Annotated in this window: 53 protein-coding genes and 2 pseudogenes; 35 read left to right on the top strand and 20 right to left on the bottom strand. The window is 71.3% G+C overall.

Going from position 1 to position 51,612, the window contains the following annotated elements; genetic code table 11:
* The 5 genes and pseudogenes from ACGFMK_RS38200 to ACGFMK_RS38180 all read left to right on the top strand — a co-directional run.
* Nucleotides 1-1,314: pseudogene (locus tag ACGFMK_RS38200) on the top strand (RNA polymerase subunit sigma); the annotation flags it as partial.
* Between the two features lie 10 nt (nt 1,315-1,324).
* Nucleotides 1,325-1,834, top strand: a complete 510-nt coding sequence (locus tag ACGFMK_RS38195; protein ID WP_392773919.1) for a GtrA family protein — start codon at nt 1,325-1,327, stop codon at nt 1,832-1,834.
* 38 nt (nt 1,835-1,872) lie between these two features.
* Nucleotides 1,873-2,400, top strand: coding sequence for a GtrA family protein (locus ACGFMK_RS38190; protein WP_392773917.1), 528 nt, complete (start codon nt 1,873-1,875; stop codon nt 2,398-2,400).
* Between the two features lie 242 nt (nt 2,401-2,642).
* Nucleotides 2,643-3,947 (top strand): MFS transporter, encoded by a 1,305-nt coding sequence (locus tag ACGFMK_RS38185; RefSeq protein ID WP_392773916.1) that lies wholly within the window; start codon nt 2,643-2,645, stop codon nt 3,945-3,947.
* A gap of 9 nt (nt 3,948-3,956) precedes the next feature.
* Nucleotides 3,957-4,805 carry an NAD(P)H-binding protein gene (locus ACGFMK_RS38180; protein ID WP_392773914.1) on the top strand — a complete coding sequence of 283 codons (849 nt, stop codon included), beginning with the start codon at nt 3,957-3,959 and terminating at the stop codon, nt 4,803-4,805.
* 19 nt (nt 4,806-4,824) lie between these two features.
* Here the strand turns inward: ACGFMK_RS38180 and ACGFMK_RS38175 are convergent, their stop codons facing one another.
* Together ACGFMK_RS38175 and ACGFMK_RS38170 are read right to left on the bottom strand one after the other, a co-directional pair.
* Entirely contained in the window at nt 4,825-6,108 is a 1,284-nt protein-coding gene (locus ACGFMK_RS38175) for an ATP-binding protein (protein ID WP_392773913.1), read from the bottom strand.
* A 3-nt stretch (nt 6,109-6,111) separates the two neighbouring features.
* Nucleotides 6,112-6,807 carry a response regulator transcription factor gene (locus ACGFMK_RS38170; RefSeq protein WP_392773925.1) on the bottom strand — a complete coding sequence of 232 codons (696 nt, stop codon included), beginning with the start codon at nt 6,805-6,807 and terminating at the stop codon, nt 6,112-6,114.
* Nucleotides 6,808-6,849: 42 nt separating this feature from the next.
* Here ACGFMK_RS38170 and hisN point away from each other — a divergent pair, with 42 nt between their 5' ends.
* Together hisN and ACGFMK_RS38160 are read left to right on the top strand one after the other, a co-directional pair.
* Entirely contained in the window at nt 6,850-7,635 is a 786-nt protein-coding gene (hisN, locus tag ACGFMK_RS38165) for a histidinol-phosphatase (protein ID WP_392773923.1), read from the top strand.
* Nucleotides 7,636-7,770: 135 nt separating this feature from the next.
* Entirely contained in the window at nt 7,771-11,016 is a 3,246-nt protein-coding gene (locus ACGFMK_RS38160; RefSeq protein WP_392773911.1) for a GH92 family glycosyl hydrolase, read from the top strand.
* Between the two features lie 56 nt (nt 11,017-11,072).
* Here ACGFMK_RS38160 and ACGFMK_RS38155 read toward each other — a convergent pair whose 3' ends face one another.
* The 5 genes from ACGFMK_RS38155 to ACGFMK_RS38135 form a co-directional block, all read right to left on the bottom strand.
* A complete protein-coding gene (locus tag ACGFMK_RS38155) occupies nt 11,073-11,333 on the bottom strand; it encodes a hypothetical protein (protein WP_103353123.1) in 261 nt (86 codons plus the stop codon).
* Nucleotides 11,330-12,298, bottom strand: a complete 969-nt coding sequence (locus ACGFMK_RS38150) for a TNT domain-containing protein (RefSeq protein WP_392773908.1) — start codon at nt 12,296-12,298, stop codon at nt 11,330-11,332. Before ACGFMK_RS38150 ends, ACGFMK_RS38155 begins: the two co-directional genes overlap by 4 nt.
* Before the next feature lie 110 nt (nt 12,299-12,408).
* Nucleotides 12,409-13,338 (bottom strand): hydroxymethylglutaryl-CoA lyase, encoded by a 930-nt coding sequence (locus ACGFMK_RS38145; protein ID WP_392773906.1) that lies wholly within the window; start codon nt 13,336-13,338, stop codon nt 12,409-12,411.
* Nucleotides 13,338-13,904, bottom strand: a complete 567-nt coding sequence (locus ACGFMK_RS38140) for a PH domain-containing protein (RefSeq protein WP_323334693.1) — start codon at nt 13,902-13,904, stop codon at nt 13,338-13,340. The genes ACGFMK_RS38145 and ACGFMK_RS38140 overlap by 1 nt, the downstream gene beginning before the upstream one ends.
* 85 nt (nt 13,905-13,989) lie before the next feature.
* The gene (locus ACGFMK_RS38135) at nt 13,990-14,790 is read right to left on the bottom strand and encodes a biotin--[acetyl-CoA-carboxylase] ligase (RefSeq protein WP_392773904.1); all 801 of its coding nucleotides are present in this window, start codon (nt 14,788-14,790) and stop codon (nt 13,990-13,992) included.
* A gap of 81 nt (nt 14,791-14,871) precedes the next feature.
* On the opposite strand from ACGFMK_RS38135, the gene ACGFMK_RS38130 reads away from it, so the two are divergent.
* Nucleotides 14,872-15,909 carry a C40 family peptidase gene (locus tag ACGFMK_RS38130; protein WP_392773902.1) on the top strand — a complete coding sequence of 346 codons (1,038 nt, stop codon included), beginning with the start codon at nt 14,872-14,874 and terminating at the stop codon, nt 15,907-15,909.
* Between the two features lie 231 nt (nt 15,910-16,140).
* Here ACGFMK_RS38130 and ACGFMK_RS38125 read toward each other — a convergent pair whose 3' ends face one another.
* Entirely contained in the window at nt 16,141-16,572 is a 432-nt protein-coding gene (locus ACGFMK_RS38125) for a hypothetical protein (RefSeq protein WP_392773901.1), read from the bottom strand.
* Between the two features lie 118 nt (nt 16,573-16,690).
* On the opposite strand from ACGFMK_RS38125, the gene ACGFMK_RS38120 reads away from it, so the two are divergent.
* Nucleotides 16,691-17,029 carry a VOC family protein gene (locus ACGFMK_RS38120; protein WP_392773899.1) on the top strand — a complete coding sequence of 113 codons (339 nt, stop codon included), beginning with the start codon at nt 16,691-16,693 and terminating at the stop codon, nt 17,027-17,029.
* On the opposite strand, the gene ACGFMK_RS38115 is transcribed toward ACGFMK_RS38120, so the two are convergent.
* A complete protein-coding gene (locus tag ACGFMK_RS38115) occupies nt 17,030-18,046 on the bottom strand; it encodes an alkene reductase (RefSeq protein WP_392773898.1) in 1,017 nt (338 codons plus the stop codon).
* Between the two features lie 64 nt (nt 18,047-18,110).
* On the opposite strand from ACGFMK_RS38115, the gene ACGFMK_RS38110 reads away from it, so the two are divergent.
* From ACGFMK_RS38110 to ACGFMK_RS38100, 3 genes are all read left to right on the top strand, one after another.
* Nucleotides 18,111-18,965 (top strand): sigma-70 family RNA polymerase sigma factor, encoded by an 855-nt coding sequence (locus tag ACGFMK_RS38110; RefSeq protein ID WP_392773896.1) that lies wholly within the window; start codon nt 18,111-18,113, stop codon nt 18,963-18,965.
* A 70-nt stretch (nt 18,966-19,035) separates the two neighbouring features.
* The gene (locus tag ACGFMK_RS38105; protein WP_392773895.1) at nt 19,036-19,854 is read left to right on the top strand and encodes a class I SAM-dependent methyltransferase; all 819 of its coding nucleotides are present in this window, start codon (nt 19,036-19,038) and stop codon (nt 19,852-19,854) included.
* A gap of 894 nt (nt 19,855-20,748) precedes the next feature.
* The gene (locus ACGFMK_RS38100; RefSeq protein WP_392773893.1) at nt 20,749-21,351 is read left to right on the top strand and encodes a TetR/AcrR family transcriptional regulator; all 603 of its coding nucleotides are present in this window, start codon (nt 20,749-20,751) and stop codon (nt 21,349-21,351) included.
* Here ACGFMK_RS38100 and ACGFMK_RS38095 read toward each other — a convergent pair whose 3' ends face one another.
* Nucleotides 21,352-22,236, bottom strand: a complete 885-nt coding sequence (locus tag ACGFMK_RS38095) for a transglutaminase domain-containing protein (RefSeq protein ID WP_392773892.1) — start codon at nt 22,234-22,236, stop codon at nt 21,352-21,354.
* A 20-nt stretch (nt 22,237-22,256) separates the two neighbouring features.
* Nucleotides 22,257-23,255 (bottom strand): GlxA family transcriptional regulator, encoded by a 999-nt coding sequence (locus ACGFMK_RS38090; RefSeq protein ID WP_392773891.1) that lies wholly within the window; start codon nt 23,253-23,255, stop codon nt 22,257-22,259.
* Nucleotides 23,256-23,326: 71 nt separating this feature from the next.
* Between ACGFMK_RS38090 and ACGFMK_RS38085 the strand changes: the two genes are divergently transcribed.
* Nucleotides 23,327-24,094: an NAD(P)H-dependent oxidoreductase gene (locus ACGFMK_RS38085; RefSeq protein WP_392773889.1), complete on the top strand. Its 768-nt coding sequence runs from the start codon at nt 23,327-23,329 to the stop codon at nt 24,092-24,094.
* A gap of 87 nt (nt 24,095-24,181) precedes the next feature.
* Here ACGFMK_RS38085 and ACGFMK_RS38080 read toward each other — a convergent pair whose 3' ends face one another.
* Nucleotides 24,182-24,931, bottom strand: coding sequence for an SDR family NAD(P)-dependent oxidoreductase (locus tag ACGFMK_RS38080; protein ID WP_392773887.1), 750 nt, complete (start codon nt 24,929-24,931; stop codon nt 24,182-24,184).
* Nucleotides 24,928-25,785, bottom strand: a complete 858-nt coding sequence (locus tag ACGFMK_RS38075; protein WP_392773885.1) for an NAD(P)-dependent oxidoreductase — start codon at nt 25,783-25,785, stop codon at nt 24,928-24,930. Before ACGFMK_RS38075 ends, ACGFMK_RS38080 begins: the two co-directional genes overlap by 4 nt.
* Before the next feature lie 82 nt (nt 25,786-25,867).
* On the opposite strand from ACGFMK_RS38075, the gene ACGFMK_RS38070 reads away from it, so the two are divergent.
* A complete protein-coding gene (locus tag ACGFMK_RS38070; protein WP_392773884.1) occupies nt 25,868-26,227 on the top strand; it encodes a winged helix-turn-helix transcriptional regulator in 360 nt (119 codons plus the stop codon).
* On the opposite strand, the gene ACGFMK_RS38065 is transcribed toward ACGFMK_RS38070, so the two are convergent.
* Nucleotides 26,199-27,389: an FAD-dependent monooxygenase gene (locus tag ACGFMK_RS38065; protein ID WP_392773882.1), complete on the bottom strand. Its 1,191-nt coding sequence runs from the start codon at nt 27,387-27,389 to the stop codon at nt 26,199-26,201. The genes ACGFMK_RS38070 and ACGFMK_RS38065 overlap by 29 nt on opposite strands.
* Before the next feature lie 86 nt (nt 27,390-27,475).
* Here ACGFMK_RS38065 and ACGFMK_RS38060 point away from each other — a divergent pair, with 86 nt between their 5' ends.
* Complete coding sequence (locus tag ACGFMK_RS38060) at nt 27,476-28,048, top strand: TetR/AcrR family transcriptional regulator (RefSeq protein WP_392773880.1); 573 nt, start codon at nt 27,476-27,478, stop codon at nt 28,046-28,048.
* Here the strand turns inward: ACGFMK_RS38060 and ACGFMK_RS38055 are convergent.
* The gene (locus tag ACGFMK_RS38055; RefSeq protein ID WP_392773879.1) at nt 28,045-28,614 is read right to left on the bottom strand and encodes a flavodoxin family protein; all 570 of its coding nucleotides are present in this window, start codon (nt 28,612-28,614) and stop codon (nt 28,045-28,047) included. The genes ACGFMK_RS38060 and ACGFMK_RS38055 overlap by 4 nt on opposite strands.
* 74 nt (nt 28,615-28,688) lie before the next feature.
* Here ACGFMK_RS38055 and ACGFMK_RS38050 point away from each other — a divergent pair, with 74 nt between their 5' ends.
* The 5 genes from ACGFMK_RS38050 to ACGFMK_RS38030 are packed head-to-tail and all read left to right on the top strand — an operon-like array spanning nt 28,689 to nt 32,958.
* Nucleotides 28,689-29,105 (top strand): MarR family winged helix-turn-helix transcriptional regulator, encoded by a 417-nt coding sequence (locus tag ACGFMK_RS38050; protein ID WP_392773877.1) that lies wholly within the window; start codon nt 28,689-28,691, stop codon nt 29,103-29,105.
* Between the two features lie 55 nt (nt 29,106-29,160).
* Entirely contained in the window at nt 29,161-29,958 is a 798-nt protein-coding gene (locus ACGFMK_RS38045; RefSeq protein WP_392773875.1) for an SRPBCC family protein, read from the top strand.
* A gap of 34 nt (nt 29,959-29,992) precedes the next feature.
* Nucleotides 29,993-31,081, top strand: coding sequence for a sensor histidine kinase (locus tag ACGFMK_RS38040; protein WP_392773874.1), 1,089 nt, complete (start codon nt 29,993-29,995; stop codon nt 31,079-31,081).
* Entirely contained in the window at nt 31,081-31,722 is a 642-nt protein-coding gene (locus ACGFMK_RS38035) for a response regulator (protein ID WP_392773872.1), read from the top strand. The genes ACGFMK_RS38040 and ACGFMK_RS38035 overlap by 1 nt, the downstream gene beginning before the upstream one ends.
* A 30-nt stretch (nt 31,723-31,752) precedes the next feature.
* A complete protein-coding gene (locus tag ACGFMK_RS38030; RefSeq protein ID WP_392773871.1) occupies nt 31,753-32,958 on the top strand; it encodes an FAD-dependent monooxygenase in 1,206 nt (401 codons plus the stop codon).
* Nucleotide 32,959: 1 nt separating this feature from the next.
* On the opposite strand, the gene ACGFMK_RS38025 is transcribed toward ACGFMK_RS38030, so the two are convergent.
* The gene (locus ACGFMK_RS38025; protein WP_392773870.1) at nt 32,960-33,754 is read right to left on the bottom strand and encodes a GNAT family N-acetyltransferase; all 795 of its coding nucleotides are present in this window, start codon (nt 33,752-33,754) and stop codon (nt 32,960-32,962) included.
* A 55-nt stretch (nt 33,755-33,809) separates the two neighbouring features.
* Here ACGFMK_RS38025 and ACGFMK_RS38020 point away from each other — a divergent pair, with 55 nt between their 5' ends.
* Complete coding sequence (locus ACGFMK_RS38020) at nt 33,810-35,447, top strand: acyl-CoA carboxylase subunit beta (protein WP_392773868.1); 1,638 nt, start codon at nt 33,810-33,812, stop codon at nt 35,445-35,447.
* On the top strand, nt 35,444-35,674 hold the full coding sequence (locus ACGFMK_RS38015) for an acyl-CoA carboxylase subunit epsilon (protein WP_392773866.1): 231 nt from the start codon (nt 35,444-35,446) through the stop codon (nt 35,672-35,674). The genes ACGFMK_RS38020 and ACGFMK_RS38015 overlap by 4 nt, the downstream gene beginning before the upstream one ends.
* Here ACGFMK_RS38015 and ACGFMK_RS38010 read toward each other — a convergent pair.
* Entirely contained in the window at nt 35,667-37,049 is a 1,383-nt protein-coding gene (locus ACGFMK_RS38010; protein ID WP_392773864.1) for a hypothetical protein, read from the bottom strand. The genes ACGFMK_RS38015 and ACGFMK_RS38010 overlap by 8 nt on opposite strands.
* 223 nt (nt 37,050-37,272) lie before the next feature.
* Between ACGFMK_RS38010 and ACGFMK_RS38005 the strand changes: the two genes are divergently transcribed.
* Complete coding sequence (locus tag ACGFMK_RS38005; RefSeq protein ID WP_392773863.1) at nt 37,273-37,692, top strand: hypothetical protein; 420 nt, start codon at nt 37,273-37,275, stop codon at nt 37,690-37,692.
* Nucleotides 37,689-37,940, top strand: a complete 252-nt coding sequence (locus ACGFMK_RS38000; protein ID WP_392773861.1) for a hypothetical protein — start codon at nt 37,689-37,691, stop codon at nt 37,938-37,940. The genes ACGFMK_RS38005 and ACGFMK_RS38000 overlap by 4 nt, the downstream gene beginning before the upstream one ends.
* Nucleotides 37,941-37,947: 7 nt before the next feature.
* On the opposite strand, the gene ACGFMK_RS37995 is transcribed toward ACGFMK_RS38000, so the two are convergent.
* Nucleotides 37,948-38,388: a MarR family winged helix-turn-helix transcriptional regulator gene (locus ACGFMK_RS37995; protein ID WP_392773860.1), complete on the bottom strand. Its 441-nt coding sequence runs from the start codon at nt 38,386-38,388 to the stop codon at nt 37,948-37,950.
* 9 nt (nt 38,389-38,397) lie between these two features.
* Nucleotides 38,398-39,290: pseudogene (locus tag ACGFMK_RS37990) on the bottom strand (LLM class flavin-dependent oxidoreductase).
* A 516-nt stretch (nt 39,291-39,806) separates the two neighbouring features.
* On the opposite strand from ACGFMK_RS37990, the gene ACGFMK_RS37985 reads away from it, so the two are divergent.
* From ACGFMK_RS37985 to ACGFMK_RS37965, 5 genes are all read left to right on the top strand, one after another.
* A complete protein-coding gene (locus ACGFMK_RS37985; protein WP_392773858.1) occupies nt 39,807-41,390 on the top strand; it encodes a TROVE domain-containing protein in 1,584 nt (527 codons plus the stop codon).
* 152 nt (nt 41,391-41,542) lie between these two features.
* Nucleotides 41,543-42,169, top strand: coding sequence for a PadR family transcriptional regulator (locus ACGFMK_RS37980; protein WP_392773857.1), 627 nt, complete (start codon nt 41,543-41,545; stop codon nt 42,167-42,169).
* Complete coding sequence (locus ACGFMK_RS37975) at nt 42,150-43,766, top strand: DHA2 family efflux MFS transporter permease subunit (RefSeq protein WP_392773855.1); 1,617 nt, start codon at nt 42,150-42,152, stop codon at nt 43,764-43,766. The genes ACGFMK_RS37980 and ACGFMK_RS37975 overlap by 20 nt, the downstream gene beginning before the upstream one ends.
* Before the next feature lie 319 nt (nt 43,767-44,085).
* Nucleotides 44,086-44,715, top strand: coding sequence for a Maf family protein (locus tag ACGFMK_RS37970; RefSeq protein ID WP_392773853.1), 630 nt, complete (start codon nt 44,086-44,088; stop codon nt 44,713-44,715).
* Between the two features lie 99 nt (nt 44,716-44,814).
* A complete protein-coding gene (locus tag ACGFMK_RS37965; RefSeq protein WP_392773851.1) occupies nt 44,815-46,167 on the top strand; it encodes a dicarboxylate/amino acid:cation symporter in 1,353 nt (450 codons plus the stop codon).
* Between the two features lie 61 nt (nt 46,168-46,228).
* On the opposite strand, the gene ACGFMK_RS37960 is transcribed toward ACGFMK_RS37965, so the two are convergent.
* Nucleotides 46,229-46,951, bottom strand: a complete 723-nt coding sequence (locus tag ACGFMK_RS37960; RefSeq protein WP_392773850.1) for a hypothetical protein — start codon at nt 46,949-46,951, stop codon at nt 46,229-46,231.
* Nucleotides 46,952-47,043: 92 nt separating this feature from the next.
* Here ACGFMK_RS37960 and ACGFMK_RS37955 point away from each other — a divergent pair, with 92 nt between their 5' ends.
* The 6 genes from ACGFMK_RS37955 to ACGFMK_RS37930 form a co-directional block, all read left to right on the top strand.
* A complete protein-coding gene (locus ACGFMK_RS37955) occupies nt 47,044-47,349 on the top strand; it encodes an SAV_915 family protein (RefSeq protein WP_392773848.1) in 306 nt (101 codons plus the stop codon).
* A 106-nt stretch (nt 47,350-47,455) separates the two neighbouring features.
* Nucleotides 47,456-49,252 carry an acetyl/propionyl/methylcrotonyl-CoA carboxylase subunit alpha gene (locus ACGFMK_RS37950; protein ID WP_392773847.1) on the top strand — a complete coding sequence of 599 codons (1,797 nt, stop codon included), beginning with the start codon at nt 47,456-47,458 and terminating at the stop codon, nt 49,250-49,252.
* 58 nt (nt 49,253-49,310) lie between these two features.
* A complete protein-coding gene (locus ACGFMK_RS37945; protein WP_392773845.1) occupies nt 49,311-49,853 on the top strand; it encodes a DUF1707 domain-containing protein in 543 nt (180 codons plus the stop codon).
* A gap of 7 nt (nt 49,854-49,860) precedes the next feature.
* A complete protein-coding gene (locus ACGFMK_RS37940) occupies nt 49,861-50,250 on the top strand; it encodes a DUF1707 domain-containing protein (RefSeq protein ID WP_392773843.1) in 390 nt (129 codons plus the stop codon).
* Nucleotides 50,251-50,268: 18 nt separating this feature from the next.
* Nucleotides 50,269-51,444 carry a sensor histidine kinase gene (locus ACGFMK_RS37935; RefSeq protein WP_392773841.1) on the top strand — a complete coding sequence of 392 codons (1,176 nt, stop codon included), beginning with the start codon at nt 50,269-50,271 and terminating at the stop codon, nt 51,442-51,444.
* Nucleotides 51,441-51,612 (top strand): response regulator transcription factor (locus tag ACGFMK_RS37930; RefSeq protein WP_392773921.1); only part of this gene is annotated, 172 nt, incomplete at its 3' end. The genes ACGFMK_RS37935 and ACGFMK_RS37930, both read left to right, overlap by 4 nt.

Here is a 51,612-nt window from a genome sequence, read left to right as displayed (position 1 = left end):
GTCGCCGCCTCCGGGACGGCGGTCGTCGCGGCCATCGTCATCGCGCTGACGGCCGGCGGCGGGACGCAGGAGATCCCCGCCGTGGCCCAGGTGCCGCCACCGGTCGTCCAGCCGGTCCAGCCGCCACCGCCGAAGCCGCAGCCGCCCGCCCCGCAGCCACCGGCCCCGCCCGCTCCCCCGGCACCGCCCGCCGCGCCTCCGGTCGTGCCCGCGCCGCCGCCGGTGGCCCCGCCCGCGCAGCAGCCGCCCGCACCCGCGCCGGCCCCCACGCCGACCCCCACGACGGCGCCGCCCGCCCCGGCCTCGCCGTCGATGTCCGCGACGACCCCGCCGGACGGCGTCGAGCTGCAGCCCGGCGCCGGGCCCGTCAGCCTGCCGATCACCGTGCGCAACGACGGTGGCGGCGCGTCCGAGCCGGTGGTCGCCGCGCTGAAGCTGCCGCCGGGAGTCCGCGCGGTCGAGACGGGCGGTGGCGGCGCGGCGATGGCGTTCGCGCCGGACGCGGCCGCTCCGATCTCGGTGAACTGCCCGGGCGGCGAGGGCACGGTGACGTGCAAGACGGGTGTCGGCCTGCAGCCCGGCCAGAGCGCGACGCTCAACTTCCGGCTCGAAGCCGACGACGACGCGACCGGCGGCAAGGTGACCGGCTCGGTCACGGCCGGCGTGCAGATCAGCGTCGACATCAGCGTCAAGGTCACCGTGAAGCAGCCACCGGACGCCGTGGTCCTGGAAGCGGAGGGCGACGGGCTCTCGGCGTTCCCCTGGACCCGCAACCCGCTGGTCTACGTGCGCGTCCGCAACACCGGCGAGACGACCAGGCCGGTCACGGTCACCTTCGACCACGCGCTCTGGCAGTGGTGGAGCCTGCGCGGCTTCCCGTGCACACCGACCGCGGCGGGCGCGACCTGCACGACGACCGGCGCGGTGGCCCCCGGCCAGCACGTCAACCTGTGGGTGCGGCTGAAGGGCCGTCCCGACGACGGGCAGGTGACGATCGGGGCGCAGCTCGGCAAGGCGTCGGCGGGGCCGGTGACCGTCGACTTCGGCTGCTGGCACCACTGGTGCGGCAAGGACCCGCTGCCGCCGACCCCGACGACCACCCCGTCCACGCCCTCGACGTCGGCCACGACGCCTTCGAAACACAAGCCGTCTCCGACGAAGACCGCCACACCGCCGGCGAAGACGGAAACCGAACCGACAAAAACCCCACCGGCGTCGTCGACCACTTCAAGCGCCCCGCCCGTTCCCGGCAAACCGGGCGCCAAGCAGCCGACGGTCACCCCCGAAAAGGGTTTCGGCTGGCTGACCGGGTAGCGTCCGCGCGGTGCGCGAGCTGCTGAAAAAGCATCGCGAGCTCCTCCGCTTCGCCGTTGTCGGCGGGATCAGCTTCGTGATCACGATGTCCGTCAACTACGGCCTGAAGTTCACCGTGCTGCGGACCCACCCGGTCACGGCGCTGATGATCGGCGTCCTGGTCGCGACGATCTTTTCCTACGTCGCCAACCGCGAGTGGTCCTTCCGCACCCGCGGCGGCCGCGAGCGTCACCACGAGGCCGCGCTGTTCTTCCTGATCAGCGGGATCGCGCTGGGCCTGAACGCGCTGCCGCAATGGTTCTCGCGGTACGTCCTCCACCTCCAGGCGCCGCAGCTCTCCCCGCTCGGCGTCGAAGTGGCCGACTTCGTCAGCGGCATCATCATCGGCACCCTGCTCGGCACGGTGTTCCGCTGGTGGGCGTTCAAGAAGTGGGTTTTCCCGGACGAGGACGCCCGATCGCTGGCCGAAGCCGTCGAAGCCGTGGACGATCCGGACATTCACGGCAGCAAGGCTGCCTGAACCACAGGTCACGGCGGTGTGCTCCTAGACTGGCCGTTGTGACCGTTGTGGAAACCGTGCTCAAGCGGACGCCGGAGCCACTGCGTTCGGTGCTGATCAAGCACCGGGAGCTGCTGAAGTTCGCGATCGTGGGCGGCACGACGTTCCTCGTCGACAACGGCGTCTGGTACTTCCTGAAGCTCTCGGTGCTGGAGTCGAAACCGACCACGGCCAAGGCGATCGCGATCATCGTCGCGACGATCGTGTCGTACATCCTCAACCGCGAGTGGTCGTTCCGCACCCGCGGCGGGCGGGAACGCCACCACGAGGCCGCGCTGTTCTTCGTGATCAGCGGCATCGCGGTCGTGGTGAACCTGATCCCGCTGTACGTCTCGCGGTACGTGCTGGACCTCGAGGTCCCCCACGTGACGCGGCTGGTGCAGGAGGTCGCGGACTTCGCGAGCGGGTCGATCATCGGCATGCTGCTGGCGATGTTCTTCCGCTTCTGGGGCTTCAAGAAGTGGGTCTTCCCGGACGAGCTGGGTGAGCGGCGCCGGGACGGCGACTCGGTGACCCGCCTGCGCTGACCGCGCCCCGTAAAAGTACTTGTCTCCTGACATGTAGTTGTCTACAGTCCACTTCGTCAGTGTTCCTTCGTGAGGACGCCGTCCGGATTCGCACCGGGCGAGCGGGACGATTCGAGGTGGTTTCCGAGCGCGAAGAGGTCGCATCCGTCCGCGGATGACGATGGAGCCTTTTCCCGACTCGACGCCGGCGCGTTTTCCAGCGCGTCCGGACATCTCTCGTCCCCTCTTCACGAGGACATCCCTTGATCACAATCGCGCCTTCGCGCGCCCGAAAACTCGCCCTCGCCGGGCTGTTCCTGTCCGTTTTCCTCGCGATGCTCGACGCCCAGGTCGTCGCCACCGCGCTCCCCCGGGTCGCCGCCGAGTTCGGCGGGACCGGGGCCTACGCCTGGGTCACCACCGCCTACCTGCTCGCCGGGAGCGTCACCGCGCCGATCCACGGCAAGCTCGGTGACGTCTTCGGGCGCAAACGTGTGCTCCTGGGCGCACTCGCCCTCTTCCTGCTCGGTTCCCTCGCCTGCGGCCTGGCGCCGTCGGCCGGGCTGCTCGTCGCCGGGCGTGTCCTGCAGGGCGCCGGCTCCGGCGGCCTCTTCGTCTCCGTGGGCGCTTCACTCGGCGAAATGTTCACGCCCCGCGAAGGCGCGAAGTACTTCGGGTGGTTCTCGATCTGCTTCGCCGTCGCCTCGCTCGCGGGGCCCGTAGTCGGCGGGCTGTTGACCGGGGTGGCCGGGTGGCGGTCGATCTTCCTGGTCAACCTGCCGCTCGGCCTGCTCGCCGTCGTGCTGCTCAAGCACCTGGACCTGCCGCGGCGGCGCAAGGACGCCCCGTTCGACTTCGCCGGTGTCGTCCTGCTCGGCGTGACGATCACCGGGTTCACGCTGCTGACGCCGTGGTCGACCACCCTCGGCGCCGCGGCCGCCGGCACCTTCGTCCTCGTCGAACGACGGGCGAAAGCGCCCGTGCTTCCGCTGCGGCTCTTCCGCGACCGGACCTTCACGGTGTCCGTCGTGCTCAGCGTGCTCGCCGGGTTCGCCTTCCTCGGCTCGATCAACTACATCGCGGTCTTCCTGCAGGCCGACGCCGGCCCGGCGGAAGGCGGCCTGCGGCTCGTGCCGATGACGATCGCCGTGGCGGTCTCCTCGGCCGTCGCGAGCCGGGTCATCGCCCGCACCGGTCACTACCGCTGGGCGCCGCGGCTGAGCACGGCACTCGGCCTGCTCGCGGTGCTCGGCCTGACGACGCTGGACGAACACAGCCCGCTCCCGGCCGTCCTCGGCTGCCTCGTCGTCTTCGGGCTCGCGGCCGGGCTCAACCTACAGGTCCTCGCGCTGGCCACGCAGAACACCGCGCCGGCCGCGGATCGGGGCGCGGTCGCCGCCGGCGTCAACCTCGCCCGCGCGCTCGGCTCGGCCCTCGGCCCGGTCGCGCTCGGCTTCGCCTACCGCGCCGGGACCCACGGCGTCTTCGTCGCCCTGCTGCCCGTGCTCGCGCTCGCCCTCGTGACGGCGTTCGCGCTCCCGCACATCCCGCTGCGCGACCACCACTAGGAGAACCCCATGATCTTCGTCCTCGGTGCCACCGGCAAGGTCGGCCGCGCCCTCGTCCCTGCCCTGCTCGACGCCGGTGCCGCGGTCCGCGCGCTGACGCGTGACCCGGCCAAGGACCGGATCGACCGGCGGGCCGACGTCGTCCAGGCCGACCTTGAAACCGCCGATCTGCCCGCGCTGTTCGACGGCGCGGACCGCGTTTTCGTGCTCACACAAGGGTCCCGGCGCGAGGGAGCCATCGCGCGGGCCGCCGCCGACGCCGGTGTCACCCACCTCGTCAAGCTGTCCACCACCGGTGTCCACTTCGGACAGACGGATCCGATCACCCGCGCCCACGCCGAAGCCGAGCAGGCCGTCCGCGAAGCCGGTCCGGCGTGGACGATCCTGCGGCCCGGCGCGTTCATGGACAACCGTTTCGCCTGGGTGCGCACGATCCGTGAGGAGAACGCCGTGTACGTGCCCGAAGGTGACCCGGCGTCCGCGCTGGTACACGTCCGGGACATCGCCGCGGTCGCCACCCTCGCGCTCACGACGTCCGGCCACGAAGGCGCGACCTACGAGCTGACCGGCGGCGAAGCACTCACCACCGAACAGCAGGTCGCCGTTATTTCCGAAGCGACCGGCCGCACGATCAAGTACGTCGAAGAGCCCGAAACCGCCGCGCGCGAACGCATGACGCGGATGTACGGCTGGCCCGCCGAAGCCGTCGACGGCTTCTTCGCGCTCAAGCGGGAGTCCGCCGCGCACGAGCACGTCGTCTTCGGCACCGTCGCGCGGTTGCTCGGCCGGCCGCCGCGAACGTTCCCGGAGTGGGCGCGTGAGAACGCGGCCGCGTTCGCCTCCCATTACCGGGGGTGACGTGCTCGTCGCGGGGGAGCTAGCGCGGGACGCGCTCCGCGGGCCAGCGCACCTCGGGCACGTCGCTGGGCTTGGGGACCTTGAGGAACAGGCTGAACACGGCCGGACGGCGGTTCGACAGCTCCAGCCGCCCGCCGTCGGCCTCGACCAGGGCCCGAGCGAGCGCCAGCCCGACACCCGTGGAGCCGCCGCCGGAGAAGCCGCGTTCGAAGATGTGCGGGGCGAGCTCGTCGGGGACGCCGGAGCCGGTGTCGCTGACCTCGATCACGACGGTGCCCTCGGCGTCGCCGCGGCGGCCGACCACGCTGACCGTGCCCGAGCCGTGGCGCAGCGCGTTGTCCAGCAGGACGCCGACGACCTCGCGAAGGCGGCCGGGCGTGGCCCGCGCCATCAGCCCGTCGGCGACGCGCATCCGCAGGTTGCGGCCTTCCGAGCGGAGCAGCTCGCGCCACTCCTGGGACATCTGGGGCAGCTGGTGGGGCAGGTCGACGGGTTCGGCACCGACCTCGCGCGCCGCGCGCGCGGCCGCCAGCAGCCCTTCGAGCGCCTCGGCGAGCCGGTCGGCCTGCTCCTGCGCGGCCTTCGACTCGTCGGCCACCTCGCCGTCCGGGTGCATGGTCAGCGGCTCCAGCCGCAGCTGCAGCGCGGTCAGCCGGCTGCGCAGCTGGTGCGAGACGTCCCCGACCAGCTGCCGTTCCCGCTGCACGAGCTGGGCGAGCGCCGAACCGGACGCGTCCAGGGCCTCGGCGACCATGTCGAGCTCGCCGACGCCGTAGCGGCTGGTGTCGGGCCGGAAGTCGCCGCCGCCGAGGCGGGACGCGCGTTCGGCGACGTGCCGCAGGGGTTTCGCCAGCCGCCGCGCCGTCACCAGCGCCACCACCGCGCCGGTGCCGATCGACAGCAGCACCAGCAGGATGACGACGAGCGTCACGGTCGTCTGCCGCTCGTGCATCGGGCCGGCCGGGACGGCGATCTCGACCTTGCCGTCGCGGGCCAGGTCGGCCGACTCGGTGACGGTGTCGTCGCCCGGGTCGCTGCCGTAGCGCTTCTCGATCTGGTTGCTGGCGCGCACGGTCAGCAGGCCGTTGGCCGGGACCGCGGCCCGCACCTGGTCGAGGTCGATGTCCTGGCCGTTCGCGATCTCCGTGTCGAGGATCGCCGCCGCGGCGCGGGCGTTCTCGGCGAGCGTCTCCCGGTAGCTCGACTCGATCTGCCAGCTCGCGACGATGCCCAGCGGGATGCCGAGGACCGCCGCCGTCACCGCGACGGCGAGCAGGATGGCCAGCAGGATGCGGCGGCGCACGGCTTATTCGGCGTTGAAGCGGAAGCCGACGCCGCGGACCGTGGCGATCCGGCGTTCGCCGTCGTGGGTCTTGCTGCTGCGGCCGGCGGCCTCGTCCCCGGCGATGGCGAGCTTCCGCCGCAGCCACGACATGTGCATGTCGAGCGTCTTGGACGTCTTCGACTCGAGGTCGTTCCAGACCTCGGCGAGGATCTCGTCGCGGCTGACGACCTGCCCGGCGCGGCTCATGAGCACGCGCAGCAGCTCGAACTCCTTGTTCGCCAGCTGCACCTCGTGCAGGTCGACGGTGACGAGCCGGGCTCCGAGGTCCATCCGCACCCCGCCGGCCTCGAGCACCTCGGGCACCCGGCGGCGCAGCAGCGCGCGGATCCGGGCGAGGAGCTCGGCCAGCCGGAACGGCTTGGCGACGTAGTCGTCGGCGCCCGCGTCGAGGCCGACGACGAAGTCGACCTCGTCGGTGCGCGCGGTGAGCATCAGGACGGGTAGCTCGGTGCCGTTGGCCCGGAGGCGACGGCAGACCTCGAGACCGTCCATGCCGGGCAGCCCGAGGTCCAGCACGAGCAGGTCGACTTTCTGGGCGGCGGTGGCGTCGAGCACCGAAGGGCCGTCGGTGACGACGTGGATCTCGTATCCCTCACGTTCGAGGGCGCGGGAGAGCGGTTCGGCGATGGCCGGATCGTCTTCGGCAAGTAGGACCATGCTCACCTGGTCAACTCTACGGCGGTGAGGCGTGAAACCATCGTGACCGTGCCTGGCTACGGAGATGATCTGGCCCTCGCCACCCGGCTGGCTGACGCCGCCGACGCGATCACGACGGCGCGGTTCCGCGCCCTGGACCTGAGGATCGAGCGCAAGCCCGACCGCACCCCGGTGACCGACGCGGACACCGCGGTCGAAGACGCGATCCGCTCGGTGCTGGCCGCCGAGCGCCCGGACGACGCGGTGCTCGGCGAGGAGCGCGGCGGATCGGCCGCGACGGGCCGGGCGTGGGTGCTCGACCCGATCGACGGCACCAAGAACTTCCTCCGGGGTGTACCCGTCTGGGCGACCCTGATCGCGCTGGTCGTCGACGGCGACCCCGTGGTCGGCATGATCAGCGCCCCGCTGCTGGGCCGCCGCTGGTGGGCGGCCGCGGGTTCGGGTGCCTTCTCTTCCGACACCGCCGGGACGCGTCAGCTGTCGGTTTCTGGTGTTTCCTCCCTTTCGGACGCCTATCTGTCCACAACGGACCTGAACTCGTGGACGAAGTACCACTCGCGCGAGAAGTACCTGGACCTGGTGGACGCGTGCTGGGAGACCCGCGCGTTCGGCGACTTCTGGCACCACGTCCTGGTCGCCGAGGGCGCGATGGACGTGGCGGCGGAGTGCATCGTGAACCCGTGGGACGTCGCGGCGGCACAGGTGATCGTCACCGAGGCGGGCGGCCGGTTCAGCGACCTGGCCGGGCTGGGCCGGTACGACAACGGGAGCGCGTTGTCGACGAACGGCCTGCTGCACGACGACGTCCTGGGGATCCTCAAGCGTTAACGGGATAGGCCGCCTGGCGGGCACTTCTTGACCGGCCGGAACCACCGGTGGTTCACTCCCAGTGCTCGCCGGGTCACCGTGTCTTCTGACAACGTTGTCAGCCCGCGGTGATCCGCTCACCCCGGGAGGAAGAGCATGCGCAGAGTCGTCACCGCGGCTTTGATCATTCCCCTGGTCACGGCCGTGGCCAGTCCCGCTGTCGCCGAGACCCAGAGCCGAGACCTCGCCGCCTACGTCAACCCGTTCGTCGGCGCGAAAGCCGGCGACACCCCCGAGACCAACACCTACGCCGGCGACACGTTCCCCGGCGCCGACGTCCCGTTCGGCATGGTGCAGTGGAGCCCCGACACGCCCCTGCAGCCCAAGCCGCCCGCCGGCCAGGGCCGCTACTACGCCCACGACCGCGACGGCGGTTACGCCTGGGAGGAGAACCAGCTCCGCGGCTTCAGCCTCACCCACTTCAACGGCGCCGGCTGCGGCGGCGCGGCCGGTGACGTCCCGTTCCTGCCGTTCGCCGGGCAGATCAGCACCTCGCCCGCGGTCGACAGCACCAAGTACTTCCCCACCTTCAGCCACGCCAACGAATCCGCGTCACCCGGCTACTACAAGGTGACCACCGACTCCGGCATCACCACCGAGCTGACCGCGACCCAGCACTCCGGCCTCGGCCGCTTCACCTTCCCGAAGAACTCCCCCGCGACGCTCCTGATCGACGTCGCGCAGTCCGCGATGGGCAGTGACGACGCGTCCGTGACCGTCGACCCGGCCAAGCGGACCGTCGAGGGCTGGGTCTCCAGCGGGCACTTCTGCCGCGGCCCCAACACCTACAAGGTCTACTTCACCGCGTCCTTCGACCAGCCGTTCACGACGTCCGGCACCTGGCAGAACGCCACCGTAACGCCGAACGCGACCAGCGCCCACGGCGGCGACCTGAGCAAGGCGACCTGGGACAAGCAGGTCGTCACCGCCGACGGCGGCTCCGGCGCCTACCTGAGTTTCGACCCGGCCAAGCCGGTGCAGGTCCGCGTCGGCCTGTCCTATGTGGACGCCGCCGGTGCGCGGCTGAACGTCGCCGCGGAGCAACGTCACGACTCCTTCGAGACGGTCAAAGCCCAGGCCCGGCAAACCTGGAACGACCGGCTGCGGCAGATCACCGTCGAAGGCGGCACGGACGCGGCCACGCGCACCTTCTACACCGCGCTCTACCACACCCTGTTGCAGCCCAACGTCTTCTCCGATGTGGACGGTCGTTACCCGGGCTTCGACAAGGCGATCCACCGCGCGAAACCGGGCCACGCGCAGTACGCGAACTTCTCCGGCTGGGACACCTACCGCGACGAGGTCCAGCTGCTCTCGATGCTCGCGCCGCACGAGGCCGCCGACATGGCGCAGTCCATGCTCAACCAGGCGAACCAGGCCGGCGGGGTCTGGGACCGCTGGTCGCAGAACAACGACTTCATGGGCGTGATGGGCGGCGACCCGTACCACTCGATCATCGCCAGCACGTACGCCTTCGGTGCCACGGACTTCGACGCGGCGCAGGCGTTGAAGTCCATGGTCACCGGCGCCACGCGCGTGCAGCAAGCCGGTGAACGCGCCCTCGAGCGCCCCGGCCTGTCCGATTACCAGACGCTGGGCTACCACCCCAACAACGTCTCGGACATGCTCGAGGACACGACCGCCGACTTCGGCATCGCCCAGCTCGCGCGGCGCCTCGGCGACCCGAAGACGTACCAGCAGTTCATGACCCGCGCCCAGTACTGGGAGAACGTCTACAACCCGGCCACCGGCTACCTGCAGACCCGGATGCGCGACGGGCAGTTCCTCTCGCCGTTCGATCCCGCGGAGTACCAGGAAATGCGCTACCAGGAAGGGAACGCGGCACAGTACACGTGGATGGTGCCCTACAACGTCCGCGGCCTCTTCGACGCGATGGGCGGCGACGACGCCGTCAAGAAGCGTCTCGACTTCTTCTTCACGAAGCTGAACAGCGACGCCAGTTCGCCGTACGCGTTCATGTCGAACGAGCCGTCGTTCGAGGTGCCGTGGGAGTACGCCTACGCGGGCGCGCCGTCGAAGACCCAGGACATCGTGCGCCGCTCGGCGGAGCTGCTGTTCAAGCCGACCGAGGACGGCCTGCCCGGCAACGACGACCTCGGCGCGACGTCGGCGTGGTACGTCTTCGCCGCGCTCGGCATGTACCCGGAGGCGCCCGGCCGCGCCGAGATGGTGCTGGCCAGCCCGATGTTCCCGAAGATCACGCTCACCCGGGCGACCGGGCAGCGGATCACGATCACCGCGCCCGGCGCGTCCAGCTCGGTGAAGTACGTGAAGAGCCTGAACGTCAACGGGAAGGCGAGCACGAAGCCGTGGCTGCCGGAGTCGTTCGCGGTGAACGGCGGACGGCTCGACTTCACGCTCGGCACGTCGCCGACGTCGTGGGGCTCCGGTGCTTCGGACGCGCCGCCGTCCTTCCGCGACGGTGAGGTGCCGGTGCGGGGTCGCGTCGGCCCGGGCCGGATCGTCGCTGCACCGGGCGGTCCCCCGGCGACGGCGACCGTCATCGCCGAGGGCATCACCGGCCAGGGCCAGGTCACCTGGCACGCGAAGCCGCCGGCCGGCATCACCGTGACGCCGTCGAGCGGGACGCTCACGGTGGGCGCTCACGGGACGTCGTCACAGCAGGTTCGCGTGGCCGCGGCCGCGGGGACACCGGACGCGTACACCAGCGTGCCGGTGGAGTTCGGCGGGCAGCTCCCGTCGTACCTGCCGGTGACCGTCGGGACGCCGGGGACGCTGCAGGCGGCGAGCACGAACGTCGGCGTCACGGACGACCGGTTCGTCCAGTACGGCGACTTCGGCGGGACGGACCTCTACCCCGGCCAGTTCGCCTACTCCGCGCAGGGCCTGGCCACGAGCGGCGTCAAGCCGGGCGCGAAGGTGCGGGAGTTCACCTGGCCGTCGAGCCCGGCCGGCTCACCGGACAACGTGATCGCCGCGGGGCAAACGCTGGCGGTGGACGCCCCGGCGGGTGCGACGAAGCTGTCGTTCCTCGGCTCGGCGACCGGCGGTGACGCGCAGGGCAGCGTGACCGTCACCTACACCGACGGCTCGACGCAGCAGGGCGCGCTGGGCCTGTCGGAGTGGCTGCTGAAGGGCGGCGCGGAGACCCCGCAGTTCGGGAACACCGTCGTCGCGCAGGTGCCGTACGTGAACTCGGCCTTCCCGCGGTACATGTTCCGGCTGTCGCGGCCGTACACATCGTACCTGTTCGCGACGGCGCCGATCGCCCTGAACCCGGCCAAGCAGGTCAAGTCCGTCACCCTGCCCACCTCGACCGGCCCCGCTGCGGCGCACGTCTTCACCTGCGCCGTGTCCTAAGTCCGTGAATGTCGCATTGAGGGACTCTAAGTCCCTCAATGCGACATTCACGGCTTTCACTTGCCGGGCAGCAGGCCGACGGCGCCGCGGGCGACCTGCGCCCAGGCCAGCCGGCCGAAGAGGTAGTGGCACGCGACCTGTTCGCTGGTGAACCGCGCCCAGTCGTAACGGTTGCCCTGCTCGCGCCAGAACACCTCCCACGCCTCGTCCTCGCCCTGCATCAGGCACCAGGCGTTGTCGACCTCGGCGCCGAGCGAGACGACTTCCGGCGGCACTCCCAGTACCCCGAGCCAGCGCTGGATCGACTGCGTGTTCATGCGTCCTCTCCCTTGGCCTCGGCCAGGTAGCCGAGGGTGACGAGCTCGTCCGCCCCCAGCAGGGCACGGTACCGGGTGCCGCCGCCGACCTGGCCGAACCAGTGCGCGGACTCCGAGCGCCACATCGGCACCCGCCGCACCACGACGTAGCGCCGGTATTCGGCGTCGCGCATCGCGGGCGGCAGGGAGCGTTCCGCGAACGGTGTCCCGTCCGCGGCGAAAACCCGCCCGTACGCCGGCCCGAAGCGGTCGAGCACGGTGTTGACCGGCACCATCACCGGCTCGGCGAAGTACAGCCCGCCTTCGGGGTACTGCTCTCCCGGCGGCCAGGCGTACTCGGGCCCGAGCGGGCCGTCGCCGACGACGAACCGGCGAATCCACACCGCCTGCGTCGCGTGCGCGTACGGGACGTAGTTCGCGGTGACGTACCGCGGCACCGGCAGCGGCGCCGCGGTCGGCGACCGGCGGAAGCCCGCGGTGACGTTGGTGAGGGCCTGGTCGTCGAAGATCAGCCGGGCGTCCGGGTGGTCGTTCGGCGGGAACCCGTCCGGGTCGTCGGGCAACGGCAGCTGCAGCGCGGGCCGGTCCATCGCGATCGGCAGGTGCCCGATCGGGAACATGTGCACCAGGAAGAGCGCGACAACGCTTTCCCGTTCCTTGCGCGGCGAGCCCAGCGGGGGCAACGGCGCGGGCGAACCCGGGTTCGGTGGCGGCCCGGCCACCGGCGGAGGCGGGCCGGCCGGGGCCGGGGGCACGGGCGGGGCCGGGGGCAGCGGGAACGGCGGCAGCAGCGGCGACACCGCGTGCGGCCACGCCGCGGGATTGCCCGAGGGCGGGGTCGGCGCCTCTTCGAACGCGCCGGAATCCGTCAGGCCGTACCCGGGCAGCTGGATCGGCCCGGTATCCAGATCCGCCTCGAGGTCGGCCTCGACCGGCTCTGAGCCCGCCTCGGAAGGCTCGGTCACACCCATCCTCCGGCTCGGTCGGTGCCCACGGGCACAAAACTCTTCGACGCGGCCGCGGCGCTGCCGGTCACCCTTGATACCGCACCCGCCCCGACCGGGCGGCACCGAGGTCAGCTCAGCGCGGCGACCACGCGGGACGGGCTCGGGCGGCCGAGCTGTCCCGCCATCCACGTGCTGGTCGACACCAGGGCGTCCAGATCGACGCCGTGGGCGACGCCCAGCCCGTCCAGCATCCACACCAGGTCCTCGGTCGCCAGGTTCCCGGTGGCCGACTCGGCGTACGGGCAGCCACCCAGCCCGCCCGCCGAAGAGTCCACAGTCGACACTCCACATCGGAGCGCCGCCAGCGTGTTGGCGAGAGCCTGACCGTAGGTGTCGTGGAAGTGCACGGCCAAACTACCGACATCGCCGAAGAGCCCGATCAGGTTCTCGACCTGGCCCGCCGTCGCGACGCCGATGGTGTCGCCGAGCGAGAGCTGCGTGCAGCCCAGCTCCAGCAGCCGCCGGCCCGCGTCGGCGACCTGCTTCGCCGGCACGACGCCTTCCCACGGGTCACCGAAGCACATCGAGAGGTAACCACGGACGTCCAGGCCGGCCTCGCGGGCCCGGGTGACCACCGGCTCGAACATCGCGAACTGCTCGTCCAACGACGAGTTGAGGTTCTTGCGCGCGAAAGTCTCCGTCGCGCTGGCGAAGATCGCGATGTGCTCGACGCCGGCTTCGAGGGCCCGGTTCAGGCCCTTCTCGTTCGGCACCAGCACCGGGTAGCGGACGCCGTCGCGGCGGTCGAGCCCGGCCAGCAGCTCCTCGGCGTCGGCCAGCTGCGGTACCCACTTCGGGTGCACGAAGCTGGTCGCCTCCAGGGTGGTGAGGCCCGCGCCGGCGAGCCGGTCGAGGAACTCCAGCTTGACCCCGACCGGGACGATCGTCTTCTCGTTCTGCAGGCCGTCCCGCGGGCCGACCTCCCAGATCGTGACCCGCTCCGGCAGCTCACCCGCCGAGGGGACCCGTTCGGGCAGGCCCAGTGCGCGCGTGCCCATCAGCGTCGGCGGTCGCCGCGCGGCTGCGGCGGCAACGGTTCGGTCTGCTGGGGCCCGGGCGCCCGGTAGTCGTCGTGCGGGTTGTCGTTGACCTCGCGGTAGATCACCGTGTGCACCCGCTCGACGTGCGGGATGTCCTCGAACCGCAGCGGCTCGTCGGACGCCGACTCAATGATCAGCGTGCCGCAGCCGAAGACCCGGTCGAGCAGCCCGTGCTCGAACTGGACGCTGTTGATGCGGCTCATCGGGATGTCGATGCCGGTGCGCTTCAGCACGCCCTCGCGGGCGATGAGGCGGTCGGTCGTGACGATGAAGTGGGTGGTGCGCCAGCGCACGAACGGCGTCAGGAACAGCCACACCACCAGCACGAGGGCCACGACCCCGATGGCGATCAGCCCGACCGTGTTCCACGGCGAGCCGGCGTCCTTCGCGAGGATCGCGAGCCAGGTGCCCGCGCCCAGGGTGACCAGCAGCGCGAGCGTCGGGAAGATCAGCATCTTGAAGTGCGGGTGACTGTGCACCACGACGTGCTCTTGCTCACTGAGCAAATCGTCCGGATAGGCCACGGCGGACGCTCCCAAGGTCGGTGCGGCGGTGTCGCCTCACCGTACCGGCGAGACGCCCGGCCGGTGAGTGCAACGCCCCAAAGTTTCAGGCCGGGCGGACGTGCACCACGTCACCCGCGAAGACGGTGTGGCGCTGGCCGCCCGCCATGTCGACCTGCAGCTGCCCGGCGGCGTCGATGTCGGCCGCCCGGCCGGTGAGGGACGTGCCGTCCGGCAGCTGCACCTCGACGTCCTGGCCGAGGGTCGCGCAGTGGGCGCGGTAGTCGCCGAGCAGGCCGGCTTCGGTGAGGTCGCCGGCCGCGAAGCGCCAGCGCCGTTCGAGGTCGTCGAGCTCGGTGAGCAGCGCGATGGCGACGTCGGTGCGGTCGGTGGTCGTGGCGCCGTGCTCGGCGAGCGACGTCGCGGGCAGCCCGCCGGGCCCCGGCTGGACGTCGCCGAGCGGCAGGACGTTGAGCCCGATCCCGAGCACGATCGACGGGTCGGCGCCCGCGACCGCCTCGGCGAGGATCCCCGCGCACTTCGCGCGGCCGATGAGGACGTCGTTCGGCCACTTCAGCACGGCCTCGACACCCAGGCCGGCCGCGGCGGCCCGGACGGCGAGCCCGGCGACGACGGACAGTGACCCGAGCGCCGCGAACGACACGCCGGACGGCCGCAGCGCGACGCTCAGGTACAGTCCGGCGCCCTTCGGCGAACTCCAGGACCGCGCGCGCCTGCCGACCCCCGCGGTCTGCGTCTCGGCCAGCAGAACGGTCCGGTCCGCGGCGCCTTCGTCGACAGCTTTCCGCAGGTCGGCGTTGGTGGACCCGGTCGAATCGACGACGTCGACCCGCGCGTAGCGGTCCTTGAGCGCCGCGGTCAGCCGGGCAGCGTCGATCTCAGGCATGTGCCCACCATATGGGAGTCCCCCTAACGTGCAAGCCGCTCGCTCGTTCACACAGAGGTGCGCTCTTCTAAGTTGGACCCCGTGACGACCAAGCCGACTTCCTGGGCTCGTGGTGCGGCCCTGCGCGGCCTCGTCGCGCTCCCGCTCGTCGCCGGGCTGGTCACGGCGGGCTGGCTGCTGGCGGACCGCACCCCGGAACCCGCACCGGCCCCCGCGCCATTGCCGGCGGCCGCCGGCGCGGCGTCTGGCCCCTCGGTCCTCGAGGTGAGCGCACCGGTCAAGGCCCAGGAGCCGGGGCAGGGCGCGTCCGGCGCCGGCGGCAAGTCGCCGCTGCAGCAGTGGGCCGACCAGCTGGCCGGGCCCCTCGACATCCCCGCGACCGCGCTCATCGGCTACGCGAACGGCGAGCTGACCCTGCGCGGCGAAGACCCGTCGTGCCACCTCTCGTGGGTCACGCTCGCCGGCGTCGGCTCGGCCGCCTCGAACCACGGGCGCGGCGGCGAGAACCTGCTCGGGCTGTCGGCGGCGCAGGCCAAGAAGTACGGCGCGACCCCGGATTCGCCGTCGGTCGCGGCCGGCCGGGCCCTCTGCGCGGGCGGCACCGACCTCGGCGCCGGCGCGGGCTGGTGGAAGGCCATCGCGGCCTACCACCCGGGCAGCGAAAGCGAGCTGTTCCGCCAGCGTGTGCTCGGCATGGCGCAGCTGTACGCGACGCTCTCGCTCGACCCGTCCCGCGCGGGCACTCCGTCGGTCCAGGCGGCCCGGTTCGCCCTCGGCCAGCTCGGCCTCCCGTACGTCTGGGGCGGCAACGGCCCGGACGCGGGCGCGGCCGGCTTCGACTGCTCGGGCCTGACGAAGGCGTCGTACGACAGCGCGGGCGTCGCGCTGCCGCGGACGGCCGACAGCCAGTTCCGCGCGATCCCGCAGGTCCCGCCGTCGCAGGAGCCGCGGCTGGGCGACCTGGTCTTCTACGGCAGCCCCGCGACCCGCATCCACCACGTCGGGCTGTACCTGGGCAACGGCCTGATGATCAACGCGCCGACCGAGGGCCAGGCGATCCAGATCCACACGTACCACTCGAAGGGCGACGACTACGCGGGCGCGGGCCGCCCCGCGTAGTCACTCAGGCAGTGGGTCCGGACGTGCTTGCAGCACGAAGTTCATCGATCTTCCCCCGGGTTCCGGCACGCTGAATTTCGCCGCCTGGGTCGAGCATGTCGCCAAGACGCTCTTGGCGGGCAATGTGGTAGGAGCGTCCAGCCACGTCCGTGGTCCCGACCGTCCGGTCGGAAGACCGAGAGTCGGACCAGTCGACCGGACGGTACGCGGGCGCGGGCCGCCCCGCCTGAGTCACGCCTTCTGCTCGATCGTCTCCGGCTTGTAGGCGAACACCGCGCCGTCCGCGGCGAAGACGTGCCAGTCCTGGTCGCAGATCCGGTCGGTCTTCCCCTCCGCACCGCGCGGCCACCAGTCGGCCGTCAGCGTCGCCGCCGTCTTCGCCGGTGCGCCCAGCACGCAGGCCGGCGGCAGGCTCGCGGTCGTGAACCGCAGGATTCGCTCCGAGCCGGTGGTCCGGATGACCTCCGTGACGCCCTTCGCCTGGTCCGGCACCCAGCCCGGCAGCTTCGTGTCCCGGTCGGCCTTGCCCGCCGCGCCACTCGCGTAGTCGACGGTCTTGACGTGCCCGTTGGCGTTCTCGTCGATGCCCTCCTTGAGCCCGCACCCGGTCAGGGTGACCACCAGAGCCGCGCCGACGCCGATCAACTTCGTGCTCGTGTTCATGCGACGAGCTTCGCGGGCCGCCTGCCGCGTCACATCGGTCGTCCGGTCGCGGCGCAATGGCCATCCGGCCGATTTCGCCGACCGGTTTTTGTCGGTGGTCACCGCTAGCGTCCGCGGCATGTACGAAGTCGACTTCGTCGAGTTCCCGTCCACGTCGTCCGCGGCGTCGGGCCGGTTCTTCGAGCGCGCGTTCGGCTGGGCGACCACGCCATACGGTCCGGAGTACGCGGACGTCCGCGCCGCCGGGATCACGTTCGGTTTCCAGGCGAACGCGGCCGAACAGGCCCGCGCGCCGCTGGTCACGATCCGCACGGACGACCTGGTGGCGGCCCGCGAAGCGGTGGAGGAGGCCGGTGGGGTGGTGACGGTCGAGCCGTTCGGCTTCCCCGGCGGGCGCCGGTTCCACTTCCGCGAGCCGGGAGGGAGTGAGCTGGCCGTCTGGCGCCCGGAGGAGTGATCACAGGTATCCCCTGACCCCGCCGCCGTAGTACGTCGCCGGATCACCGGCGGCGAGCTCGCGGCCGAGCGCGAACCGCGTCACCAGATCGGGGTTCGCGACGAAGTGGCGTGCGTACGAAACGGCGTCGGCGATCCCCGCCTCGACCACGGCGTTTCCCGAGGCCAGGTCGAAGCCGTTGTTGACGATCAGCGGTCCGTCGAACAGCTTCCGATAGCGCGCGAAAGCGGCGAAGTCCGGTCCGGTGTCGGGTCCTCTCAGGTGCAGGTACGCGACCTTGTCCAGCGCACGGACCAGGTCGTCGTGGTCGCGCCGCACGGATTCGTCCACTGTGAACAGTCCGCCGGTCCAGTACGGCGAAAGCCGCACGCCCACGGCGATCCCGGTCCCGGCAGCGGCGTCGACGACGTCGAGCACCAGCTTCCGCCGCGCCCGCGCCGAACCGCCGTACGCGTCGCGGCGCCGGTTCAGCCGTGGCTGCAGGAACTGCGCGAGCAGGTAGACGCCGTGCGCGGCGACCTCGACGCCGTCGAACCCGGCGCGCCGGGCGTTCGCCGCGGCCGTCCGGTAGTCCTCGACGACCTGCCGGATCTCCTCGACGCCCAGCTCCCTCGGCGTCTCCGTCCGCTGCCGCCCACCGGCTAGGTACACCGTCTCCTCCGGATCGACCGCGGACGGCCCCGCGGGCCGCGCACCGAGGAGCTCCGCGTGCGACACCGCGCCGGTGTGCCACAGCTGCAGCACGATCCGCCCGCCGAGCGCGTGCACGACGTCGGTGACCCGCCGCCACCCCGCGACCTGCTCGCCGGTGTACACCCCGGGGACGTTCCGGAACCCGACCGCCCGCTCGCTCACCCAGGTCCCCTCGGTGATGACGAGCCCGGCGCCCGCCCGCCGCGCGTAGTACTCGGCCTGCAGCTCGGTGGGCACGCTGCCGCGGGCGCGGGTCGTCGGCGCCAGCACCACGCGGTTCGGCAGGCGCCATCCGCCCAGGTCGGCAGGGGTCAGCAAGCTCATCGGTCACCTCGGGTCGCGGAGAATCGTCATGAGGTCGACGGCCGGGGCGAGCGGAAGGTGACCGATGGACGAGCTGGCGGAGCGGTTCGAGGCCGAGCGCGGCAGGCTGCGCGGACTGGCCTGCCGGATGCTGGGCTCGGCGGCCGAAGCGGACGACGCCGTCCAGGAGGCGTGGCTGCGGCTGAGCCGCACGAACGGCGTCGACAACGTCGCGGCCTGGCTGACCACGGTCGTCGCCCGCGTCTGCCTCGACGCGTTGCGGTCGCGGAAGGCGCGGCGGGAGGACCCGGTCGAGCTGCTTCCGGAGCCGGCCGCGGACGCCGATCCGGCGGGCGAGGTGGAGCTGGCCGACGCGGTGGGCCGCGCGCTGCTCGTCGTGCTGGACGCGCTGGGTCCGGCCGAACGGGTCGCGTTCGTGCTGCACGACCTGTTCGCGGTGCCGTTCGACCGGATCGCGCCGGTGCTGGACCGGACGCCGGTGGCGGCGAAGAAGCTCGCGAGCCGGGCCCGGGCGCGGGTCCGGGGCACCTCCGCCCTGCCCGCCGCCGACCTCACCCGGCACCGCCGGGTCGTCGACGCGTTCCTGGCGGCGGCCCGCGGCGGTGACCTCGACGAGCTGCTGGCGGTCCTCGCCCCGGACGTCGTGCGCCGTGCCGACGCGGCCGCGCTGCCGGTGGGGGCGCCCCTCGAGGTCCGCGGGGCACGTGCGGTGGCGCAGGAGACGCAGGTGTTCGGGAAGCGGGCCCACTTCGCGGAAACGGCCTTGGTGGACGGCGCGATCGGCGTCGTCGTGGCCCCGCGCGGCCGGTTGGTGCTCGCCCTCGCGGTGACGATCGAAGGCGACCGGGTGGCCGGTTACGACGTGATCGCCGACCCCGCGCGGCTGGCTTCGCTGCGGATCACCTGTCCGTGGTCTTGACGTCGTCCGGCCGTCGGCGGGAGTATGAACACATGTTCATGAACGTGCGTTCATAACGAAGGAGTAGAGGATGACTGGGGTCGTCAACACAGCGCAGGCAGAAGCGTGGAACGGCTACGAGGGAGAGCACTGGGCGTCGCACGCCGACCGCTACGACGGCGTGAACGGCGGGTTCAACACCTTCGTCCTGGAGCTGGTGAGGCCGGCGGACCGGGTGCTCGACATCGGCTGCGGCAACGGCCAGCTGACCCGGGAGGTGGCCGCACGGGCCACGTCCGCGACGGGCGTCGACCTGTCCGGCCCGATGCTCACGACGGCGCGTTCGCGATCGGCGGAGGTTCCGAACGTGGCGTTCGAGCAGGGTGACGTCCAGGTCCACCCGTTCCCCGAAGGCGCGTTCGACCTGGCGGTGAGCCGTTTCGGAGTGATGTTCTTCGCCGACCCGGTGGCGGCGTTCACAAACGTCCACCGAGCATTGAGTCCCGGCGGCCGGCTCGCATTGCTGTGCATGACGGCCTTGGCGGACACGGACCTGGGCCGGGTGTTCGGCGCGATGGCGCCGTACCTGCCCCAGCCGACGGGCCCGGACGGCAGCGGCCCGACCTCCTTCGCCGACCCGTCCCGCACCCGCGCGGTACTGACCGAAGCGGGTTTCGAGGACGTGGAGTGCACCCACGTCGAGGCCGACCAAACCTGGGGCCGCACTGTCCCGGACGCGGCAGCGTTCATCACGGACTGGGGCCCGGTCCGCCACCACCTGAGCCAGGTGGACGCCGAAACCGCAAGTGGGGCAAGGGAAGCACTCACCGAGGCACTGAAACCGTTCGAGGGCCCGGACGCAGTCAAGCTACGCGGCACAGCATGGCTCGTGACGGGAAGGAGGCCCTGACCCGGCCCACCTCTCACCTCGGGCCCAGGTCTGCGCTGTCCGCCATCACCGCATCCGGCGCCTCTCCCCGACCTCACCAAAGCATCCCGGCGCGCCTCGCCACGGAAGGAGGTCCCGCCCACAGCCACAACTCACGCCACGGCGACTCACCCGCGCCACACCTCTCGCGCTGTCCGCGACCACACCGGCAGCCCGGCGCTCCCCGCCCTCACCATCCCCGCGCGGCCCGTCACGAAAGGAGGCCCCGCCCACCACCAGCCACGCACTCGCACCACAGCCACAACGCACACAACGCGCCACGCCTCCCGCGCAGTCCTCCACCGCACCAGCGGCCCGGCGTTCTCCCGACCTCACCAAACCGCCTCGACACGGCTCACCACGGAAGGAGGTCCCTGTCCACAGCCCACCTACGCACCACGGCCGATACGCCACGGCAACCGACCAAGCACCGCACCCATCGCGCCATCCGCCACCACACCGGCAGCCCAGCGCTCCCTCGACCTCACCAAACCGCCCACCATCCGCCCCGGCGCGGCCCGCCACGGAAGGAGGTCCCTGTCCACAGCCCACCTACGCACCACGGCCGATACGCCACGGCAACCGACCAAGCACCGCACCTCTCGCGCCATCCGCCACCACACCGGCAGCCCAGCGCTCCCTCGACCTCACCAAACCGCCCACCATCCGCCCCGGCGCGGCCCGCCACGGAAGGAAGACCTCGCCTACGCACCCACACCACGACCGAACCCACAACAACGAGCGCCCCAAGCTCCCGCGCGGCCCGCCACCACACCGCACCAGCAGCCCGCCGCTCCCCCGACGTCACCAGACCACCCGCCCCGGCGCGGCCCGCCACGGAAAGGAAACCCTGCCCATGCCCCTACGATGGCGGTGATGTCACCGAGGAAAGCCGCGGCTCAGCGCGACGGGCAGTCGCTCCACGACCTGCTGATCGAGACCGCCGAGAAGATGATCGCCACGCACGGCACGACCGGCCTCACCGTGCGCGCGATCGCCCGCGCGGCCGGCGTCGCCGATGGTGTGCTCTACAACCACTTCTCCGACAAGGAGGAGCTGCTGGCCAGGGCCCTGCTGGAGTACGTCCGCACGACGGAGGCGGAGCTGGGCGAGCTGCCGGTGGCGGGCGAAGGCACCCTCGACGGGAACCTCCGCCGTCACCTGGAGTTCGGCCTCGCCCTGCACCGGGTGCTCGTCCCGGCCTTCGGCGGCCTGGTCGGCCGTCCATCGGTGCTGGCGCGGTTCGCGGAGATCAGCGAGCGGTCCGGTTACTGGCGTGACCGTCTGGTGGCCTACCTGCGGGAGGAGCGCGCTCTCGGCAGGCTGGCGCCGGAGTCCGAAGTGGACGCTGCGGCGGCCGTCCTGGTCGGGTTCTGCCACGAGTCGGTCATGGGCGCGGTCTTCCCGCACACCGGCCCGCTCGATCCGCCTTCGCCGGAGTCGGTGGTCAAGACCGTCCTGCACGGCATCGCGCCGTAGTCACCGCAGCACGACCTCGACCGGGATCGGCCCCGGCGGCGTGACCGAGCGGATCACCGGCGGCACCCGTACGTCCTCGGCCTCGAAGACCACGCGGAGCTGCTCGATGTCCGGGTCGGCCATCAGCTCGGCCAGCTCGTCCGCGCGGGCCAGGTCGGCCGAGGCCACCTCGGCGTCGTCGTTGAGGCTGCCCCAGAGGTCCCACAGGATCATCTCGTGCTTGTTCAGCGCGGCGAGGTCGAGCACGAGGTTGTGCCGCGCGTAGGGCAGGCCGCGCAGGAACGGCACGTCCAGGTCCGGTGAGACGACCAGCCGGGCCGGGTCGAGGTCGCCGGCCCGGGCGGCGGTCCAGGCGTCCGCGCCGACCAGGAAGCGGTCGCGGGGGACGTCGAGGAGGTCGAGCTCCGAGCCGTCGACCGGGTCGCGGAAGCCGGCGGGCATCTGCGGCTCGACCAGCCGCCAGGCGCCGTCGAGCCAGACCTCGGCGACCACGTGGTCGAGGTACCAGCCGGGCACCAGGTAACTCGCGAACCCGACCCGGGTGCGGGCCGGAATGCCGTGGTGGCGGGCCATCGAGACGAACAGGAGGGTGAAGTCGCGGCAGCAGCCGACGATCCGGTGCAGCGGCTCGCGCGGGCCGCCGGGTGGTGTGGGGTCGAGTTCGCGCAGGCGGGCGAACATGTCCTCGGCGTAGCGGAGGTTGATCTCTTCGCCACGCGAGGCGGGGAAGCCGTGCTGCGTGATGTCGCCCTGGGCCCAGTAGTGGAAGACCAGCCGAGAGGAGGCTTCACGCAAAGCCGCGACGTCGCTCGGCGTTCCGTCGAGCCAGTCCGCCTGCGCACCCGGGTCGGTGAACCGGCTGTGGCTGACGTGGAAGTCGTCCATGGTGGCGACGCTAGCGGGATTCAGCCGGCCTGGGCAGCCAGTTCGCCGCGGAACGTCGAGCGGTACGCGCTCGGTGACACCCCGAGTGCGGCCTGGAAGTGCTGGCGCAGCGACGCCGACGTGCCGAAGCCGGCCTCGGTGGCGACGCGGTCGACCGGGAGGTCCGACTCCTCCAGGAGCTGCCGGGCGCGCTCGACGCGTTGCTGCGTGAGCCACTGCAGGGCCGAGATGCCGACCTCTTCGCGGAAGCGCCGGGTGAAGGTACGGGTGCTCATGGCCTCGCGGGCGGCGAGCTCGCGCAGCGTCAGCGGGCGGTGGAGGTTCTCCAGCGCCCACGCGCGGGCGGCCTTGGTCGACGACGTCCGGGGCTCGGGCACCGGCCGCCGGACGAACTGGGCCTGGCCGCCTTCGCGGTGCGGGGACACCACCGTGCCGCGGGCGACCTCGTTGGCCACGGCGGCGCCGTGGTCGCGGCGGATCATGTGCAGCACCAGGTCGATCCCGGCCGCGACACCGGCGGACGTCAGCACGCGGCCGTCGTCGGTGTAGAGCACGCAGGGGTCGACGTCGACCTCGGGGAACCGGTCCTGGAGTTCCTCGGCGGAGCGCCAGTGGGTGGTGGCCGGGCGGCCGTCGAGCAGGCCGGCCGCGGCGAGCACGAACGCGCCCGTGCAGATCGACGCGATCCGCGCGGCCGCCGGGATCAGCTCCAGCGCGGCCTTGAGGGGCGGCGTGAGCACCCGCGCCATCGGCTCGTACTCGGCGCTGGACGCCGGGACGATCACCGTGTCGGCCTCGGCGATGACCTCCGGGCCGTGGTCGACAGGGATGGTGAAGTCGGCGTCGGTGCGGATCGGGCCCGGCTCGAGTGCGCAGGTCACGACCTCGTACAGCGGCTCGCCCGACGCCGAGCGGGCCTGCCCGAACAGGCGGTGGATGATGCCGAGCTCGATCACGAGCAAACCGTGCCGGACCAGCACGGCGACGTGGTGTCGGTCCGGGTGCGCGAAGGCGGCCATGGCCCGATTCTTGCACAGGTTGGCTATCAGGCCACTCGATCGCGGCGGCGAACGGCGTGACCATCGAGGTCATGAACGTGTTGTGGGTATTCGCGCATCCCGAGCCCCGCTCGCTGGGCGGGGCCCTCCGTGACGACGGGCTCCGGACGCTCCGGAACCTCGGTCACGACGTCCGGGAGTCGGATCTGTACGCGATGAAGTGGAACCCGGTGGTCGACGCCGCCGATTTCGGCGCGGAAGCCGGAGACGAGCGGCTGGTCGTCGGGGCGGCGTCCGCCCGGGCGTACGCCGGCGGCGAGCTGAGCCCGGACATCGTGGCCGAGCACGAGAAGCTGGCCTGGGCGGACGCAGTCGTCGTGCAGTTCCCGCTGTGGTGGTACGGCATGCCGGCGATCCTCAAGGGCTGGTTCGACCGCGTGTTCGTGAAGGGGTTCGGCTACGGCGTCCGCGCCGAGGACGGCCGCACCCTTCGCTACGGCGAAGGCGTGTTCGCGGGCAAACGCGCAATGGTGGTCCTGAGCGCGGGCGCTCGCGAACCGGCGCTGGGCCCTCGTGGGATCAACGGCCCGCTGAACGACATCCTGTTCCCGCTGCACCACGGAACGCTGTTCTACGCCGGGATGTCGGTGCTGCCACCGGTCGCGGTCCACGGCGCGGACCGGGTGTCGCCGGAGCAGTTCGCCGAGTCGCGGGACCTGCTGCGCACGCGGCTGCACACGCTGGACACCGCGAAGCCGATCCCGTTCCGCACCCAGAACGGCGGCGACTACGACGACGACCTCGTCCTCCGCCCCGCCCACGCACCCGGCGCCACCGGCCTCGCCATCCACCTCGGCTAACGCGTCATGAGGGGCACCCTCATGACGTTCAAAGCCGTGAAGGGCACCCTCATGGACCTAAGAGCCATGAGGGTGCCCCTCACGGAACTACGCGGGCAATGTCAGGCGCTGCCCCAGACCGCCGTCCACCGGGAGGTCGGCGCCCGTGGTGAACGTCGCGTCGAAGGCCAGGAACAGCACCGCCGTCGCCACCTCCTCCGGGGTTGCGTGACGCTTCAACGGGGTCACCTCGTCGCCGGTTGCCTTGAAGGCCGCCAAAACCGAGGACGGCACGCCGGTCACGCCCATCGTCGGGGTGTCCGTGTAACCCGGGCTGACCACGTTCACCCGGATTCCACGCGGGGCCAGCTCGGCCGCGTACGTCCTGGCGAACGACCGGACCGCCGCCTTCGCCGCGGAATACGGGCCCATGCCCGCGATTCCCGCTTCGGCCGCGACCGACGTCGTGAACACGAAAGAACCGCCGGGCCGCACCAGGTCCGCGAGCCGCTGGGCCGTGAAGTACGCGCCCTTGGTGTTGACGTCGAACGTGCGGTCGTAGACCTCCGGTGTCGCCGTTTCGTACGGCGTGAGCGTCGCGAAACCGACGTTGACGAACACCAGGTTTAGCTCGCCGAGCGTCTCCGCGGCGGCTGCGCCCAGGGCGTCGATGTCGGACAGGCTGGCCGCGTCCGACGAGAGCAGGTGTGCCTTGCCGGGCAGCTTTCCCCGCAGCGGCGCGACGTCGCGGCCGGTCAGCAGGACTTCCGCGCCGCCGTCCAGCAGGGCGCGGACCACCGCCAGGCCCATTCCGTGCGTGCCGCCGGTGACGACCGCCTTCTTTCCCGAGTACTTCACCGGATCTCCTCGATGACGCTGGCGATCGCGTGCGCGCCGTGGCCCGCCGCGACCGCTCGGCCGAACAGCTCCGCCAGCGGCGCCGGTACCGTCGTGCTGATCCCCTGCTCGCGGCTCGTCTCGACCAGCAGCTCCAGCCCAGCCGCGTTGATGTCGAGGGCCGAGACGTCCGTCGTGTATTCGCCGCTCGCCACCTGCGTGCCGATCCCCGGCAGGAACCCGCCGACCGCCGAAAGCCACGACAGCGCCATCGGCGTGAACCGCTCCGGCGTCACGCCCTCGGTGCCGACCAGCGCGAGCGCGTGCAGATAACCGCTCATCGTCGACCACATGATGCCGAGCAACGCCAGGTCGTACAGCGCCGCGAGCCCGGCGTCCTCGCCGAGGAACACCGGCTCCCCCAGCACTTCCAGCACGTCGCGCTGCTCGGCGAACGCCGTGGGCGAGCCGCCGTAGAGGATCCGGGCGGCCGGTGTGCCGATGCCCTGCGGGACGGCCATGATCACGCCGTCCACGTAGCCGATTCCCCGCGACGCCGCCCACTTCGCGACGCCGCGGGCCTGCTCCGGCGTGCCGGACGTGAGGTTCACCAGAACGGACGGCGCCAGCTCGTCCAGTACCGGCTGTTGAGTGTCGTATGTGGACAGACAGCTGAGCACGACGCCGGCCTCGGCCACCTCCGCGGGGGTGGCCGCGAGACGCGCGCCGCGGTCGAGCAGCGGGCCCGCCTTGAGCGGCGACCGGTTCCACACCACGACGTCGTGGCCCGCCCCCAGAAGCGCCCCGGCGAGGGCGGTGCCCATCCGCCCCAGGCCGAGCACGCCCACCTTCTTGTTTTCTCCCGTTGAAGCCATGGACGCCATGCTGCTGAACCGCTTTACACTGAACAAGTACCGACAATTAAGTCAGGTACCCACCAAAACGTAAGGATCCTGCATGCTGACCCGAAGCTACCGGTGCGGGCTGGACGCCGCGATCGACGTCGTCGGCGGCCGCTGGAAGGCGCTGATCCTGTGGGCGCTGCACGCCGAGCCGCTGCGGTTCGGCGAACTGCGGCGCAAGGTGGCGGGGATCAGCGAGAAAATGCTGATCCAGGCGCTGCGGGAGCTGGAAGCGGACGAGATCGTGCACCGCGAGGTGTTCCACGAGGTCCCGCCGAAGGTCGAGTACTCGCTGACCGACCTGGGTCAGCGGCTGAACACCGCGCTGCTGCCGCTGGGCGACTGGGGCGAGGAGAACATGGCCGGCATCGCGCAGCGCCGGGGCGTCACGCCGGCACCTTCGCATACTCCTTGAGCGTGATCGCGTTGCCCGCCTTGAGCGGCAGCTGCTCGATCGCCTTGCGCCACGGCAGGTGCGGCAGCAGCCGCAGGTTGAGGTTGCGCAGCCGGATCCACGCGCGGGTCGGCGGTACGAACCACTTCCCGTTGCCCTCACCCAGTTTCTGGCACACGGCGACGAATTCGCGCATCTCGTCGTGGTAGGCGGTGAACGCCGTCGTGTGGTCGCCGCCGGCCGCCGCGAGCTCGCCCGCCAGCACGTACGCGCCGACGACCGCCAGGCTCGTCCCCATGCCCGAGAGCGGCGCGGCGCAGTACGCGGCGTCACCGACCAGCGCGACCCGGCCGTTCGAGTACGTGTCGAGCTTGATCTGGCTCGCCGAGTCGAAGTAGAAGTCCGGCGCCTCGCGCATCCGCCGGAGCAGTGTCGACGTTTCCCAGCCCACGTCCGCGAAGGCATCCTCGACGATCTCGCGCTGCTGTTCGACGTCGCGGTGGTCGTACGCGAGCGGCCCGGAACCGAACCAGAACAGGGCTTTCGCTTCCGTGTTGTCGCGGGCGCTGTAGACGCCGACGGTGCGGTTCGGCTCGTTGTAGAACCGGCCGACGTGGTCGAGGCCGAGGTGGTTCGGCACGGTGAAGATCGAGACGTGGTATCCGAGGTCACGGCGGTACCAGGACTCGTCGCCGAAGACCAGGGAGCGCACGTTCGAGTGCAGCCCGTCGGCCCCCACGACCAGGTCGAACTCGCGTGGCTCGCCGCGTTCGAAGGTGACCGTGACACCTGCGCCGTGCTCGGTGATCCCGGTGATCGAGTCGCCGAAGACGTACTCGACGTCGTTCTTCGTGGCGTCGTACAGGATGTGTGAGAGGTCGCCGCGCAGGATCTCGAGCTCGCCGCTCTGGAACGTCGGCGGCGTGACGACCAGCGTCCGGTTGTCGGCGTCCACATAGGACACTTCACCCATGCCGGTCGCCGCGGCCTCGACCTGGCCGAGCAGGCCCATTCGATCGAGGACGCGCAGCGACGCGCCGCGGAAGTCGATCGCGTAGCCGCCCTCCCGCAGTGTTGGCGCCCGCTCGATCACGGTCGGCGTGAAGCCGTGGCGGCGGAGCCAGAAGGCCAGGGCGGGGCCGGCGACGCCGGCGCCGGAGATGAGGACTCGTCTGTTCTGCATGCCGAGAACGGTAACCCCGATTTGGGCGATCGCGCAATGCGCTCGCCTCAATCGTGCGCCTAAGACGTTCGTGCTAACCTCCGGGCATGGGCAACAAGGAAGCGCTGCTGGCGGGCGCGAAGCGCTGTCTCAACGAGAAGGGCTACGCCCGCACGACCGTGCGAGACCTGGCCTCGGCGGCGAACGTCAGCATGGCCGCGATCGGCTACCACTTCGGCTCACGGGAGGCGCTGCTCAACACCGCGCTGATCGAGGCGAACGAAGAGTGGGGCGAGACGCTGGCGAAGACGTTGCAGGTCGAGACGCCGCCGGACGCGACGCCGGCCGAGCGCTTCGCGCTGATCTGGCAGCGGGTGATCGAGTCGGTCCCCGCGCACCAGCGGATGTGGGCGATGACGTTCGAGGCCTACACCCAGCCGGAGCTCGACCCGGCCGTCCGCGCGCAGCTGGCGAAGGCGCTCGAACTGGCCCGTTTCGGGCTGGCGAACCTCTTCCAGGGCCTCGACGACGGCAGCGCGGAGGCCCGAGCCGTCGGCACCGTGCACCAGGCCCTGCTTTCGGGCGTGGTGCTGCAGTGGCTCGCCGACCCGGACCACGCGCCGTCGGGCGCGGACCTGATCCACGGCCTGCGCCTGCTCGCGAAGGACGTGCTGGCTTAGGCGCGCACCAGGTCCGCGCCGGTGAAGAACGTGGACGCGGCCGCCATGGCCGAGTCGTCCAGGAGCACGTCACCCGGGCGGCTGCCGTTGCCCAGCAGGACCCCGCCCCAGTTCATGCTCAGGTACTCCGCACACAGCTCCAACGTGCCGATCAGCGGCTGGGCCTCGCGCGCCGTCTCGCTCAGGACGCTCACGCCCCACAGCGTCTTGCCCGCCATCCGCGGCTTGAACTCCACCGGCAGGCGCAGCCAGCCGGACCAGTAGTCCAGGTACAGCTTCACGCTCGCCGCGACCGAGTACCAGTACACCGGCGACACGATCACGATGTCCGTCGCGGCGAACGTCGCGTCCATCAGCAGTTGCTCGTTCTCACCGGGCGAAGGGTGCTCACCGGCGCCGTGACGGCGGTCTTCGAACGGCGCCAGCGGCACCTCGGGCAGCCGGATCCAGCGCTGGTCCGCGTCCTGCGGCAGCTCCTTCGCGGCCCGCCGGGCCAGCATCTCCGTGTTGCCCCCGGCCCGCGCGGCGCCGACCAGGAACAGGAAGCTGCGGTCGATCATGGTCATTCCCCTCCATTTACTTGCATGTACATATAAAGACTGCTCCTGCAGGTATCCTCGAGTCAAGAGGAGGTCGCGAGATGACCGTCGACGAACAGTCCTGGGGCCGCGTACTCGTGCTGCACGCCCGCATCGAGCAGGAGCTGGGCAAAGCGCTGCACCGCCGCCACGGGCTCGGTCTGTCCGAGTACCGCGCGCTCGGCAAGCTGGCCGCGAACCCGAAGGGCGAGCTGCGGATGCAGGAGCTCGCCGAGGCGATCGGGCTCAACCAGAGCTCGGTCAGCCGGATGTGCGCACGCCTCGAAGACGCCGGGCTGACCGTCCGCGACCTGTGCGAAGACGACCGCCGCGGCGTCTACTCGGTGATCACCGACGCCGGCCGCGAGCGCTACGCCGAGACCGAGCCCACCTACCGCGACGTCCTGCGCACCGCGCTCGACAAGGCCGCGAGCGACCCGGAGCTGGCCCCCGCGGTCGCCGTCGTCCGCGGCCCTTGACCCTCATATTCCACGGTGGTTATATACCGGCACAGGCAACCATCGGGAGGACGCCGTGTCCGGACGCGCGAAGCTGCAGACCGTCGACGAACGCCCCGCGCTCAGGTTCGAACGCCGCCTGAAGCACGCGCCGGAGAAGGTCTGGCACGCCATCACCGACCCGGCCGAGCTCGCGCACTGGTTCCCGGCCGCGGTCGACGTCGACCTGCGCGACGGTGGCGAGATCCGCTTCACCTTCCCCGGCGCGGACGACTCCACCACCGGCCGGGTGCTCACCGTCGACCCGCCGCGCGAGTTCACGTTCCTCTGGAACGACGACACCCTGCGCTGGCTGATCTCCCCCGACGGTGACGGCAGCCTGCTGGAGTTCACGCACACCTTCGGCCGCGGCGACCCGGCGATCGCGAAACTCGCCGCGGGCCGCACCGCGACCGGCTGGGACGTCTGCCTCGACACCCTCGACGCGCGCCTTTCCGGCGAGGAGCACGAGCCGCCGGCGAACTGGCACGCCGGGATGGCGTCCTATGTGGCGGAATTCGGCCTCGACGACGGTGAGGTCCTCGATGACGGCACCGTCCGCTTCCGCCGCGACCTCGTCTGGAAGCCCGTCGGCGAAGTTCGCGCGCTGCTGCCCGACGAGCCCGGCTGGCAGGTGCTCCAAGACCCGCTCGAAGGCACGCGCGTCGAGTTCACCGAGGCCCCCGAAGAGGACGTCGCGGCGCAGCTGACCCGGCGGCACGAGCAGCTCGACAAGCTCTTCGCCGCCACCCACGGCGTCGACCTGCCGGACTGGACGGCCGACCGCGTCGAGGCCGTGCGCAAGCACTACGCGGAGCGTCCGACCCAGGGTTGACGCGCTCCACCGGAGTCGGCATTACCTTCGGGTCATGCGATTTCGGACAGCCCTGGACGTCCTGGCGGCGGTCCTGCTGGGGCTCGGCGCCGGTGGCAACCTCGCCGCCGGGGCGTGGGCGCTGCCGTCTTGGCTGCCCGGATGGCTGGGGTGGACGATCCTCGTCGCGAGCGTGGTTCCGATCGTCGTGCGCCGGTGGTGGCCGCTGACCACCTACGTCGGCTCCCTGGTGCTGACGGCGGCGGCCGTACCGATCGGCGGGCCGGCGCTCGGGGTCGCCGCGGTGGGTGCGGCCTGTGCGCTCTACGTCGTCGTGGGCCGGCTGGACAACCGGATCGTCCGCATCGGGTTCGTCGCCGGGCTGGCCGAGGTCGGCGTGCTCTCGTTCGCGCTGCCGACGCCGAGCGCGTCGCAGGCGGTGAACATCGGCACGGGGGCGCTCATCGTCGGGTACGCGTTCGGCCTCACCGTGCGCGCCCGCCGGGAGCACGCGGTCGCCGAACGGGACCAGGCGGTTTCCGCGGAACGGCTGCGGATCGCCCGCGAGATGCACGACGTCGTCGCGCACAGCATGAGCCTGATCGCGGTGAAGGCGGCCGTCGGCAACCACGTCGCCCTCGACCAGCCCGGCGAAGCGCGGGAAGCCTTGCGTGTCATCGAAGAAACCAGCCGCGAGACGCTGGCCGAGCTGCGGCGGATGCTGGGGGTGCTGCGGGACGGCACCGGCGTCCCGGCGCTGGCGCCCGCCCCGACGCTCGCCGACCTGCGCGCGCTCGCCGACCGCGCGCAACAGGCGGGCCCGGCCGTCGACCTGGTCGTCGAGGACCTCGACGAGCTGCCGAACGGCGTCGGGCAGTCGGTGTACCGGATCGTGCAGGAGGCACTGACCAACGTCGTCAAGCACGCGGGTGCGACGACGTGCCGGATCCGCGTCACCGGCGAGAGCGGCCAGGTGCGCATCGAAGTGCTCGACGACGGCCGCGGCGGCGCCGCGGACCCGGGCCACGGCCTGATCGGGATGCGCGAGCGTGTGGCCGTCTACGGCGGTGAGTTCAGCGCGGGACCGGCGCCGGACGGCTTCCGCGTCTTCGCCCGCCTGCCCTACGAGACGGCGGTGGCGTGATGACGCGCGTCCTCATCGCCGACGACCAGGCGTTGTTGCGCGGCAGTTTCCGCGTGCTGGTGGACAGCGCCCCGGGCCTCGAGGTGGTCGGCGAGGCGTCCGACGGCGTCGAGGCGGTCGCGCTGACGCGGCGCGAGCAGCCGGACGTCGTGCTGATGGACGTCCGGATGCCCGAGATGGACGGCATCGAGGCGACCCGCCGCATCTGCGCCGAAACCGGCGTGCGTGTGCTGATGCTGACCACGTTCGACCTCGACGAGTACGTCTACGCGGCCCTGCGCGCGGGCGCGAGCGGGTTCCTCCTCAAGGACACCCGCCCGGCGGACCTGCTCGCGGCGATCGAGGTGATCGCGAACGGCGACGCGCTGCTGGCGCCGTCGGTGACCCGCCGGCTGGTCTCGGAGTTCGCGCGCCTGCCGTCGGGCCCGGTGACGCGGCTGGACGGCGTGACGGCTCGCGAGCAGGAGGTCCTGACGCTGATCGCGCGCGGCCTGTCGAACGACGAGATCGCCGAGCGGCTGCACCTGGGCATCGCGACGGTGAAGACCCACATCGGCCGGTTGCTGCACAAACTCGCGGCCCGGGACCGGGCCCAGCTGGTGATCGCCGCCTACGAGTCAGGGCTCGTGCGCGCCGGCTAACGGCTACGGTGGGTTCAAGGGAGGTACACCTTGAGTCGCAGCATCCTGATCTCCGGAGCCAGTATCGCCGGTCCCACCTTGGCTTCGTGGCTTTCGCGGGCGGGCTGGGAAGTGACCGTCGTCGAGCGGTTCGACCACGTGCGTGAACAGGGCCAGAACATCGACGTCCGCGGCGTCGGGCGCCAGGTCATCCGCCGGATGGGCCTGGAGGACGCCGTCCGCGCCGCCCACACCGGGGAGACCGGCACGGAGTTCGTCGACGAGCACGGGCGCGCGATCGCCACCTTCGCCGGCGGCACCGACGACACCTCCGGCGGCACGGCCGAGCTGGAGATCCTGCGCGGTCAGTTCGCCAAGATCCTCTACGAGCACTCGAAAGACGGCGCCGAGTACGTCTTCGGCGACCAGATCACCGCGCTGCACGACGACGGCTCCGGCGTGGACGTCGAGTTCCAGCGGGGTCCGAGCCGCCGGTTCGACGCGGTCGTCCTCGCCGAGGGCCTGCGCTCACGCAGCCGCGCACTGATCATGCCCGACGCGCAGATCCACGAACTGGGCCTCTACAACGCTTTCCTCGCGATCCCGCGCACCGGCGACGACACCGACCGGTGGCGCGTGCTGGCCTGCGGCCGCGGGCGGATGCTCTCGCTGCGCCCGGACAACCTCGGCACCACGCAGGCGTCACTGGGCTTCATCTCCGACGTGCGCGGCCTGGACCGCCTCGGCCGCGAAGACGTCGTCGCGGTGCTGCGGGCGACCTTCGCCGACGTCGGCTGGGCGGCCCCGCGGGTGCTCGCCGAGCTGGACAACGGCTCCCTGTACTTCGAGGACATCGGGCAGGCGAAGCTCGACACGTGGAGCCGCGGCCGGATCGCGCTGCTCGGCGACGCCGCACACTGCGCGTCCCCGGTCAGCGGCATGGGCACCACCCTGGCGCTGGCCGGCGCCTACGTCCTGGCCGGGGAGCTCGCCGGCCGCGACGATCCGCGCGACGCCTTCGCCCGCTACGAGCAGGTGCTGCGCCCGTTGGTCACGAAGGCCCAGCAGCTCCCGCCCGGGGCGCCGAAGATCGCCCACCCGCGCGGCCGGCTGCAGCTCGCCGCGTTCCGGACCGCGGTGCGCGTGGCCGCGTCGCCGCTGCTAGGCCGCGTCTCGGGGCTGGCGGGGAAGTTCATGTCGCCGCCGGCCGAGGCGATCACGCTGCCGGAGTACCCGATCCCGGCGGCCGCTTCGTAGCTCAGCCCACCGCGCGGGTGAACGGGGCGAACCTCATCGTGGCGTCGCCGGGGAGCACGCGGCCGCCGAGGACCAGCCGGGGCGCGGGCGCGGTCGGCACCAGACCGCGCTCGCGCACCCACGCCGTCAACGCGGGGAAGCGGAAGTCCGGGTCCACCCGCACCTCGCCGGAGGCCGCCCGCGCGACCCCGCGGATCAGCGCCTTGGCCTGCTCCTCGGCGGTCGCGACGACCGGGCCGATCACCGTCACGTGGCCGATGTCGAAGCCGAACGCGAACCCGCCGTCGACCACGAACGGTGTCCCCAGACGAGCGAGGAGTGGCCGCCGGTCCACGCCCTGAGCGCGCAGGTCCGGCGCGAAGACGTCGGACAACGAGCCCGGCGAGGCACCCGGGCCGCCGTCGTCCAGGAACGTGCCGACGTGGCCTTGGCAACCGCCGTCGACCTCGAAGCCCATCGACTCGTACAGCGGCCTGCCGAACTTCGACGCGTGGAGATGGACCACCCGGTCTCCCGCCATGTCGACGGCGTGCCGGGTGATCGCCCGGCCCAGGCCCCGGCGCTCGAACCGGGGCGCGACCAGCACCATCGAGATCGACGCCACGCCGTCGAACGGCACCAGGACGGCGGCCGCGGCCAGGCCGTCGCCGTCCAGGGCGTCCACTCCGAACACCCGGCCGACCTCGTGCAGCAGCCGCCACTTGGGCGGCTCGCGCGGCCAGGAGCGGGATTCGGCCAGGTCGGCGCAGGCGGGCAGGTCGGCGGGGCCCAGGAGCCGGATCGGCGGGAAGGTCATGGACGTTGCCTACGCCACACGCGAAGTGACCGGCAAGTAGCTAAGCTCCCGTGGCATGAGCAGTGCGACGGAGCCGCTCGGGACGCCGCCCGAGGATGAACCGGACATCCACACCACGGCCGGCAAGCTGGCCGACCTGTACCGCCGGTACGACGAGGCGGTGCACGCGGGCTCGGCCCGCGCGGTGGAGAAGCAGCACGCCAAGGGCAAGAAAACCGCCCGCGAGCGCATCGAGCTGCTGCTGGACGAGAACTCGTTCGTGGAGCTCGACGAGCTGGCCCGGCACCGCTCGACCAACTTCGGCCAGGAGAAGAACCGGCCCTACGGCGACGGCGTCGTCACCGGTTACGGGACCGTCGACGGCCGTCCGGTGTGCGTGTTCAGCCAGGACGTGACGATCTTCGGCGGCAGCCTCGGCGAGGTGTACGGCGAGAAGATCGTCAAGGTGATGGACCTGGCGATCAAGACCGGCCGGCCGATCGTCGGCATCAACGAGGGCGGTGGCGCGCGCATCCAGGAGGGTGTCGTCTCGCTCGGCCTCTACGGCGAGATCTTCCGCCGCAACGTGCAGGCGTCCGGCGTGATCCCGCAGATCTCGCTGATCATGGGCGCGAACGCGGGCGGGCACGTCTACTCCCCCGCGCTGACCGACTTCGTCGTGATGGTCGACGAGACGTCGCAGATGTTCATCACCGGCCCGGACGTCGTCAAGACGGTCACCGGTGAGGACGTCACCTTCGAGGAGCTCGGCGGCGGCCGCACCCACAACACGAAGTCCGGCGTCGCGCACTACCTCGGTTCCGACGACGAAGACGCCATCGCTTACGTCAAGGAACTGCTCGCCTACCTGCCGCAGAACAACCTCTCCGACGCCCCGGTCTTCGAGCCGTCGGATGCGCCGGCCGGCTTCTTCGACGACGTCACGGACAGCGACCGCGAGCTCGACACGATCATCCCGGACTCGCCGAACACCCCGTACGACATGCACGAGGTGATCAACCGCGTCGTCGACGACGGCGAGTTCCTCGAGGTCCACGAGCTGTTCGCGCCGAACATCATCGTCGGTTTCGGCCGCGTCGACGGCCAGAGCGTCGGCGTCGTGGCGAACCAGCCGACGCAGTTCGCCGGCTGCCTCGACATCGACGCGTCCGAGAAGGCCGCGCGGTTCGTCCGCACCTGCGACGCGTTCAACATCCCGGTGCTCACCTTCGTCGACGTCCCGGGGTTCCTCCCGGGCACCGAGCAGGAGTGGAACGGCATCATCCGCCGCGGCGCGAAGCTGATCTACGCCTACGCGGAGGCCACCGTCCCGCTGGTCACGATCATCACGCGCAAGGCGTTCGGCGGCGCGTACGACGTCATGGGCTCCAAGCACCTCGGCGCCGACATCAACCTCGCCTGGCCGACCGCGCAGGTCGCGGTGATGGGCGCCCAGGGCGCGGCGAACATCGTGCACCGCAAGACGCTGGCCAACGCGGCGAACGAGGGCAAGGACGTTGACGCCCTGCGCGCCGAGCTGATCGAGCAGTACGAGGACACGCTGCTCAACCCGTACGCGGCGGCCGAGCGGGGTTATGTCGACTCGGTGATCGTGCCGGCGCACACCCGCGGGCACGTGGCGCGGGCGTTGTCGCTGCTGCGCAACAAACGCGAGTCGCTGCCGCCCAAGAAGCACGGGAACATCCCGCTGTGAGCCCCGAAGAACCCGCTGAAGAGCGGCCTTTGCTGCGGGTGGTCCGGGGAAACCCGAGCGACGCCGAGGTGGCGGCGCTGACGGCGGTCGTCGCCGCGGCGTCGGCCGCGAAGGCGCCGGAGAAGCCTAAGCCGCGTACGTCGTGGTGGGGCGACCACGCAGCTTCCCTGCGTAGGCCGCTCCACCCCGGCGACGGTGCTTGGCGCGCGTCGGGTCTGCCTAGCTGACGTTGAGCGCCGTGTCGTCCACGATGAACGACGTCTGCAGCTGGGAGCCTTCGACACCGCTGAAGGCGAGCGTCACGGACTGACCCGCGAAGGCGGACAGCGAGAAGCTGCGCTGCTGGTACCCGCCGGCCGCGTTGACGTTGCTGTACGTCGCCAGCGTCGTGCTGCCCGCCTTGACGGTCAGCTTGTCGTAGGCCGTCGTGCCCGTCTCCGCGGTGGTGATGTCGAGCCAGAACGAGAACGTGTACGACGAACAGCCGGTCGGCAGCGTGACGGTCTGGCTGAGGGTGTCCGTGTGGGCGGTGCCGTAGCCGTCGAGCCAGGCGCTCCACGTGCCGGTGCGGGCGGGCGCGTCGGTGCCGTGCTGGCCGATGACGCTCGACGACACCGTCCAGCCGGTGGTGCCCGATTCGAAGCCCGGGTTGGCCAGCAGCTGCCCGGCGGTGCAGCCGGTCGGCGGCGGCGTGGTCGTGCCGCTGCCCGCGAGCCAGGCCGTCGCGTTGAGGCCGAGGGCCGCGTTGTCGGCGGTGGGGTCCGTCCAGCCGTTGTAGAGGGTGTTGCCGGACTGGCCGGTGCCGTCGTCGATGGTCGAGCTGTCACCCCAGATCGCGACGCGGCCCGAGCCGAAGGTGCTCGTCACGAAGAAGGCGTTGGTGTTCCCCGGTGACGACGTGCTCAGGTACGCCAGGCCCTTGACGGCGGGGTTGTCGGCGGGCTTGAGCGTGAACGTGGTGCCGTTGGCGATCAGGCTCTTCTTGACCGCGCCGAACGAGCCGTTGAGCACGGGGTTCGAGGAGTCGGTGATGGCCACCGGGTGGTCGCTGGCGACGTTCTTCAGGTCGACCGAAAAGCCGAACGGGTCGGTGTTGTCGACGCCGTTGTTCGTCAGCAGGTCGTTGATGATCTTCGGGGAGTCCCAGCCGTCGTTGTTGCGGTCGCTGCCGGTGTGGTCCGAGATCAGGAACAGGCCACCGCCGTTCTGCACGAACTTCATGATCGCCGTCTTCTCGGCGGCGCTCAGCACGACGTTCGGCTCGGGCAGCACGAATTCGTCGAAGTTCTTGAGGTCCAGCGCGTTCGACGTGCCGTAGGTGATGGTGTTGCCCGAGGGCAGCGTCTTGAGGCTGTACTGCCCGGTCTTCTGCAGCGCGACCCCCCACGCCGAAAGCGCGCCGGTCCAGTCGGTTTCCTTCTGCGGCGCGGAGTTCTGCCCGGTCGGATCGGGCTGCGAGGTGCCGACGATCCAGTCGGCGTTGCCGGCGGTCTCGGCTTTGGTGTTGTCGAAGAGGATCCGGTGGGTGACGGCGGCGTGCGCGGGAACGGCGAGCAACCCGGCGGCGAGCGTGGCGACAGCGAGCGGAATGAGGCGCTTCATGGTGCTCCTCGGCGATGGGGACCTGGGCGGCATCACGATGACGAGCGAAGACGAGGTTCTCGCGGCGGCAGGGGGAACCAGCCGGTGAACTTCCGGCAACGTACCTCCGCCACGGCCCGACGAAAGTCGGGATCAGAGCGCGTCGAGGCCTGATTGTCGATAGTTCTAACAGTGGTCTATAGTTCTCATTACTTCTCAGAAGTGCCCGCAAGGAGGCAGAGGGTTGGCGACTCATCCCACGATCGAGGTTTCCCATGAGGCGCTGACGCGCATCCGGTTGCTCCAGTCCGCTTGGCAAACCTCCGAGGCCGCAGTGGTCGACCGTCTACTGGACGCCTTCGCGCAAGCCGGGCAACCGTTGCCGAGCCAGGAGCAAAATCCGGACGAGTTGAAGGTCCACGCGACTTACGAAGGCCAGCGCGTAAGAGGAACCTTCGACCTGCAGACACACCACTTGCAGATCACCGAGGGCCCGCTTGCGGGTCAGATGTTCAAGTCACCGAGCGGAGCGGCCATGGCCGTCGTTCGACACCTGAACCCGGACGTCCACAACAACCGGAACGGGTGGACGTTCTGGACGATCTCCGACACCAAGCGCCCGCTTCTGTCGATGAGATCGGACGCGCGCCGAGGAACGACGTGATCGTCATCGTCGCGGCCATCGCTGCAGTGCCGACAACAGGGCTCGTCTTCGCCTGGGCCTTCGTTTGCAGTCGCGACACCGCTGCCGTTGAACGCATCACCCGGGACGGCCAGCGAAAAGCCCCGCCGAGCAAACAAGTCGAAGTCATCGAGGCCGGCAGCCGATTCGCCTTCCAGCTGGCCGAACGCCGACGCTTGATCTTCCTCTTGGGCAGACTCCTGCCGCCGCCAATACAAAGGCACCGCTGAGGACGGTTCAGAGCGCGTCGAGGAAGACCGTCGGGACCTCGTTGTCCTCGACCACGCGCCCCAGCAACGCCGCGAGCCGGTCGCGGTCCGCCGCCGGTAGCCCGGCCGCCAGGTCCTCGACCCGGCGGCACGTCGCCGCGTAGAAGTCCTCCGCCAGTTCACGTCCTTCGCCGGTCAGGACCACCTGCACCGCGCGGCGGTCGTCCGGGACGGGCTCGCGGCGCACGAGCCCGCGCCGGACCGCGCGGTCGACCAGGCCGGTGAGGCTGGACTTCTCGAGGCCGAGCGTCGCGCCGAGCTCGCCCATCCCGTACGGCTGCGCCATCAGCACGCACAACAGCTGCCCCTGCTGCACGGTGAGCCCGTACTCGCGGGCCGACTCGGTGTAGACGGCGTTCACGAGGAACGACGACCGCACCAGACCGGCCACCACACCGAGAGCCTCCATCAGGCCAGCCTACTTCGCGACGGCCTCGCGCACGGCCGGCGCGATCTCTTCGGCCCAGCGCACGACATCGTCGTCCGAAGGCGGGCGGCCGCCCGGCCCGAAGAGCACGAACCCGTGCGCGTCGTGGTCCAGCACCGCGCCGGTCAGCTCCTCGACCCACTGCTCCGGCGAGCCGCCGATCCAGCGCCCGTCGTCGTCGCGGGTCCGCGGCAGCGGCTCTTCGGTGATGCGCCCGGGGAAGTTGTAGACGGTGACGACGTCCCGCGGATCGCGCCCGCGTCCACCGCGGCTTCGTCGATCACCGGCCTCGACGTCCGGTAGCGCTCGCTGAGCCAGTCCGCCGCACGGCCGGGCATCCAGCCGTCGGCGACGCGTCCGGTGACGGCGAGGGACTTCGGCCCGACCGAGCCGATCCACACCGGCGGGGTCGGCTCCTCGGCCGGGTGCAACGCGGTGACCTGGTAGAACTCGCCGTCGAAGGTCACCGGCTCCCCACCACCGCCGAGCTGTTTGACGAGCCGGATCCCCTCTTCGAACGCGCGCACGGCCGCGCCGGGCGTGAGCTTCTCGAAGCCGAGCCGCGCGATGTCGTCCCACAGCCCGCCGACGCCCATCCCGAGCACGATCCGCCCACCGCTCAGCGAGGACAGCGAAGTGACGGTGCGCGCGAGCATCGGCGCGGGCCGCGTCGGCAGGTTGGTGACGCTGACCAGCCCGGAGATCCGTTCGGTCCGCCCGAGAACGACCCCGATCTCGGCGTAGGCGTCGAGGCGGTCGGCGTAGTAGGGGTGATCGGACACGCTGAACAGGTCGAGCCCACCCCGGTCGGCCAGGACGGCCTGCCGCAGGGTGCCTCCCGCCGACGTCACCGCCGTCGAGCCGCCGATGCCGAAGAGCACCATGGTTCCTCCCAGTTTTTAGTTCGTGCTACGAACTGACTATACAGTTATTATCACGAACTACAGCGAGAGGCCACTTGTGGAGGCTCGCCGGAAAACCGGTCGCGCCCGCCGGGGCGGCCCGGTAACTTGGGTGTCGCCCGGTGCGAGGGAGAAGGTTACTTCCGGTATCCCTTGGGTTCGAATCCCGAACCGGCGGTGTCACAGCCGCCGGTCGACACCTTCTCCGGCCGAGACCTCGGGCAACCCAATTTCAGACGCACTCCCGGTGCGAGGCCCGCGGTTACTTCTCGCTGTAACCGAAAACCCGCGAGCCACAACAGATCTCGGGAGCCACCACTTCACCGGTGCCCGGTGCGCAGGCGAGGGTTACTTCCACTCTTAATGGGCAGGTTGGGGGTTCGAATCCCTCCCGGACCACTACGCGGTCCGGTAGCTCAATGGCAGAGCAGCAACGTACCTTCACCGACTTCGATCTCGGGCACCGCTGTGGTCGTGGCTCCCGCAAAAGGGGGAGAAATGACCAAGTTCAACACCGCACGCGCGCCCGCCGCGACCTCGCCGGTCCGCGGCGGGGCCACGCCGTCCGGCGGCACCCACCAGGGCGGCGCCGGGTACGCGCGCGACACGCGGTCCGAGCTTTTCCTGCTCGCCGTCACCAACATGGTCGGCGAGCACACCTTCTACGAGTCCGCGGACACGCGCGACACCCGGTACACCGACCTGGTGCGGCGGACCACGCTCGAGGATCCACAGTGGACCGCCCGGTTCCTGCGCTGGCTGCGCACCGAGGCGAACCTGCGCACCGCGGCGCTCGTCGGCGCGGCCGAGTTCGCCAAGGCGCGCCGCGACGCGGGTCTCGACGGGCTGGGCCGCCAGGTCGTCGACAGCGTGCTGCAGCGGGCCGACGAGCCCGGCGAGCTGCTCGCGTACTGGACTTCCGTGCACGGCAAGAACGTGCCGAAGCCGGTCAAGCGCGGCATCGCCGACGCGGCCACGCGGCTGTTCGACGAGCGCGCCTTCGTCAAGTGGGACTCCGCCACGCGGGCGTTCCGTTTCGCCGACGTCCTCGAGCTGACCCACCCGGGCAAGCGTGACGACACCCAGGGCGCGCTGTTCCGGCACGTCCTCGACGAACGGCACGACCGCGGCAACGCCGTCCCCAAGAGCCTCGCCGTGCTGCGCGCGCGGGCCGAACTGCTGTCGTGGGACGTCGATCGCCGCCGGGCGCTGTTCGAGCGGCCGGACGCGGCGGACGTGCTGCGGGGCGCGGGCATGACCTGGGAGTCGGTCGCCGGCTGGCTGCAGGGTCCGCTCGACGCGCGGGTCTGGGAGGCGCTGATCCCGTCGATGGGTTACATGGCCCTGCTGCGGAACCTGCGCAACTTCGACGAGGCGGGCGTCTCGGACGACGTCGCGCTGCGGGTCGCGCAGCGGCTGGCCGCGCCGGCGCAAGTCGCGAAGTCGCGGCAGCTGCCGATGCGGTTCCTCGCGGCCTACCGGGCGGCGCCGTCGCTGCGCTGGGCGTGGGCGCTGGAGCAGGCGATTTCGCACGCGCTGGCGAACGTGCCGGAGCTGCGGGGCCGCACGCTGATCCTCGTCGACACGTCGGCGTCGATGAACGCGGGCTTCAGCCGGGACGGCAGCCTGATGCGCTGGGACGCCGCCGCGGTGTTCGGGCTGGCGCTCGCGCGGCGCTGCGCGGACGCGGACGTCGTGTCGTTCTCGAGCCGCTTCGGGCTGCGGCCGGGCACGAAGGTGTTCAAGCTGCGCAAGGGCGGTTCGCTGCTGTCCGACGTCGAGAGCTGGAAGTCCGGTGGGTACTTCATCGGCAACGGCACCGACACCGAGGCCGCGGTGAAGAAGCACTTCGCGGGGCACGACCGCGTCGTCATCCTCACCGACGAGCAGGCTTCGTACGGTGACGTCGGGCAGGCGCTGCCCGCGCGCGTGCCGCTGTACACGTGGAACCTGGCGGGGTACCGGCTCGGCCACGCGCCGTCCGGGACCGCGCACCGGCACACCTTCGGCGGCCTGACCGACCAGGGATTCCGGATGATCCCGCTGCTGGAAGCGGGCCGGAACGCCGACTGGCCCTTCTGAGAGAAGCCGTGGAGACCCCCAAGACGGGATCATGGGGGTCTCCACGCTGTGTACGCACGGTCACAGATTTCGCCGTGGACCGGCACATAGTCTGCGCCGTATAGTCCACGTGGAATAAACGACCCGGAGTCACTCGGAGGGACCAAACGATCATGGCTTCGGCCAAGCTGACCCCACTCGGCCTCGCCGTGCTGGAGCTGCTCCACGAGAAGCCCATGCACCCCTACGAGATGGCCCAGCTCATGCGCGAGCGGTACGTGAGCACCCGCGTCAACGTGAAGGCGGGCTCGCTCTACCACACCGTGGAGCGCCTGCAGCGCGACAACTACATCCAGGTCGTCGACACGCAGCGCGACGGCAGGCGGCCCGAACGGACCGTCTACGGCATGACGCAGACCGGGCTGGACGTGTTCAACCAGCGCGGCCGCGAGCTGCTCGGCGACGTCGCCCAGGAGTTCCCGGCCTACCTGTCCGGGCTCGCCGTGATCGACGAGCTGGGGCGCGAGACGTCACTCGTCGAGATCGAGACCCGGCTCATGCGGCTGCGCGCCGCGGTCGCCGCCGACCAGGCGGTGCTGCGGCGCCTCGCCGAGGACAAGACGCCGGAGATCTACTGGCTGGACTGGCGCTACAGCTGCGACCACCGCAAGTTCGAGCTCGAGTGGACCGAACGGCTCCACGAAGACCTGCGCTCCGGGCGGATCCCGTTCCAGGAGTGCGACCCACCGCACCTCACGCTCATCACCAGGGAAGACGACGATGAACGCAAGACAAGCTAACCCGTGGGCGGCGCTCAGCGCGCTGTGCATCGGCTTCTTCATGATCCTGCTCGACACGACCATCGTGTCGATCGCGATCCCGACCATGCTGCGCGAGCTGCACGCCGGACTGAACTCGGTCGTCTGGGTGATCAGCGTCTACCTGCTCACCTACGCCGTGCCGATGCTGTTCACCAGCCGCCTCGGTGACCGCTTCGGCCCGAAGCGCGTGTTCCTCGCCGGGCTGGTCGTGTTCACCGGCGCGTCCCTGTGGTGCGGCCTCTCCGGCAACGTCGAGATGCTCATCGCCGCGCGTGCCGTGCAGGGGCTCGGCGCCGCGCTGATGACCCCGCAGACGCTGGCGTTCATCACGCACCTGTTCCCGCCGGCCAAGCGCGGCCCGGCGATGGGCATGTGGGGCGGTGTCGCCGGCCTGGCGACGATCGCGGGCCCGCTGCTCGGCGGTGTGCTGGTGGACCACCTCGGCTGGGAGTGGATCTTCTTCGTCAACGTGCCGATCGGCGTGGTCGCCATCGTCCTGACGCTGCTGCTCGTGCCGGACTGGCAGCCGAAGCACTCGCACGCGTTCGACGTGATCGGGATCGTGCTGTCGAGCCTGGCGCTGCTGGCCATCGTGTTCGGCGTCCAGAACGGCCAGCAGTACGACTGGGGCACGGTCTGGGGCGGCATCACCGTGTTCGAGATCATCGGCGCGGGGGTGCTGCTGCTGGTGGCTTTCGTGGTGTGGCAACGGTTCAACAAGCGTGAGCCGCTGCTGCCGCTGCAGGTGTTCTCGAACCGGAACTTCTCGGCCGGGACGCTGACCGCGACGACGGTCGGCTTCGCGATGACCGGCATGTTCCTGCCGCTGGTCATCTACATCCAGTCGGTGCTCGAGCTGACCCCGACCATGGCCGGCCTGCTGACCGCGCCGATGTCGCTGCTGTCCGGGATCGTGGCGCCGTTCATCGGGCGCGCGTCGGACAAGGTGAACGGCAAGTACCTGGTGATGTTCGGCCTCGCCGCGCTCGCGGCCGGGCTGGGGGTCATCGCGCTGCAGGCGTCGCCGGACAGCAGCCCGTGGAGCTTCATCCCGGCGCTTCTCCTGTGCGGCCTGGGCATCGGCTGCGTCTTCTCGCCGATGAGCAACATGACGATGGGCTCGGTCGAGCCGCGGCTGGCCGGCACTGCGTCGGGCATCTTCAACACCTCCCGCCAGGTCGGCGGCGTGCTCGGCAGTGCCGCGATCGGCGTCCTCCTGCAGGCGCGGGTGACGGCGTCGATCTCGGACGAAGCCACGAAGGCGGCCTCACAGCTGCCGGAGCAGTACCGGGAGCCGTTCGCCCAGGGCATCGCGAAGGCCGCGGCGAGCACGGGTGAGTTCGGCTCGTCGGGCGGGCCGTCGCCGATGCCGGGCCTGCCGGCCGACGTCGCCGCCCAGGCCGGGCGGCTGGCCACCGAGGCCGTCCACAACGGACTGACGGACGCGGCCCGGGTGACGATGCTGCTGCCGATGGTCGTCCTGCTGCTGGGCGTGCTCTCGGCGGCGATGCTGCGGAAGGTCAAGCCGCGCTGGGAATCCCCGGCGCCGGCGGCCCCCGAGGCCGCCGCGGCCTGAGACCGTGCAGGCCCCCGTTCCGGAGGTCGGGTTCCGGAGCGGGGGCCTGCACGTACCGCGGGAGCGGTGGTCTTCAGCTCGTTGCAGGAGGCGAGGTTACCGGGGCCGAACCGGGCGACGGGCGGGACGCGGCCCGCGCCTTCGGCGTCCGGCGTTTCGCCCACCACGTCGACCACGACGTCGCGGTCGAGTCCGTCACGCGCACGGTCACGAGAACCACCTCCGCGCCATATGTTGCGAGCCACAACAAAATAACTCTTCCAGGCATGTGGCGCCGGTCACAATTCGGTCACGACAGTCCTCCCGGTACGTTCCCGGGGTGCATTTCGTCCTCGCCTCCCAGTCCCCCGCCCGGCTCGCCCTCCTGCGCGCCGCCGGCCTCGAACCGAGCGTGTTCGTCTCCGGCGTCGACGAGGACGCCGTCGCCGCCTCGCTGGCCGACCCGTCCCCCGCCGAACTGGTCATGGCGCTCGCCGCGGCCAAGGCCGAGGCGGTCCTCGACCAGGTCGCCGCGGCCCACCCGGACGCCGTCGTCGTCGCCTGCGACTCGATGCTGAACATCCACGGCACCATGGTCGGCAAACCCGGCGATCCGGACACCGCGCGGCAGCGCTGGGCCGCGATGGCGGGGACAACCGGTGAACTCTTCACCGGGCACACGGTCGTCCGGCTCGACGGCGGCGCACGCTCCAAGGAGGCGTCCGGCTCGATGTCGACGACCGTCCGGTTCGGCACGCCGAGTCCCGCGGAGATCGACGCCTACGTCGGCACCGGCGAGCCGCTGCGGGTGGCCGGCGGGTTCACGATCGACGGCCTGGGCGGCTGGTTCATCGAGGGTCTCGACGGCGACCACACCAGCGTCATCGGCCTCAGCCTGCCGCTGACGCGCCGCCTGCTGGCCGAGGTCGGCGTGAGTGTCGTGGATCTCTGGCGGCCTCCCGCATCCTGAGAAGCGCGCCACACGATGGGGTGATTTGGAAGAGTTCGGTCCGGCCTGACGTCGTCTTCACCTGGCAAGACTGAAACTTTCGAGCACCGGAGTCGCCCCGTGTCTTTCGTACGGACATACACCAAGCCGCGGGTGTTCGCGGCCGCGGTTCTCGGCTCGCTCGTCGTCGGCGCCCTGCTGGGTGTCGTCGCACGGCAGACCGAGGCCGGCTGGCTGACCGATCTCCTCGACCAGATCGGCGGCATCTTCACCACGCTGCTGCAGATCGCGGTGATCCCGCTGGTCTTCACGGCGATCGTGGTCGGCATCAACAGCCTGCGCGGGCTCGGCGGCGGCCGCACGGCCGCGCGCCTGGGCGGCAAGACGGTGCTGTGGTTCGCGATCACGTCGTTCATCGCGTCGCTGATCGGCATCGCGGTAGGCCGGATCTTCAACCCCGGTTCCGGCGGGCTCGGCGGTGTCGAGGCGACGGCGAAGAACGCCGACAAGGCGGCGAAGAGCGTCAGCAGCTGGGGCTCGTGGGACGCGTTCGTCAAGGGCCTGCTGCCGGAGAACTTCTTCCAGGCCTTCGCCGACGGCGAGACGCTGCAGGTGCTGTTCCTGGCGCTGGTGATCGGCGCCGCCGCCTACAGCCTGGGTGACCGCGCGAAGCCGTTCGTGGACTTCACGACGAGCGTCTTCGAGATCATCCAGCGTTACCTCGGCTGGATCGTCCGGCTCGCGCCGCTCGGCATCGTCGGCCTGATCGGCGCGGCGGTGTCCAACTACGGCGACGCCCTGTTCCGTCCGCTGTTCTCGACGACGCTCGCGGTGTACGTCGGCTGCCTGCTCGTGCTGTTCGTCGTCTACCCGATCCTGCTGCGGTTCGTCGCGAAGGTCAGCCCGCTGAAGTTCTTCGCGAAGGCGGGCACGGCGATCCAGTTCGCGTTCGCTTCGCAGTCTTCGGCCGCGACGCTGCCGCTGACCCGCCAGTCCGCGGTGAACCTCGGCGTCCAGCCGGCGTACGCGGCCTTCGCGACGCCGCTCGGCAGCGCCACGAAGATGGACGGCTGCGCGGCGGTCTTCCCGGCGATCGCGGCGATCTTCGTCGCGAACCTGGCCGGGGTGTCGCTCAACTTCTGGCAGTACGCGGGCATCGTCGTGGTCGCGGTGGTCGGCGCGCTGGCGACGGCCGGCACCACCGGCTGGCTGACGGCGTTCACGCTGACGACGTCGTTCATCGGCCTCGACGCCAAGCAGGTGGCCCTCGGCCTGGCGCTGATCTACTCGGTCAACCCGATCATGGACATGATGCGCACGGCCACGAACGTCGCCGGCCAGATCACGGTGCCGCTGATCGTGGCGCGCGGCGAGGGCCTCCTCGACGAGGACGTCCTCAACGCCCCGACGGACAACCCCGAGCACAGCGACGACGGCACCACCGCCCGCCAGGCGGAACCCGCCCACGCCTGACCTGAAAGCCGTGAAGGCCTCCTTACCGGCCGTAAGAGCCGGGAAGGAGGCCTTCACGGCTTTAGGGGCAGGCGCGCAGGTCGGCGCGCGTCAGGCGGACGTCCGGCCAGCCGCGCAGGTTCGACGGCGCCGTCACCCGGCGGGTGCAGCCCAGCGAGTTGCCGCCCAGGTCGTACACCTCGCCCAGCACCGGGGACGCCTGGCACTTGGCCGTGCCCGACGCCGCGCCGGGGCAGTCGTGGCGGACCACGATGACGTCCGGGCGGCCGTCGGCCGTGACGTCGTAGAGCGAGAGCGTCCCGGCGTCCGCGAAGTACGGCTTGCCCGGGTCGCGCCACACTCCCCCGTCCTCGACCAGCAGCTCGCCGTACGCGCCCGTGCCCTCGTCACCGAGGTCGCCGCGGATCAGGCAGGTCGGCGACGCGCCGTCGATGCAGGTCAGCGAGTTCGCGCCGAGCCGGGCGCCCAGCTGCGCGATCGACAGGTCGAACACCGTGCCCGGCTCCGGGCCGACGCGCACCTGCCCCGCACCGCCCGAAGCGTCGGTCAGCAGCACCACCGGCGTCCCGCCGACGGTCATCGCCGCGAGCTGGCGGCACGGGCCGCCGCCGCAGGTCACGGCCGGGATCGCCGACGCGGCGCCGGGCTCGGTGACCGTGTCCACCGGCACGTCGGGACGCGGGCGCAGCAGGAACACCGCGCCGATCGCGCCGAGCGTGACCACCGCGGCCAGCACGGCGGTGAGCAGCGCCGACCGAGGCGTCCGCACTGCCGAAGTCCGCATAAGACAGAGCGTAAGCCGCTTCGCGACCGTGCGTGGGCAGCGCCCCGGCAGGTGTGTCCGGTTCAACCGGACGGGGTCGCGAGTAGCGCAGAGTGCTCGTTTATGTTGTCCGGGTGACGAACCCCAGCCTGCCCCCCGCTCTGTACCTCCCGACCGGCCCCGCCAGCCGTGAAGCCGAAGGCGCGTCGATCGAGCTGCGCCGCACGCCGGACGGCCGGACCGCGCTGGTCGCCTTCACCGCGCTCGACCGGTTGATCGACTGCTGCGGCGAACACCAGCCGTGGGTGCTGGTCAGCACCGAGCACCTGCCGAAGGTGCACGCCGCGAACCCGTACGACGTGATCGTGCTCGACTCGCCGCTGCCCGCCGAGCTGCGGCACGGCGGGACGCTCGTCTGAGCGTGGTTCAGCTCTCACTCAAGAGACTCCCGACGTCATATCCGTAGACTCCCCCGTACCGCGTGAGCGGTCAGCAATGCAGCTGTCGGGACGCAGGAGGTGCGGGGTGGCCGAGCAGGTCGGCGAATCCACCGGTGGTCCGGTGACCAAGATCCTGGTCGCCAACCGGGGCGAGATCGCGGTACGCGTGATCAGAGCCGCGAAGGACGCTGGCCTGGCCAGCGTGGCGGTGTACGCCGACCCGGATCGCGACGCACCGCACGTGCGCCTGGCCGACGAGGCCTTCGCGCTGGGCGGCACCACGGCGGCCGAGAGCTACCTCGACTCCGACAAGCTGCTCGACGCGGCGAAGCGCGCCGGCGCCGACTCCGTGCACCCGGGTTACGGGTTCCTCTCGGAGAACGCGGACTTCGCCCAGGCCGTCATCGACGCCGGGCTGACCTGGATCGGGCCGAGCCCGCAGGCCATCCGCGACCTCGGCGACAAGGTCACCGCGCGGCACATCGCGACGCGCGCGGGCGCGCCGCTGGTGCCGGGCACCAAGGAGCCGGTCAAGGACGCGAGCGAGATCGTCGCGTTCGCCGACGAGCACGGCCTGCCGGTGGCCATCAAGGCCGCGTTCGGCGGCGGCGGCCGCGGCCTGAAGGTCGCGCGCACCCGCGAAGAGATCCCGGAGCTGTTCGAGTCGGCCACGCGCGAGGCCGTCGCGGCGTTCGGCCGCGGCGAGTGCTTCGTCGAGCGCTACCTCGACAAGCCACGGCACGTCGAGGCGCAGGTGCTGGCCGACCAGCACGGCAACGCGATCGTCGTCGGCACCCGCGACTGCTCGCTGCAGCGGCGGCACCAGAAGCTCGTCGAGGAGGCGCCCGCGCCGTTCCTGTCCGACGACCAGCGGGCCCGGATCCACGAGTCGGCGAAGGCAATCTGCAAGGAAGCCGGCTACTACGGCGCCGGCACGGTCGAGTACCTCGTCGCCACCGACGGCACGATCTCGTTCCTCGAGGTCAACACCCGCCTGCAGGTCGAGCACCCGGTCTCCGAGGAGACCACCGGCCTCGACCTCGTCCGCGAGATGTTCCGCATCGCGCGCGGCGAGAAGCTGCGGATCACCGAGGACCCCGAGCCACGCGGTCACTCGATCGAGTTCCGCATCAACGGCGAGGACGCCGGCCGCGGGTTCCTGCCCGCGCCGGGCACGGTGACGAAGTTCGTCGCGCCCAGCGGCCCCGGCGTCCGCGTCGACTCCGGCGTCGAGTCCGGCAGCGTCATCGGCGGCCAGTTCGACTCGATGCTGGCGAAGCTGATCGTCACCGGCTCCGACCGGAACAACGCCCTGGAGCGCAGCCGCCGGGCCCTCGCCGAGATGGTCGTCGAAGGCATGGCGACGGTGCTGCCGTTCGACCGCGTGATCGTCGACGACCCGGCGTTCATCGGCGACGAGAACGGCTTCAGCGTGCACACGCGCTGGATCGAGACCGAGTTCGACAACCGGATCGAGCCGTTCGTCGCGCCGGACGTCGAGACCGCCGAGGAGCAGCCCCGGCAGAACGTCGTCGTCGAGGTCGGCGGGCGCCGCCTCGAGGTGTCGCTGCCCGGCGGGTTCGCGCTCGAAGGCGGCGGTGGCGGGGGCGGCACCGCCGTCAAGGCCAAGCCGCGCAAGCGCGCCGGCGGCGGCAAGGCGGCGGTCAGCGGGGACGCCGTCACCGCGCCGATGCAGGGCACCATCGTCAAGGTGGCCGTCGAAGAGGGCCAGACCGTCGAGGCCGGCGAGCTCATCGTCGTCCTCGAGGCGATGAAGATGGAGAACCCGGTCACCGCGCACAAAGCGGGCACCGTCACCGGCCTTTCGGTCGAGGTGGGCGCGGCCGTGACGCAGGGCACGCAGCTTCTCGAGATCAAGTAGGACAGTTCGTTACAGATGTCGTGGTGGGCCGCCCCCGAGGCGGCCTACCATCGGCAAGGTGACCGAAGTCCCGTCTCCGCAGCTGCGGATCAGCGACCAGACCCGCGAGTCCGCGTTGACCGCGCTCGGTGAGCACATGACCGCGGGGCGGATCGACATCGACGAATACGGCGAGCGCTCGGCCCGCATCACGGCGGCCAAGACTCGCGGCGAGCTCGGCGAGATCTTCGGCGATCTGCCCTCGCCCCACCCCAGCTACGACGACACGCCCCAGGCGGCCGTCGCCGCGACGGCGGCGGAGAAGCAGCCCGCGCCGCAGCGGTCCGGCTCGCCGGACGGCTGGACGAGCCCGCAGCGGTTCATCGCCGCGATCCTCCCGGTGCTCTGGATCGCGGCGATCGCCCTGATCGCCACCGGTGTGGTGAGCGGGGTGTTCATCCTCGTCCCGATCGGGGCGAGCGTGTTCGCCAGGGGCATGTGGGGCCACGGCGGCGGGCCGCACGACCACCACGACCGCCACGACCGGCACCTGCGCGACCGGGAGCGCCGTCGTGAACTGCGCGACTCCTACCGCGACCGCCGCCGCGAGCTGGGCCGCTGACGCAGCCGTGAGCGACCTACGCCTGAGCGACGCCGAGCGTCAGGACGCCCTCGACGTCCTCGAAGAGCACGTCCGCAGCGGACGTCTCGACATCGACGAGTACGGCACCCGGTCCGCGAAGGTCACCGCGGCCAAGCGGGTCAGCGACCTCGTGCCGCTGTTCGACGACCTGCCCTCACCCCGGCCGAGCGCGCTGGTCAACGGCGCGGCCGTGCCGGGGGTGCCGGTGATGACCGGCGAAAGCCAGGTGCAGCGCTTCCTGAACGCGAGCGCGGTGCCGATCGCCATCGTCGTCGCGATCGCGGTGCTCGTCCTCAGCCGCGGGCGGCTGCTCATCATCTCGGTCGCGCTGCCGCTGGTGATCGCGATGCTCGCGGGGCTCCGCCGCCGGCGCTGAGCCTGCGACAATCGGCCGATGATAGGCGTGGTGCCCGGCGCGCTGGACGCCCGGACCGCACGGCTGGCCGGGCCGATCTTCACCGTCGTCGGCCTGGCCGCGCTCGCGGCGTGTGCGTTCTGGGGAGCGGGCCGCGACCCGCACTGGGGCGGCACGCTGGCCGTCGTCGTGGTCACGGCGGTGTGGCTGCCGCTGCTGATCCCGCTCCTCCCGCGCCGGACGGCGCACCCGTGGCTGGCGGTGGGGTACTTCGCGGGGGTGCTCGCGGCCGCGGTCGTGCTGGTGGCGCGCAACGAGCTGTTCACCGGCTTCGCGTCGTTCGGTTATCCGCTCGCGTTCCTGCTGTTCCCGGCCCGCTGGGGCCTGTTCGCGGTGGCCGCGACCGCGGTCCTGCCGATGCTGTTCACCGGTTCGGACGGGGACACCCCGGCGTGGGTGGTCGCCGTGTCGGTCGTCGGGCCGCTGCTGTACGCGGCCTGGTTCGTCGGCGCCGAAAGCGAGAAGCGGCGCAAGGCGAACGCCCGGCTGGAAGCCGCGCTGGCGGAGAACGCGGGCCTGCACGCGCAGCTGCTGACCCAGGCGCGCGAGGCCGGCGTGCTCGACGAACGGCAGCGGATGGCGCGCGAAATCCACGACACGCTGGCCCAGGGCCTGACCGGGATCGTCACGCAGCTGCAGGCCGCCGACCGCGAGGACGGGCCGGCCCGCGACCGGCGGCTGGCGCAGGTGCGCGACCTGGCCCGGGACAGCCTGAGCGAAGCGCGCCGCGCGGTGCAGGCGCTGCGGCCCGAACCGCTGGCCGGTTCCCGGCTGCCGGAAGCGCTTTCCGAGCTGGCGGGCCGGGTCACGCGGACGTCCGGGGTGAGCGTGCACACCGAAACCACCGGCGACGTCCGGCCGCTGCTGCCCGACGTCGAGGTCACGCTCTACCGCGTCGCGCAGGAAGCACTGGCCAACGCGGAGAAGCACGCGAAGGCGTCGAGGATCGGGCTCACACTGTCCTATTCGGACGAAGTGGTGCTGCTGGACGTCGTCGACGACGGTGTCGGCTTCAGTCCCGGCGACCGCGGCGACGGCACCGGCTTCGGGCTGGAAGCGATGCGCCACCGCGTCCAGCGGGTGGCGGGGACGCTGTCGGTCGAGAGCGCGCCGGGCCGCGGCACGGCGGTCAACGCCCAGGTCCCGGCGCTGTGATCCGGGTACTGGTCACCGACGACCACCCGATCGTGCGCGACGGGCTGCGCGGCGCGTTCACGGGCGAGCCGGACATCGAGGTCGTCGGCGAGGCGGCGTCCGGGCTGGAGGCGCTGGCGCAGGTGGCCCGGCACCACCCCGACGTCGTGCTGATGGACCTGCGCATGC

Origin of the sequence: Amycolatopsis sp. NPDC049252 (assembly GCF_043197175.1) — a bacterium.
Taxonomy (GTDB): domain Bacteria; phylum Actinomycetota; class Actinomycetes; order Mycobacteriales; family Pseudonocardiaceae; genus Amycolatopsis.
Note: the sequence above shows the minus strand (reverse complement) of the source record. Positions and strands in the feature narration are given on the sequence as shown.

What these genes read in the sequence shown, in the direction of transcription:
- ACGFMK_RS38180 (WP_392773914.1), top strand. Translation starts at nt 3,957, where the DNA reads ATGATCTTCGTCCTCGGTGCCACCGGCAAGGTCGGCCGCGCCCTCGTC.
- ACGFMK_RS38170 (WP_392773925.1), bottom strand. Translation starts at nt 6,807, where the DNA reads ATGGTCCTACTTGCCGAAGACGATCCGGCCATCGCCGAACCGCTCTCC.
- ACGFMK_RS38160 (WP_392773911.1), top strand. Translation starts at nt 7,771, where the DNA reads ATGCGCAGAGTCGTCACCGCGGCTTTGATCATTCCCCTGGTCACGGCC.
- ACGFMK_RS38155 (WP_103353123.1), bottom strand. Translation starts at nt 11,333, where the DNA reads ATGAACACGCAGTCGATCCAGCGCTGGCTCGGGGTACTGGGAGTGCCG.
- ACGFMK_RS38145 (WP_392773906.1), bottom strand. Translation starts at nt 13,338, where the DNA reads ATGGGCACGCGCGCACTGGGCCTGCCCGAACGGGTCCCCTCGGCGGGT.
- ACGFMK_RS38135 (WP_392773904.1), bottom strand. Translation starts at nt 14,790, where the DNA reads ATGCCTGAGATCGACGCTGCCCGGCTGACCGCGGCGCTCAAGGACCGC.
- ACGFMK_RS38125 (WP_392773901.1), bottom strand. Translation starts at nt 16,572, where the DNA reads ATGAACACGAGCACGAAGTTGATCGGCGTCGGCGCGGCTCTGGTGGTC.
- ACGFMK_RS38120 (WP_392773899.1), top strand. Translation starts at nt 16,691, where the DNA reads ATGTACGAAGTCGACTTCGTCGAGTTCCCGTCCACGTCGTCCGCGGCG.
- ACGFMK_RS38115 (WP_392773898.1), bottom strand. Translation starts at nt 18,046, where the DNA reads ATGAGCTTGCTGACCCCTGCCGACCTGGGCGGATGGCGCCTGCCGAAC.
- ACGFMK_RS38110 (WP_392773896.1), top strand. Translation starts at nt 18,111, where the DNA reads ATGGACGAGCTGGCGGAGCGGTTCGAGGCCGAGCGCGGCAGGCTGCGC.
- ACGFMK_RS38105 (WP_392773895.1), top strand. Translation starts at nt 19,036, where the DNA reads ATGACTGGGGTCGTCAACACAGCGCAGGCAGAAGCGTGGAACGGCTAC.
- ACGFMK_RS38100 (WP_392773893.1), top strand. Translation starts at nt 20,749, where the DNA reads ATGTCACCGAGGAAAGCCGCGGCTCAGCGCGACGGGCAGTCGCTCCAC.
- ACGFMK_RS38095 (WP_392773892.1), bottom strand. Translation starts at nt 22,236, where the DNA reads ATGGACGACTTCCACGTCAGCCACAGCCGGTTCACCGACCCGGGTGCG.
- ACGFMK_RS38090 (WP_392773891.1), bottom strand. Translation starts at nt 23,255, where the DNA reads ATGGCCGCCTTCGCGCACCCGGACCGACACCACGTCGCCGTGCTGGTC.
- ACGFMK_RS38085 (WP_392773889.1), top strand. Translation starts at nt 23,327, where the DNA reads ATGAACGTGTTGTGGGTATTCGCGCATCCCGAGCCCCGCTCGCTGGGC.
- ACGFMK_RS38075 (WP_392773885.1), bottom strand. Translation starts at nt 25,785, where the DNA reads ATGGCTTCAACGGGAGAAAACAAGAAGGTGGGCGTGCTCGGCCTGGGG.
- ACGFMK_RS38070 (WP_392773884.1), top strand. Translation starts at nt 25,868, where the DNA reads ATGCTGACCCGAAGCTACCGGTGCGGGCTGGACGCCGCGATCGACGTC.
- ACGFMK_RS38065 (WP_392773882.1), bottom strand. Translation starts at nt 27,389, where the DNA reads ATGCAGAACAGACGAGTCCTCATCTCCGGCGCCGGCGTCGCCGGCCCC.
- ACGFMK_RS38060 (WP_392773880.1), top strand. Translation starts at nt 27,476, where the DNA reads ATGGGCAACAAGGAAGCGCTGCTGGCGGGCGCGAAGCGCTGTCTCAAC.
- ACGFMK_RS38055 (WP_392773879.1), bottom strand. Translation starts at nt 28,614, where the DNA reads ATGACCATGATCGACCGCAGCTTCCTGTTCCTGGTCGGCGCCGCGCGG.
- ACGFMK_RS38050 (WP_392773877.1), top strand. Translation starts at nt 28,689, where the DNA reads ATGACCGTCGACGAACAGTCCTGGGGCCGCGTACTCGTGCTGCACGCC.
- ACGFMK_RS38040 (WP_392773874.1), top strand. Translation starts at nt 29,993, where the DNA reads ATGCGATTTCGGACAGCCCTGGACGTCCTGGCGGCGGTCCTGCTGGGG.
- ACGFMK_RS38035 (WP_392773872.1), top strand. Translation starts at nt 31,081, where the DNA reads ATGACGCGCGTCCTCATCGCCGACGACCAGGCGTTGTTGCGCGGCAGT.
- ACGFMK_RS38025 (WP_392773870.1), bottom strand. Translation starts at nt 33,754, where the DNA reads ATGACCTTCCCGCCGATCCGGCTCCTGGGCCCCGCCGACCTGCCCGCC.
- ACGFMK_RS38020 (WP_392773868.1), top strand. Translation starts at nt 33,810, where the DNA reads ATGAGCAGTGCGACGGAGCCGCTCGGGACGCCGCCCGAGGATGAACCG.
- ACGFMK_RS38010 (WP_392773864.1), bottom strand. Translation starts at nt 37,049, where the DNA reads ATGAAGCGCCTCATTCCGCTCGCTGTCGCCACGCTCGCCGCCGGGTTG.
- ACGFMK_RS37995 (WP_392773860.1), bottom strand. Translation starts at nt 38,388, where the DNA reads ATGGAGGCTCTCGGTGTGGTGGCCGGTCTGGTGCGGTCGTCGTTCCTC.
- ACGFMK_RS37985 (WP_392773858.1), top strand. Translation starts at nt 39,807, where the DNA reads ATGACCAAGTTCAACACCGCACGCGCGCCCGCCGCGACCTCGCCGGTC.
- ACGFMK_RS37980 (WP_392773857.1), top strand. Translation starts at nt 41,543, where the DNA reads ATGGCTTCGGCCAAGCTGACCCCACTCGGCCTCGCCGTGCTGGAGCTG.
- ACGFMK_RS37975 (WP_392773855.1), top strand. Translation starts at nt 42,150, where the DNA reads ATGAACGCAAGACAAGCTAACCCGTGGGCGGCGCTCAGCGCGCTGTGC.
- ACGFMK_RS37960 (WP_392773850.1), bottom strand. Translation starts at nt 46,951, where the DNA reads ATGCGGACTTCGGCAGTGCGGACGCCTCGGTCGGCGCTGCTCACCGCC.
- ACGFMK_RS37935 (WP_392773841.1), top strand. Translation starts at nt 50,269, where the DNA reads ATGATAGGCGTGGTGCCCGGCGCGCTGGACGCCCGGACCGCACGGCTG.